We start from the raw sequence: 57,671 nt of genomic DNA on the forward strand, positions 1-57,671 counted from the left end.
CTACGCACCAATACTCTTTCAATACAATTTTGTATCCCTCACCAATACCTCTAGTTGATTGTCTCTTTTGCCTTCGGGTAGCCCCACCATTTCATCATAAGCACTTTGATGCACTAGAACCTGCTTATTTGCTTTGATATTCCTGCACTTCTTTTGCATCTCGATCAGGGAATGAGCCCTCAAAAAGATACCGTTGTCATCAGTGATAAATTGCGCTTCTCCATCAATCACGACAGATGCCTGGTACAATGCGAGATCAAGCGAATGAATGACCAATTTGTCTACATAGAAGTATTTTTGTAACTTACTCAATGGTATTGCCATGTGTCACCTCCCTGAAAGTTACCTCTACGTTTTGTAGAATAAAACCGATCATTGGATGAGATTTCTTCGGTTTACTTGCGTACAACATCGGAAACAAAGAGGATTCCGATGCAAACAATCAATGTCGTGTGGTTAAAGCGAGATTTAAGGCTGACTGACCATCAACCACTAACTCAAGCATTATCAACAAAGCACCCAACTGTGCTTTTGTATATTGTTGAACCATTGCTATTGAACAACCCACACTATTCTGAGCGCCACTGGCGATTTGTTTGGCAATCACTGCAAGACATGGATGAAACGCTCAAAGCGTATGGGCATCGAATCACGGTGCTGTTTGACGATGCCTTAGCATGTTTCCAATCAATTCAAGCGCAATATCAAATCAACGCTGTTTTTTCTCACCAAGAAATAGGACTCAACTGCACCTTTGAACGAGACCGACAAGTTGCCGCTTGGCTGTATGAGCAGAACATCGACTGGTTTGAATTCGAACACGGTGCTGTAATCAGAGGTGCAATAAACCGGCAAGGTTGGGACAAACATTGGGACTCTATCATGAGAGCCTCAATAAGCCCTATTGAGCTCCAAACCGACTTATTGCATTCATTGGATGCAGAAGCTCTCGGCTGTTCGTTTTCGCCACCATCATCCTGGCTATCAAAATGCAAAGGAATGCAAACGGGAGGAAGCCGGCTCGCTTGGAAAACACTAGAGGACTTTTTCCATCGTCGAGGTCGTGATTACTATCGAAGTATTTCTAGTCCCACAGCCTCACGCACAGCCTGTACTCGACTTTCTCCATACCTCGCTTGGGGTAACATATCCTTGCGTGAAGTTTATCAATACCTTTTGAAACACTGGCAAGTCGCTGGATTTCGTCGCAGCTTAATTGCATTGTCTTCACGGCTTCATTGGCACTGTCACTTCATCCAAAAATTCGAATCGGAATACGACATGGAGTTTTACTGCGTTAATCGGGCTTACGAACCATTGATTAGACAAAGTAGTACTTTCGATGAAGAAAAGTTAGCAGCATGGAAATCCGGGCATACTGGCGTACCTTTGATTGATGCCTGCATGCGCTGTTTGCACCACACTGGTTACATTAACTTTCGCATGCGTGCCATGCTGGTTAGCTTTCTTACTCACCACATGAACATGGATTGGCGAGTAGGTGTAACGCATTTAGCGCAACTGTTTCTCGACTTTGAGCCTGGAATTCATTACCCACAATTCCAAATGCAAGCAGGAGTAACCGGGACTAACACAATCCGTATTTATAATCCGATCAAGCAAGCCCAAGAACATGATCCTAACGGTACGTTCATCTACAAGTGGGTACCTGAGTTACAAATGGTTCCTCCCCCTCTTTTATTCGAGCCCTGGACAATGACCCAGATGGAAGCTGTCATGTATCAATTGCAGCCAGATAGCCGTTACCTTGCACCTTTTATCGCACCAGACAAAGCAGCTAAGGCAGCAAGAGAGCGCTTATGGACGTGGCGGAAACGAGCTGATGTGAAACAAGAAGGCAGACGAATTCTTGCGCGACATGTTAGACCCTCAAAAGAAAGTAGGACGCGATGATCATCTTTCAATCACGATGCGTACAAATGCAAACACACTCCAGGGAACCCGTTGTACCCTCAACTAGTAAGGAACACATTATGTTCAAACGTATCTTAGTTATCGCGGCGACACTGATGGCGACATTATCTTTTATGCTTCCCGTCAAGGCTCATGAGCATGGCATGATGAAAGCCGATATTGTCGACGTTGCCGCTGAAAATGGCTCTTTCAATACGCTTGTTGCTGCGGTGAAAGCAGCGGGCCTGGTTGACACTCTCAAAGGGGAAGGCCCATTTACTGTTTTTGCACCAACGGATGACGCTTTTGCAAAACTGCCAGACGGCACAGTCGACATGCTCTTAATGCCGGAAAACAAAGACAAGTTAGTATCTGTTTTGACTTATCACGTCGTCCCAGGGAAAGTGATGGCTGCCGATTTTGTTAAGCTAGACAAAGCGACTACGGTTCAGGGGCAAGATGTGATGATTAAAACCATGGGCGATAAAGTCATGGTTAACGATGCAAATGTCATCGCAACCGATGTGAAAGCTAAAAACGGTGTCATTCACGTGATTGATACTGTCATTATGCCGAAATAACACCATCCAGAGGGCGGTACACTCCGCCCTTTAGACAGAACTTCTTCCACCCTTAGCACGATTCCTCTCCATTTATCCCCAACAAACCTCCATTCATTCTCCATGATTATTAATAAGATAAAAACAAAATTAAAATCAATATCTTGCAATACGATACTGCATAATATTGACGAGGTTAAGATATCGTTATCTTTCAATTTGAGAACAGGATTCCATGTCAGTGACGTTTACTTTTCCACATGTAAATTCTTAAGCTAAATTTTGGCTGCTCAATCACATTTCGGCAAACCATTCGAAAGGGTGGGACGCAAAGCTTCCGGTCTGTCAGCATTTAAAAATCTAAAAGAATGCTCATGATAGCGGGGTTACCATGACTCAGTGTTACAGAAGTCCAATTTCTGTAGCGTTGCTTTATGCTCAGCATGCGCCGGGGTGTGACATTAGTTTGTCAGCCATAACAGAGGACATGTGATGAAATCATTTCCAACCAAATCCGTACTCGCGTTAGCACTTGCAAGCATTAGCTCAGGTGCTGCGGCTCACGGTTATGTATCAGAAACCAATGGTGGTGTCGCTGCAAGTCGCTCGGCACTATGTAAGTATCCATCGCCAGATACTAACGAAAAAAATAATAACTGCGGTGCGATTCAATATGAACCGCAAAGCGTTGAAGGCCCTGATGGCTTTCCCGAAACAGGGCCTCGCGATGGTAAAATAGCGAGTGCCGAAACCGCTTTAGCAGCTGCCCTTGATGAGCAAACTGCCGACCGTTGGGTAAAACGCCCTATTCAAGCAGGTACACAAACTTTTGAATGGACATTTACCGCTAACCACGTGACGCGCGACTGGAAATATTACATCACCAAGCCTGATTGGAACCCAAACGCTTCACTATCACGAGACTCTTTTGATCTAACTCCTTTCTGTGTCGTCGACGGCAATATGGTTCAACCCCCGAAACAGGTAAGCCATCAATGTAATGTGCCTACTCGCGAGGGATACCATGTCATCCTGGCAGTATGGGATGTTGGCGACACTGCAGCCTCATTTTATAACGTGATCGATGTGAAATTTGATGGTGACAGTCCCGTTATTCCAGATTGGAAGCAAGGCGGTCAAATTATTCCTACAATGGATTTAAATATTGGGGATTCGGTTTATACACGCGTATTTGATCAAGCAGGTGAAAACGTGGCGTATAGAACTGAACTAGAAATTACCGATGCAGCAATGGGCCAAGCGAAAAACTGGTCTTACGCACTCGCGACTAAGCTAAACCAAGAACAAGCAAAACTGCAAGCCGGGCAGTATGCAGAGGATAAATTCACTCCTGTTTATGGTACTAATCCGGTGTATCTGCAAGCAAATAGCGGCCTTGAGCGAGTAGAGATCGGCTATAACATTGAAACTCCTGTTCCAGAATACTCACTCACAGTAGATGGCTTAGCAGACGAATATATCATTGAGTCAACACCGACAACGTTGGATCTGACACTAACTGCTGAAGGCGATTTAAATGCAGAACTCACCGTTTACAATCACCATCGCGAGCCACTTGCAAGTTGGGCAAACGAAATGAAAGACGGCTCGGTAGAGGCGATATCGCTCGCTTTAAGTAAATCGGAGCCGGGTCACCATATGCTCGTAACACGTATTAAGGATAAAGATGGCAACTTGGTGGATCAGCAAACACTCGACTTTCACTTAAAAGAAGAGTCAGTTACTCCACCACCATCTGATGAGTACGATTTTGTCTTCCCTGAAGGACTATCTAGCTACACGGCGGGCACAAAAGTGCTTGCCAGCGACGGGGGCATTTATCAATGTAAACCTTTCCCATACTCTGGTTACTGTATGCAGTGGAAAGAAAGCGCAAATCATTACGAGCCTGGAATAGGTTCACACTGGGAGATGGCTTGGGATAAAGTCAACTAAATCACCCTTTGAACGTTAAGTAAAAAGAGCCTCACGATGAGGCTCTTTTATAATCAAACGCAAAAATGACAGCTTTCCCGGTCTAAACCATGAACACCAGATAAACTAGTGAGATGCGCTCGCCCCTCAATCAGCCCCATTTCATACCCTTCTAGTAAAACGGATTGTCGCATTGATAAGCGCTGAACATGAAAATTATCTGGTGGGGCAATCACCCTAACATGTGTTCCTGGTGGAGGGTTACGAATAAACTCTAATGATTGATTATAGTTATCTGCACGTCTTAACATCGCATCCGCCATTTTGGGGTGCTCCGCAAACAGTTTCTTCATCAGCCATGTGGTCTTAACTGGCTTTTTGGCATAATTCAGCGGGTGAGAGAGTACTACGGTTATGTCGCGAGCCCCTCGACGATAAGCCTCACGCACTGGGATAGAATCAGCGACCCCACCATCGGTATAACAACCGCCAGAAAAACAAGGGGTATGCTTGTAGGCAATCGGTAATGCTGTTGTCGCTTCAATCGCATGGTGAAAATTATCACGTGTCACGCGGTAATAATCTGCCTGCCCTGTATCTACATTTGTTGTCGCTGCGAGAAAAGGAACGCCATTAAACAGTTTATTTTCATCGACGGGATACAAGCGATTAGATTCTTCAAACAGCCACTTCACATCGATGAGGTCCCCACCTTTAACGAAGCGAGTTGGGTCAAAAAAGCGTTTGCTTGTGGCCAGCTTAGTAATGACGTTAATACTGCGATGCGGGTAGTCGGTCAAATACCCAATCAAATTTGATGCACCAGCAGATACACCGATTGCAAAATCAAACGGTTTATAACTCTGCTCTAAAAACGCATCTAACACTCCGCTTGCGAAGACGCCTCGCATCGCGCCACCTTCTACTACAATTGCTTTTGTTGCCATATTTCCCCCATTCTCCTTGCCAAAAGAGTAATGAAATTCGTGCAATCACAACAATTGAATATTCTTATTATTGAAATAGGTGAAGTCTATTTATTTCTCTCTTAGAAAATGAAAACTAAAGTTCAAAAAATCCGTACCCGTTAGAAATGTAATTGCGGGCTTAACCAAGGTGGCAAGGTCTAAGAGAAATCTAGGAGAAAACCGTTTTATAGGCTTCGCCCGCGCCATCAATGAACATTTGAGTACCAATAACCGCTAGAATTAAGCCCATCATTTTAGTCACAACATTTAGAGCACTTGGTCCAACCGCTTTGACCAATTTGTCTCCAAATAAAAACAGTACATAGGTGATCACACACAGGACAGCGAAAGAGACGATAGTAATAATGGTTTGATCGAAACCACCCGCTGTCGCAAAGTTCATCGCGGTAGCAATCGTTCCAGGCCCAGCTAATATTGGCATCGCCAGTGGAGACACAGCAATACTCAATGCCGCCCGTTGCTGAGCTGGTGAATACGCCTTCTCTTTGGTTTTCTGATGCGTCGAATCACCTTGAAGCATGTTAAAACCTATCAAAAACACCAAAATACCGCCTGTTATTCGCAATGCATAAAGCGTGATACCAAACAAATCAAAAATTAACTTACCGGCAATAGAAAATATCGCGATGATAATAAATGCAATAAAAACCGAGCGAAGCGCAATGGAACGGATGGTTTCTTTATCTTCATCAGCAGTTAAACTCAAAAAGATGGGAATATTGGCGATAGGGTTCATGATGGCAAAGAAGCCCATAAACACCGTAACTGTATGAACAATGAGTTCTTTCATATTTTCCACTGCATTTAAATTATTGATTCTAAAAACAGTATATACGCTCTCAAACAGAACGAGTGGTGTATTCTCGATTCGCCTTCACACTTATGCGCCAAGCATTGTTTTTCTTTTGAGATAGTTTACCGACTCATCAAATGTCGCTAAGGTGAGTCTTCAGCCTTTACACGTAACAGGGGATGTTAAGTCACCATGAACAGCACGATTCAAACAATTCTCAATCACCGCTCAATTCGAAAATTCACCTCACAACCGATTGAGAGCGAACAATTAGATGCCATTCTTCAAGCCGGCCTTGCGGCGTCCTCATCAAGCATGTTGCAAGTCGTTTCAATTATCCGCGTGACCGACAAAGAAAAACGTACACTATTAGCTCAATATGCCGGAAATCAAGGGTACGTTGAAAGCGCGGCTGAGTTTTTGGTGTTTTGTATTGATTACCAGCGCCATGCCAGTATCAACCCAGATGTTCAAGCTGATTTTACCGAGTTAACGCTAATAGGCGCTGTAGACTCGGGGATCATGGCACAAAATTGCTTGCTTGCGGCGGAGTCGATGGGACTAGGAGGCGTGTATATTGGTGGTTTACGAAACAATGCCCCAAAAGTAGACGAATTATTAGGTTTACCTAAAAATACCGCCATTTTATTTGGTATGTGTCTTGGTCATCCAGATCAAGCCCCTGAAGTAAAACCTCGCCTACCTAAGCATGTCGTGGTGCATGAGAATCAGTATCAAGACCTAAACTTGGATGATATTCAGACGTATGACCAAACCATGCAAAACTACTATGCAAACCGTTCGAGCAATCAAAAACAGAGTACTTGGTCGCAAGAAGTCACCAGTAAACTGGCTGGCGAATCACGTCCGCACATCCTGCCTTACTTAAACAGAAAAGGGCTCACTAAAAGGTGATGACTACAATACGATAGGATCAAAAAAGGCCTCTGAAGAGGCCTTTAGAATTTATCAGCAAAAACTTGCTTAGTTACCGCCTGTCGCGCCAGTGCCTGGACCCGGTGGATCTTCAGGTTCAATTGGCTCACCGACTTCCGCATCTGGGATTTGTGGTACTTCAGGTTCGATATCTTCTAGTGGAGTGTCGTTATCAATAGCCTCTTGTACATCAGCAACAACTTTCTGAGTATCTTCAGCTGGAATCGTTACGTAGATAACATCACCCGAATCATTCTCAGGATAATTTGGGTTCGCCGCGATTACATCTTCTGTTATTGCTTTTGCAGCAACAGCTACAGCTTCAGGCGAAGCTGTTGGGTTCGCTTTGATGATATCTGATACAACGTTTGCTGTTGCAACTAGCTGAGTAGCAAGTGCGCTGTTACCACCCTCACTACCAAGTCCTGCTACTACAGATTCTGTTTCACGAAGGATTTCGTCAACTGTTTTACCACTTGCATTGATATCGATACCCAAATTCTCGAATACTTTTTCAGCGATATCAGAAGAGTATACTTCACCATCTTTTAAAGAGTTAGCAACCAAAGTCGTAAATGGAGAGCCTGTTACCAATGAATCCGTCTGGGCTAGGCCTTGAGGGATTTTGTAGTCAGATGTAATAGGTTTACCATTTGACGCGTCTTTACTATCTTCTGTGTGCGTTAATACGAAAGCACAATCACCTGGCGCATTTACAACGTTGATATTTTCAAAACGCGCTTTACCAACCATACCTTCATAGTTTGTTGTATTTTCAATAGCGTCGTATGTCTCACCACCACATACTGCTTGAACTTTCATGCCGATAACAGCTGGGTCATAAGCCTGAACTGAGTATCTTTTTACCTCAGGATCGCTGTCACTACCACAACCTGCTAGTAGGACTGCTGCCACACTTGCCGTTAAAAGTTTGATTTTCAAAATTAGCTCCAATATTTGTTGTTATATCCGACCGCAACAGGAAGCATAACGGCAGTTGCATATAGTGTAAATAGGATGCATACAACTTTGGCATGAGTTTTTTCACATTCTTGCCTGTTTGCTTGTGCAAAATCATGCATTCATCTCAATAACGTTAAATAGACACAATTTTGTCATGTATTCGTCAGTATTTTTTCAAGTAACTTGTTGCCTTTATTGCAACCAGATGGATAATAGTTGACTATTTTTTGTGGGTCGGATTTTCACACCTTCATTAATGAAACTAAGAGCTCTAAGTCGCTAGCAGCCATTTGGAGTGTTTATTACACAAATAATTCTGAATGGACTCGCTTTCTAAAGGCTTAAAACTGCAGTAAATCATCAATATTGATGAAATGCAGTTCAATTAGAATGAATCAATTTCAGTCGGCAAACTTTCTTTCGGTAGTTATAAACCAATGAACACATTTAATAAATTTTTGGGGATATCAGTACTTCCTATCCTTCTTACAGGGTGTACTTTGCCTGGTAGCCACCTTTCGGTCAGTGACAAAACAGTCATGAGCACTGAATCGAGTGATATAGAGTCTCAGGTTACCGTTTATCCCTTAACTTTGGAGCGCGTAACGTCTTTAAATTCAGTGGACCCTTTTTCAAAACCAAACCCAGAGTTAGATATTGAAATCGCAAAATATGAATACGAAGTAGGACCTGGCGATATCCTAAATATCACTATTTGGGATCACCCAGAGCTAACGATCCCAGCGGGCTCATACCGAAGCTCAGCCGAAGCGGGTAACTGGGTGCATTCGGATGGCACGATCTTCTACCCTTACATAGGTGTCGTACATGTTGAAGGCAAAAACGTACGTCAGATTCGTGCAGACATTGCAAGCCGCCTTGCAAAATACATTGAGAGCCCACAGGTCGATGTAAGCGTTGCGGCATTTCGCTCTAAAAAGACTTATGTAACTGGCGAAGTTAACAAGCCAGGACAACAACCAATTACAAACATCCCCCTTACACTTCTAGATGCTGTGAATAGAGCTGGCGGACTGGCTGCCGAGGCTGATTGGCGTAATGCGACACTGACACGCAATGGCGTTGTTGAAAACGTCTCTTTGTATGCTCTGATGCAACAAGGCGATTTAACTCAAAACCGCCTTCTAAAGCCTGGTGATATTGTTCATATTCCTCGAAACGATGCGCAAAAAGTATTTGTTATGGGCGAGGTTAACGATCCGAAATTACTCAAAATTGATCGTAGCGGCATGAGCCTTACTGAGGCTCTTAGCAGCGTTGGTGGTATCAGTGAAATCTCCGCAGATGCTACCGGTGTGTTTGTCATCAGACGTTCAAAAGAAGAAGCTAAAATGGCGGACATTTATCAGCTAGATGTTTCTGACGCTTCTGCTTTGGTGATTGGTACTGAGTTTGATCTCAACCCTTACGACATAGTCTATGTGACGGCTGCACCTGTTAGTCGTTGGAATCGTGTGATTGCTCAGCTCGTTCCAACCATTTCCGGCTTTAATGAACTAACCGAAGGTGTACTACGAGTACGCACTTGGCCGTAAAACAACGTGCCGCAAGAAAATTATCTCTTGCGGCACGTAATCGATAGCTACTCAGCTCAATTGCGCAATATAAAGAAGCCAGCAATTCAGTTGAGATCATAAGCATACAACTTAAAGTAGGGTAAGCATTTGTTTTCTAATATTCTTGTCGTCTGTGTCGGTAATATTTGCCGCTCTCCAACAGGAGAGCGGCTTTTGCAGTCTTTACTACCAAACAAACATGTCGCATCAGCAGGAATCGCAGTAGATAAGAGCCATCTAACGGGAAAAGCTGCTGACGAGATGGCAACCACTATCGCGAACGAACATGGCGTAAGCTTAGATGGACACGAAGCACGACAATTAACACCTGAGCTTTGCGCTCAATACGATCTGATATTGGTTATGGAAAAAGGTCATTTAGAAGCCTTAACCAAAATCGCTCCTGAGGCACGAGGTAAAACGATGCTGTTTGGACAGTGGATAAATGAACAAAACATCCCTGATCCATACAGACAAAGTAGAGAAGCTTTCGAACATGCATATACGCTTATAGAAAAAGCAGCAAAAGCGTGGTCTCAAAAACTATAAGCCGCAAGGCTAAATAAACGCCAATGGCAAGGTATTTAAGAAGTTAAAGTAATGACAACACAAACTATTAAGCAATCACGTCAAGCCGACGATGAGATCGATTTGGGAAAGTTATTTGGGATCATTCTCGATGCCAAATGGCTCATTCTATGTACCGTAGTCCTATTTTCAATTATAGGCGTCGGCGTTGCCATTCTATCAACACCTATCTATAAAGCTGACGCTCTTATCCAAATCGAAAGTAAGAGTTCAGGTGGTATTTCAGCGATGGTTGGTGATATGGGAGAGCTGTTTTCAGCAGAATCATCAGCGACAACAGAAATAGAGATCATCAAATCTCGTATGATCTTGGGCGGTACTGTTGATAAGTTCAACTTAACGACTGTCGTTTCTCCAAACTACATGCCAATTATTGGTAAAGGCCTAGCTCGACTACAAGGTGAGCAAATCAGTCTGAGCGTTTCACGATTTAATGCTCCTTCTTACGCAGTTGGCGTTCCTTTAACTCTTGAAGTTATTGATTCTGAAAAACAGATGTTCAGGCTCTTAGAAGATGACAATAACGTCATTTTAGAAGGTAAAGTTGGTGAACTGCTTGAGAAGAATGGATACCAGTTTTTGGCGACTGAACTTGTGGCTCAAACTGGTGACTCATTCACGGTCAGCAAAATCAGTAAATTAGATGCAATTAATAAACTTCAAGAAAACTTATCGATTAGCGAACGTGGTAAGCAAACCGGGATTATATCTTTAAGCTTCTCTGGTGAAGACCGAGCTAAGATTCAAGATATCTTGAACGACATTAGCCAAAACTACTTCTTACAAAACGTTCAAAGAAATTCTGCAGAGGCAGAGCAAAGCCTCGAGTTCTTGAAAGGTCACCTCCCAGACATCAAAACAAAACTGACCGCTTCTGAAGACGTTTTAAATCGGTTCCGTCAAGAAAATGAATCTATCGACTTAGGCCTTGAAGCTCAGTCAACGCTGAAAGTAATGGTTGAGTTAGAAGCACAGCTAAATGAGCTTACATTCAAAGAAAGTGAGATCAGCCAACGCTTCACACAGGATCACCCAGCTTATAAGTCGCTACTTGATAAACGTGAAACACTATTAAAAGAGAAAGAACGTCTTAATAAACAAGTTCAAAAGTTACCGAAAACACAGCGTGAAGTTCTACGTATGACACGCGATGTAGAAGTAAACCAACAAATCTACATCCAACTATTGAACAAGGTTCAAGAGCTCAACATTATTAAAGCCGGAACAGTTGGCAACGTTCGAATCTTAGATAGCGCTCAATCTTTCTCTAAGCCAATTAAGCCGAAAAAAGCGCTTATCGTTGTGCTAGCAACACTGCTTGGCGGTATGGCAGGCGTGGCTTTCGTATTAATTCGTGCAGCATTCCACCGTGGTGTGGAAACACCAGATCAAATTGAACAAATTGGCATGCCAGTTTACGCAAGCGTTCCAAAATCTATTCAACAACTGGAATTTGCAAACAAGCTTAAGCGCAACAAAGGCAGCAACAATGAGCTAGTCCTTCTAGCGGAAGCTAACCCAGCCGATCTTTCCATTGAGGCTCTACGTAGTCTTCGCACTAGCTTGCACTTTGCAATGATGGAAGCGAAGAATAACGTTCTTATGATTTCAGGTCCTGCACCATCTATCGGCAAAACATTTGTATCGACCAACTTTGCGGCCGTCGCTGCGAAAACCGGTCAGAAAGTGCTGCTTATTGATGCGGATATGCGTAAAGGTTATTTGCAGCAATGCTTCGGTCTACGTTGGGACAACGGTCTTTCTGATTACTTGAGCGGTAAGACATCCCTTAGCAACATCATTAAATCGACATCCATTGATAATTTAGATGTTGTGACTCGCGGCCAAGTACCACCAAATCCGTCAGAACTTCTTATGCACCCTCGCTTCAAGAGCTTTGTTGACGAGATGTCTGCACAATACGATCTAGTCATCATCGATACACCGCCTGTACTCGCAGTTACCGACCCAAGCATTGTTGGCGCGCTTGCAGGAACAACTCTGATGGTCGCTCGTTTTGATCAAACGACTTTGAAGGAGATTGAAGTCGCGCAAGGTCGCTTCGAGCAATCAGGCGTTGAAGTTAAAGGTGTGATTCTCAATGCAGTTGAGAAAAAAGCATCTAACTCATACGGCTATGGATACGGCTACTATAACTACGCGTACAAAAGCGAATCATAACTTGAATTTAGATCGCTAATTAAACCAAATATGACAAAGCCCTGCTAGAAACAGCAGGGCTTTTTCTATTGCACTCTTAATTGCTTGTACGTAATCAAACTAAGCAAGACAAAGAATATTGGGTCACTCCAACCAAAACCGACAAATACTCCGATAATGCCGGCATAGGTAGTAATCACTGCCCCTAAGCCATTAGTAATCAATAATGCTTTAAACAGCTGTTTCGCAGTATGCCCTGATTCCACATTACGTAACATCAAACTCACCGCAGCGATTCCACCTAAAAAGATCGAAGTATGCTGCGATAAAAACAGCGCGTACTGGTCGTTAATTTGTACTCCATAGATCGGCCACATTATGGTTGGTACAAAAAACAACGCAAAAGCGAATACCGTATATACGACACCATGAGCGGTTAGAAAAGTGCGGTTGGTCATCATCTCCTTATCCTCTAATAGGCCCTTGATTGAGCGTAGTTAACGGCACATTGATATCGAGAATTTGACCTCGTACTTCGACTACGCCCATTTTTCGTAAGCGTGCGGCATGCATTTCGAGATAAGCTTGCGCCGTGGCTTCATCTTCAAAAAGATAGATACCACCACCGAGTTTGTCTTTTTCGCTTTCCGTCCAGATTTTCCAAATCATGCCCGGCTCTTGGTTAATCGACTTAGCTAAGTCGACCAGAGCATTCGACATCTCGTCACCAAACGGACCATGAAATTCAAAATCAACTTGCAATAATTTCGCCATCTTGAGTCTCCTCTTCTTATTGACTCGTTTTCGATGACAAGATTATTACCTTTATAAAACTGACAGAAAAGTTCATAATTTCGCCATTAACTGTCTAAAAAATTGACTCATGAGACTAAAAACGACCTTAGAACAATGGCAAACGCTACAAGCGATTAATCAAGAAGGCAGCATTCAATCCGCAGCTTTACTGCTCAACAAGAGCCATACCACATTGATCTACTCGGTGAGGAAGTTAGAAGACCAACTTGGTATTCAACTTATCGAAGTACGAGGGCGCAAAGCGGGTTTGACAGAGCACGGCAAAACCATACTGCGTCGTGCACAATCCATGCTTGAACAAGCGCGGGAACTAGAAGTCATCAGCGAGCAGTTAAAAAGTGGGGTGGAATCTCAAATCACGGTCGCAATAGATCATCTTTGTGACCCTTATTGGCTTTATGCACCACTCAGTCAATTTTTGGAGGACAACAACACGACCTCCGTTCAAGTGGTTGAAACGTCACTGAGCAAAACAACCGAAATGGTCGTAAATGAGCTCGCTGACATCGCAATCATCAACTTACCGATAACCAACTACCCTGCCGAAGCATTTGGCGTAACAACCATGCTGCCTGTAATCGCAGCACACCATCCACTCGCTAAAAAGCCGCATGTTTCCATCGACGATTTTGCAACCACCAGCCAAATTGTCATCCGTGACTTAGGTGATTCAGACAAAACGAAAAGAGATGTGGGTTGGTTACGCGCACGTCAGCGTATTACCGTCGATAACTTCGACCACGCTTTTCACGCCGTAGAGCAAGGCGTTGGATTTTGTCGGCTACCAGCGCACTTAGTCGCAGCCCGCAAGAGCGATAAAATTAAAGTATTGGAGATCGAACACTCCCATCAATATCAAGTTGCGCTGCACCTCACTTTACCCAAAGGAGCCAAAAGTGGTCCTGCGACTCAAGCGCTTTATCGTACTTTACTCAAAAGTGTAGAAACTCGAGTCTAGCAACAGTGGTATTGAGTTGAATCGCTAGTGTTATCGCCTATTGATTCTCCCTAAATATAGAGAAACGGCCATTTTGTGACGCTACACTCTCACAAAAGGTTGCACGAAGGATAGCGACCACCTACTATCACTCTGCTCATGCCTAAAGCACCCAACACTCGCGGAAAGAACTCGGTTCACGGCAATATCCTCACCTGCTTGGTTTAGCAGGCACAATCTGTTTTTACCTTCTTTTTAGCTTCTATATAGGCGAGTGTGGAAGAAATAAGAAAGGTGAAATATGAACTCTACAAATAGCTTCTCGATCAATATCAATCAGCAAAAATCCATTGCTAAAAAAAGGCTCAAAGCTATCCGCCTATACGATGACGCCACGTTGGAGTTAGTTAAGCGATTTCACTCCAAACCAGAATCTTTGGCTCCCAATACAATTCAATTGGCTGACGTTCAACATGCACTCGCAAGAGAACTGGGCTTATCCAGTTGGAGTAAACTAAAAGTTCATGTCGAAGAGCTAGAAGCGCACAAACTAGCCATCAAAGAACAAAAACCGCCCCTAGATGCAAAAGTAAAAACGCTACACGTTCGTTGTGGCCACGACATTCAACAACAACTTAAAGCCAGCGGATTTGAAGGGGCATTTTTAGCCCTGATCGATCCGCTTTGTATTGGCCCCATACCAGCAACACCACAGAACTTCCTTGCCATTCGTGCCCAATATGTCGTAGAGACTCTGCTGCCTGTGATGAAGCGTGAAGACTCGGTTCAAGATATAGTCACATTGGAACAATCAAACCTCGATCTGTTGCAAAGTGATGTATTTGAACGAATCGTCTTTTGGGTCGAACATGACAGTTATGATCAATTGATGCTAATTCGTGCTCTAACACAGTTAGAGAATGTAGAGAATAAAGTGATAGAGGTCATTGAGTTGAACCAGTTCCCGGGCACTGAACGATTCATCGGCTTTGGGCAGTTGCCTGAAGAAGCTATTCGTTCTTGTTGGCGATACCGTAAACCTGTGACAGCAAAATTATTCAGTCAGGCTAAACGGTGTTGGCACGCTATTACATCACCGACACCTATTTCCATAGTTAATTTGATTCAGCAGCATAACCTGGATTGCTTGCCCAATATATTCAACGTGCTTAAACGCCATTTGCAAGAGTTACCTAATTCACAAACTGGATTGAGCTTGACACAACACCTCGCACTAAAGGTTTTGAGCTCGCAAAATCGTTCAATTCCCATCAAAGATTGGTTTGAGCAATATCAACAACTAGAACCTCTTCCTTACCTAGGAGACGTGATGTTTTACGCGTTACTCCTCCCTCTAGCACAGTGTCAAACACCTTTGATCACGATTGAGTCACGTGAAAGGCACTGGTGGGAACAAAGCGTCCGTATCACTGAGGCTGGCAAGCAGTGTTTGGAAGGCTTAATACGAGCGAAACAATGCTATTGGGTTGGAGGGATTAAAAATACTAGTCAAAGTTATTGGAGCTGGGATCACCTCCAACTAACTACACTTGCCAACCATCATTGAGTTGACAAATATGAAAGCATAAAGGGTTCGTTGGCTCTGATGAACACTCAATACTAAAGTATCGCTAAAGAAGCGACCGCTAGCCTGAATATAACTTAAATAGTTATGCAGAAATGCATCCACTCAAAGAGAGTATGCACTCTATCTCTTATTGGAATATATTGTAAATCCTCTTTGTTATCGGTTGTATATTCGATAAAAGTGTTAAAATACAAACTTTTCATCCGGCCAATTCGTTAATATTTGGTTAAAATCCCATTTTTATTAGTGATAAAGTTCACATCTATCGACCATTCAGAGGATTATTCTTTCGTATTTTCGCACTCCGCTGCTAATCTGCACGCCGCCTTGAAGTGAACTCAAGGTGCATAACTATAAGGAGTGTTCTCATGAATACCAAGAAACCGATGTCGCTCACCAGCCGCGTAATTTTGGGTATGGTAGCGGGTATCTTGACAGGATTTGCAATTCGCACACTTTTTGCCGACAACGGATTTGTCGACGCATACATTGTTAATGGATTATTCGAAGTTGGTGGACAGATCTTCGTTGCCAGCTTAAAAATGCTTGTTGTACCGCTAGTATTTGTTTCGCTAGTTTGTGGTACCAGCTCTCTAAAAGACCTATCTACATTGGGTCGCATGGGTGGTAAAACCCTTGCTTTCTACGTAGCAACGACCGCTATCGCAATCACACTTGCTCTAACCATGGGTACGCTATTCCAGCCGGGTGCTGGTGCAGACCTAACCGCAGCAAGTTCATTCCAATCAGCCGAAGCGCCATCTTTAGGTCAGGTGATCATCGATATGTTCCCGACCAACCCAATCAGCGCAATGGCAGAAGGTAAAACTCTGCAAGTTATTGTGTTCGCGGTACTATTTGGTATCGCGATCAGTGCAGCAGGTAAGCCAGGCGAGCGTATCGCAGCATTCTTCTCTGATCTGAATGAAGTGATCATGAAGCTGGTCGCGATTTTGATGAACTTGGCGCCTTATGGGGTGTTCTTCTTAATGGCGAAGCTATTCACTGGTCTTGGTCTGGGCGCGATCGTCAATCTGGCAGAGTACTTCTTAGTACTGGCTGGTACGCTTGTCCTACACGGTCTAGTCACTTACAGCTTGATGTTAAAAGGTTTCACTGGTCTAAACCCAATTACGTTCCTACGCAAGATGGAAGACGCGATCATGTTTGCTTTTTCTACAGCATCATCGAACGCGACGATTCCAGTGACAATGGAAACAGCAAAGCACCGCATGGGTGTTGAGAACCGTGTATCATCGTTCACTGTACCACTTGGTGCAACCGTGAACATGGACGGTACGGCGATCATGCAAGGCGTAGCAACTGCGTTTATTGCTCAAGCTTTCAATATTGATTTAACTATGGGCGATTACCTAATGGTTATCATGACGGCAACTCTGGCGTCTATCGGTACCGCAGGTGTTCCTGGTGTGGGTCTAGTAATGTTGGCAATGGTATTGAACCAAGTAGGCCTGCCTCTAGAGGGTATTGCACTTATCATGGGTGTTGACCGTCTTCTTGATATGATTCGTACCGCGGTAAATATCACTGGTGATAGTGCTGTGACCGTCATCGTTGCGAAATCAGAAGGTGCATTGGATGAAGCTCGCTTCAACGACCCAATGGCAGGCGTAGCCGAAGAAGAAGTGCATCTGAAGCGCGCGGAAGCTTAAATACTTCCAAGTTAAATTATCCTGTCTAAGCAAAAACCACCTTACTCTAAGGTGGTTTTTTATTTCCAATTAACCCGAAATCAAAAAGGTTTAGATAAAATTCTCGTCCCCCGAGGTTGTTTCAATTACTAATAGGTCAGTAGTTAGATTCTATATTAGTTCATCTAGAGGGTTAAGATAACTCGCCTATGTTTATCACTTTGAAAATGATATAAGGGACATTTTCATCATATAGAGATACAAATTCCATTATCAAATTAAAGTTCAAAACCAAATCGCGATAGATAGTAGTCTGATAATTAAGTTGGTACTAAGATACATACATCATAATTTCATGTTTAAAAATAGTCTTTTTTTATTCATATTCTCATTTCCAATACTTGCATTAGGTTTCAACGAAAGTATGTTCGATTTTTTTAAGAAATTTAAATATACATTAAGCCCAGAGATAAAAGGTACTTTAGTTCTTGATCAAAGACCTCTAAAAAATTTAACCGTTTACTTAGAAGCTAATTTTTTAAAGAATGCTTACAAAAGGAGTTCAATTACTAATGAGTTAGGTGAATTTCACTTTAAGACAGTCATACATTCTCAAAGGTTTAAAGAATCAGCTTTGAATCAAACATATTCATATATCGGAATATATACCTATATAAATGAAGAAAAGAAGTACATTTGGGAGTCTCAGTTAAGCTACGTTTCACCGCCTATATTTATAAAAGATAACTTAAATAACCTTTACTGTGAGCTTAAAAATAAAGAATTCCGATATTTTTTCAAAAATATCAATCTAGAAAGTGCTCGAGATCTAATGGTTATTAGCAACTGCAATTTAAATGGATTTTTATATAAAACAGAGTTTACGGAGGATACATAATGCCGTCTTTAACACCAAAACTTGCATCAGAGATCGCGAACATACCGTATGGAGTATACCAGGGACAAGGGAGACTAGCGTTTAGGGGAGAAGGAGGTTTTGAAAAACACTTTGCATTTTCGCAGCAAGATGTTTTTAGTGGCCGAACTGGAGGCATCACAGGATTAGATCGTATACCATTGTTTAGAAAAGTGGTACCTGGTGTAATGAGAACATCTGAAGCATTTGCGGTAATTGGTATTGGGAAAGGAAAATATAAGGGAGATTTAGTAATTTCCATTAGAGGGACGCAAAACGCCAATGATTGGGTAACCAACCTAAATGTCGGCCTTAAAGGCTCTCCAAATGGCTCTATCGCTCATGCTGGATTTATTAATTCATTTTCAAGTATCAAACCAAGCATAAAACAATATTTACAGCAATGCCAAAATTTACCTAACCGTATTCATTGTGTTGGGCATAGCTTAGGAGGAGCTCTGGCTTCATTATGTTCTGATTGGCTGAGAGAAGAATATTCATTAAGAGTGAATTTATATACTTTTGGCGCACCTAGAGTTGGTTTAGAACAATATTCCCGTAAATCTAGTAAAAGCAACGACAAAGTATACCGCTGTACTCACGGCGCAGATCCTGTGCCTAAAGTACCTGTCTGGCCATTTATTCATGCTCCACATAATGGCGATGAGTACCGCTTAGACGCTAGTACTGGCTTTAATTTAAATGCTCATAGTATGTCTAGCGAAACAAGCTTAGGGTATTTAGATAATGCTAACTCCGAAACGTGGGGAGCAATAAAAGTCAGATCTAACAAGTACTTGTATACACCTACTAGATTTAAGTTTGAGCACAGAAACCAAGCATCATTTACAGAATATTGGTCAGAAAGAATTCAAGCAGCATTAATAACCTTATTAAAAGATACTGGCTTGTTTGCTGCAATAGCAGCCCAAGCCACAGTATCTACTGGAATGACATTTTATGATATACTCGCCAGAAATATAGAAAAAGTAGCTAAAGCTTCTAAAGTAAGAGAATCACAAGTCAAAGGGCTGTTAGGCCATATGCTGGTGTTTATTGGAAAACCAGTAACAGCAATTGAAGATATGTCTGCAAAGTTTATTAGAAACGTTTTTCTTATGGTATTTGGAAAACTTTATCGAGCAGCACAAATGGCTATTAGTGCTGTAAAATAAACTTTCAACTTAATCAGACATCGAATTCAGTTTTTCTCTGGCTTGTGCTTCGTGTTCTTTAGTGATGGCATTACCGACTGAGTTCGCGGCTAAGGTAAGTGCCGCCATATCATCGGTAAAACCGACGCCAGCTAGTACGTCTGGCACCATATCTGTTGGTAGGACGAAGTAAGCCAGCGCGCCACCTAAAATAGCCTTGTGGCGAACAGAGGTGTTGGAATCTGCCATCGCGAGCCATGATTTTATGCCCATTACGGCAATTTCTTCACCCGCTTTCTTAACCGACCCTTTCATTTTTCGCCAGAATGTTTTCTCATCTGGCGCTTGCATCGTTTGATCTTTGGCGTCTTTCGGCGCCGATTTTACAGACATTGTTGTGGTCATCGTTGCCTCCGAAATTTATGACTATGTCCAACATATTAATAAATCGAACCTGAACGCAAGATTAATAACAAGAAATGATAGTAAAGTGAAACACAGATAGAAAAATCCCCAAACCGAAGTCCGGGGATTATTGCCTTGGAAACAAAAAGTCTTGGAAAACAAAAGTTTTGAAACCAAAAGCTTTGGGAGCCAAGCTTTAGAAGCAGAATGCCTTATTGAACAATCTTCTCCAGTACACGTATCAACATTTTGATACTTGGTTCAATAGACTCAAGCAACAAGTACTCTTGATCGCTGTGGAAGCCCGCACCGATAGGTCCTAGACCATCCAAAGTTGGAACACCAAGAATCGCCGTGTTGTTTGCATCAGAGCCACCACCTACTTCTTTCCAGTTGATGTCGATCGCCAGTTCACTTGCGGCTTCTTCAACTAGCATCATCAGGCTTTCTGTTTGTGGGCTTGGCACCATAGAAGGCTTATAAGCTTCACGAACCAACTCAATTCTCACGCCATCAACGAATGGTGTTTCCAGCATGCCATTTAGCTTGCTATCGACATCATCGTATTCTTCGTTGCTCCAGAAACGCACATCCACGATCGCTTCCGCGTGCTCAGGGACGATGTTCGCACCGTTGCCGCCAGAAACAATGCCGACGTTCAGCGTAGTACCAGATTCAAAGTTGGTCATTGCATTGACAGCCAGAATCCAATTCGCCATCTCAGTGATTGCGCTGCGGCCGTTTTCTGGCTCGTTACCTGCGTGAGCAGCAACGCCATTAAAGGTCATTTTGTAGCGAGCCATGCCTTTGCGCGCTTTCACTAAACCACCGTCTGCACGTGCTGCTTCTGCAACCAGCACATTCTTAGCGTTTTTCGCAACTGATTGAATCCAATCCACAGAGTCCAGAGAGCCAGTCTCTTCATCTGGGTTCATGCAGATAGCGATAGACAACTTATCCAACACCGCTTGGTCTAGATTGCGCATCGCGTATACGATGTTCAGCAAGCCAGATTTCATGTCCGAGACGCCCGGACCGTAGGCTTTCTCTGCATCTTGAGACATTGGACGAAGCTCAGCAGTACCCACAGGGAACACGGTATCCATGTGACCAATCAGCATTACGTCGATTTGCTCAGCTTCCGGCTTGTTTCGAACTTCAAGACCGATGCCCGCTCTGCCACAGTCGATGCGTTTTACGCTCCAACCTGACATCGCTTGGTACTTCTCTTCAAATTGAGAAGCGATAAACTCGATACCATCAGTCGTGTAAGTGCCACAATCCACATTAATCAGCGGACGTAGCTCTTCTAGATATTCATTTAGAGAGAATTGCATGACTCACTCCTAGACAAACAGATTCATCACCAGCATTGCGCCAAACGCGTTCAATACTGAGATTGCAATCATAACTGGGATGTAACGACCTTCAGTACCAATTGGACCCATGATACGACCCATGTACTGAACTTGAGAGCCCATTAGGTAGATAGCAGGCGCAAGAATCGCAATGTGCGTACCGTTCAGGATACCTTGGTCAAACAGCGTAATCACTACGCCAACCGCACCGCCCATCGACATCCAAGCACCGATCAATACCGCTGCTGCTTCACCCGGAAGACCAAACACTGCCATGATTGGAGAAAACACCGTGCCCATCAGATCCAACGCGCCAGTGATTTGAAGCGCTTTGATGATAACGAACGCCATCAATACGTTAGGCACCGTAGAGGTAGTCGCAATTACCCAGCCTTTCTTAGCACCCTCGACGAAGATATCCGTCACCATTGGTTTTTTCGCTTTAACGTCACCCATTATGCCGTCTCCTCTTTTAGGTTCTCTGATTTGTTTTGGTCTTGCTTGTCTTCTTTACCTTCCGTCATGTTCAGGTAGATACGGAACAGGTTCGCGCCGATGATCTTAAATGCGAACATCACCACAACTGCTAAACCAATAGAAGACGTTACTGCTAGAGAGCCGTCAGCCATCGTCAGTGTGAACAGCACAGCACCCGATGAGAAGAAGTTCACGATGGTTGCACCTGCAGTGAACTGGAACATGGTAAATACGTCCGTTTCACGCTTAGTTAGGTGACCTTCATCTTTTAGCTGACGCGTCATTGCCGCACCTGCATCGGTACTTTGTAGAGAAGCAATTAAAGCCAGACCAGAGTTACCAGGGATGCCCATTAGAGGACGTAGAAGAGGAGTAAGAAGCTTACGAGCTGCTTCAAGTGCACCGTAGTGCTCAAGTACGTTGATCATACCTAAGGCGAACATAACAGTTGGAATCAAAGTAAGTGCGAAAATGAAACCGTCACGAGCACCGCTACCACCAGTACCGCGAAGCGACGTTGTTGCAACTTGCACACCGTAAGCCGTTTCGGTGACACCATACGCCACCTTGCCGAAAGAGCCATTGAGCGTTGTAAAGTCGAATACACCGTACCATTCGCTAGATTGCATCAGGCCAGAAAAGAACACAACCGCAAACGCCAGAGCAACGTAGCACCCCAGTGTAACTTTACGCTCAGTTTGAACAGGAATTTTCATAACATTACCTACACATGTGGAACTTAACACATATGTTCACCTGAATAATGTGCTAGAGAGATGATCAAAATCAATCCGCCTGCCGAACATTATCGCGACTCAGTTATGAAGTTTTGTTTTATGATTTCAATCACAATTGAAAGATAATAAAAATTTGTGCTAACAATTAGGTATATTAATCTATGTCGATAGCTCACGACTTCTTCATCAACTCAAAAAATGATTCTGACGAATATTGCTTTCTACAACATTCATGACGTACTTCATACTTTGGCATTGAGGCAATATCGATTAACTCGAAAGTAACATTCAGCCACGAAATTTAGGTTAGGATGGTCCGGTCATATGTAAACGGCATAAACCAGAATTAACAGGACTATACGACCCATTGTTACGCTCACAATATAAAATAGCCAAATGGACACTCGCCCTCGTGCTTTGGGTGGTGATGATATGCTTAAGCCAAAATTCTGGTTTCTCGAAAAGCTGCCCAAAGGCTCACCAAATACAGAGTCAGCAAGATGAAAGCGTGAATTTATCACCATCTTGCGACCTTTCAGAAAAGTTGGTTCAAGCGTACCAACATCAGTTTGATCATATTCTTATTCCATTTTTTCTGTTTGCTTTGATTGTGGCGCTGCCGATGACAACCACAGCAATTCGCTATCTGGAATACACAGAACCGATACCGGAAAAGTATCGGGTTCACCTAAAACTTTGCGTGTTTAGAGAATAAAGCCAGCAAGGCGAGAGACCTTTCTGCCTGACTTTTGTACATATTTTATTCACTTCACATAACAAACAACGAAATTTAAAAGTTTTAGGAAATATTATGACATTCACTCGTACACTTTTGGCGTTAACGATGGCTATCGTACCTGCCGTATCTTTCGCATCAGAAAAGACCGCAGAACAAAAGCTAGAGGAAGTTACTCAGATACTAAAAGAAAACCCTCAAATTCTTGATTCATTGCACCAAAACCTTCAAGAGTACATTGCGTATCAACAGTCATTTGGCGACACCTTGAAGGAGGTTCGTCAATATCTAAGTGATGGCAAACATTCCTCTTTTGGTGCTGAAAACCCTGAGTTAACCATTATTAACGTAACAGACTACAGCTGCCCTTTTTGTAAACGTTTAGAAGGAGAGCTGGTCAAAGTTGGTAAGGAATATCCGCAGGTAAAAGTGCTTAACCTCAATGTCTCTTTTAAAGAACAATACGAGAAAAACGGCTACAACTCGGCAAGTTACGCATTAAATGTTTGGCAAAACCAGCGAGATAAGTACGAACAAGTGCATGAGTTATTGGTGAAAAAACCGGGCGCACATGACGCACGTTCCTTAAATCAAATCGCGAAAAAAACGGGGACAGAAGCACAGCTTGTCGACGACAAAGAGACCAAGGCGTTGCTTGATAAAAACTATCAGTATTTCACGCAACTTGGTTTACGCGGCACGCCCGCGTTGATCATTAATGATCAAGTCATTCCTGGCTATGTGCCGTTTGACGAGCTAGAAAAAGTCATCGACCAAGAACTGGCGAACTAATACAACAAAGCCCTTCCCTGATAACTCAAGGAAGGGCTTTTTCTATCTAGGCTTAAAACGAAGTTCTAACTACTTGTCGCGACCCACAAACGCCACAACGACTTTGTCATTGCCAAGCGAGCGAGAGAACACGTACGCGCCTTCTTGTTCAATTACTTGATGCTGACCCGCACCAATCGCTGGGTGCGCTTTACGGAACTGACCAAGAGTTTGCCAGTGTTTGAGCAGCGCTTGCTTCTCATCAGATAGCTTCCATACCATGTCAGAACGAGTGCCTTGGTGGAAATCGTCCGCGTAAGGACCAATGTTACGACCAACTTCATCACCATAATAAACCTGAACAGCACCAGGACTCAGAAGCAGTGCATTCGCGGCGTTACGCTGCATACCGTAATCTTTGAAGCGAGAGAAGAACAACTCCGTATCGTGAGAAGACATGTAGCTCACTGGGTTGAAGTCTTTCTCATTGGCGATAGTATCTGCGTAACTTTGGTAGGTGTCTGCCATTTGGCTGAAACACGCCGCGCCTTTGTCTAATTTCTTCTGCATATCGAAGTTAATCAACGCGTCAAAGCCATCGTCAAAGTAAGGGCTGCGATAAGCGGTATGTCCCCATACTTCACCCATCATCCAGAATGGCTGACCTGACTTACCGTTCTCTTTACGCCACTGCTCAAGGCTGCTTGATGCCTCTTCTTTCAAGCGTTTCCACACATCGCCTTCAACGTGCTTCACCGTGTCGACACGGTAACCATCAATACCAAAGCGTTTCACCCAATCAGTTTGCCACTCAATTAGGTAGTCCGAGACGGTGTAATTGTCACGCTCCTCAACGCGAGTGCCAGGGTTATCCAATAGCCATTGAGCTGGCTTCACGGCTTTGTCTGATTCAGTGATAAAGTCTGGCAAACCCGCCAATGACATGGTGATATCACTGCTGCCCGGAACTGGGTATCCCGGTAGACCTGTTCTTACCCAGTCACCGCCCCACCATTTCGCCCAGTTTGGACTCTGGTAATCAATATTCTGGTGGTAGCTATGCCAGTTTTCGCCCGCTTTTGGTTTCCAATCCCCCCATTTCTTAGGTAGGTCAGCGTTTGGTTTTAACACCTCAATACCGTCAAATTGCAAATCGGCTAACGTTGAGTAACCAGTGTGGTTGATTACTGCGTCCATCAAGACTTTAAGGCCACGTTTATGTGCCTCTTCCACCAGCTTTTTAAGATCAGCTTCGTTACCGAAGTTCTCATCAATCTTGGTAAAGTCACGCGTCCAGTAACCGTGGTAAGCGTAAAATGGGAATGAGCCGCTATCGCCGCCGCCCACAAAACCGTGTACTTGCTCAACGATTGGCGACAACCAAATTGCATCTGTACCTAGGCTCTTTATGTAATCTAGCTTTTCGATCACACCTTTTAGGTCACCACCGTGAAAGGTACCAACCTCTTCTTTACCGTCTTTCTTGCGACCATAGCTGTTATCATTGCTGGTATCGGCATTGTTGAAACGGTCGACCATCACGAAGTAAATATTGGCATTACGGTAATCAAACGGTACTGCTTCTTTGGTTTTCTTCACTGGCTCTAGTAGCACCAAACCGCCTGAGTCTTTGCTTGGCGTCAGCGATACTTGCTGATCTTTTACTTCGACCATTTGACCAGAATAGGCATCACGCAACTTGGTGCCATCGGGGAAACTGTCACCCAGCGCGATGGTGACTTCGCCGCCTTGGTAAACCTCACATTGCACTTGTGGGATTGGGCGTTTGAATTCAGTCTTGGCGGCTTTCTTAGGTTCACGCTTGAAGCGCAGTGTTTTCGCTTCCGCATCAAAAGCAAAAGAGTAATCGCCAGTAAAACGGATTTTTAACGGCAGTTCTGTTGGTTTTCCGCAGTTCAGCGCGATAGGTTTGTTGAATTTGACCTTCTGGCCATCAGGCGCGACACAGTCGCCTTCAACACCCGTGATTTTGAGCGTGTATCCGTCTTTGGTTAAGGGCACAACCAAAGGCTGCTCTGCACTTAACGGAAAGTCACGGCTGTTGGTCGTGGTAGAAATGGTGATGTTTGGCTCGGCGATGGCACTTGCCGATGCAAGCAATAAGGTAGTCGTAATCAGATTCAGTTTCATCGTTCAGTCCATTGGTTGCGCATAGGCGCAGTATTCGTGTTGTAGTTTTATTCACACTAATAGTAAATGGATGAAAAACTGAGCGCATCATTCTGAAAAGCTACGCCCTAAAGCTTGTGACGCTTCACATTTTGCTTTTATGGGGGCGTAGTTCTACTTATGAGCAGGGTAAAAAGGAGTTTAAAGCTGAACGCTACCAAGGTTACGCATTTGTCTCATCGCCCAATTGACGCGGCTGATGGTGTAAGAAGTCTGAGGGTAAACTTTGATGCGATACGGATTTGGCAGCACCACCGCAAGCCTTGCTGCTTGGCGTGTTGAAAGTTGTTTAGCAGGAATACCAAAGTAGTTTTGCGCAGCGGCTTCCGCGCCATAAATACCTGGACCAAACTCCACCACATTCAAATACACTTCAAGAATGCGTTTTTTACTCCACATTGCTTCCATCAGCAGAGCAAAATAAAGCTCATACGCTTTGCGCACATAAGAGTGTGAAGGAAACAGAAACACGTTCTTTGCAGTTTGCTGAGTAATCGTGCTCGCACCGCGAGAGGGACCGCTCTCGCCAGACTCTGAGATCACTTTAAACAAGGAATCAAAATCCACTCCGTAATGGGTCGGGAACTTTTGATCTTCTGTCGCAATCACGGCCAGTTGAATGTGTTTAGAAATATCACTCAAAGGCACCCATTCATTTTGACTCTCTTCAGGAAATCCTTCAGGAGGAGAAATTATGCGGCTGATCTTCCATCCCCAAATTGGTGGATCGATGTATTTCACTATGCCAACGAGCATCACTGGTAAAAGCAAAAGCACCAATAAGATATTGAACAGAAGGGATTTAATCTTTCTCAAAGTCCGACCTAGCCTGATTTCATAAAACAATATGATGCAAGTATAGAGTATGCAGTCTGTTTATCGTTAGTGAAAACTTGGTTAAAAAAAGCCCGATTTACAATGTAAAACGGGCTTAGAATTTGATTAGACTAAATTATTTGTGCAGCTTGTAGAACACGGTTGAAAGTGGAGGCAAACGAAGCTCAAGTGATTGAGGCAGTGATTCACTTTCGACTTGTTCCGTTTTCACACTGGTCAGCACTTTAAAATCGCTTCCGCCGTATTTGCTGTCGTCCGTGTTCAGCAGCAGTTCGTATTGACCTGCATTTGGAACACCTAAACGGAAACGCTCGTGTGGTACGGGCGTAAAGTTGGTGATGATGAGAATACGCTCACCCTCTTTACTGATACGCTCGTGCGCTAGGATGCTTGCATCTGCCTCGTCTTGTAGACGCCACTCAAAACCAGCAGGAACACAATCTTGATCGTGCATCGCCGCTTCATTTCGGTACAAGTGGTTCAAATCGCGCATCAGCTTTTGAACGCCTTGATGACGTTCGTATTCCAGCAAGAACCATTGCAACTGATCATCGTGGTTCCACTCCGCCGTTTGGCCGATTTCCGCGCCCATGAAGTTCAGCTTTTTGCCCGGTTGACCATACATATAACCGTAGTATGCACGTAGGTTTGCGGTTTGCTGCCATTCATCGCCCGGCATCTTGTTATGGATAGAGCCTTTTCCGTACACCACCTCGTCGTGAGAGAGAGACAAGACGTAGTTTTCGCTGTGCGCATAAACCAGCGGGAAGGTGATGGTATTGTGGTGGTATTTACGGTGAACAGGATCTTCTTTGATGTATGAAAGACTGTCGTGCATCCACCCCATATTCCACTTGAAGCCAAAGCCTAAACCACCCATAAAGGTTGGCGCAGACACACCCGGAAACGCCGTTGACTCTTCCGCAATCGTCATCGCATTCGGGAAGTGCTTGTACACTTCTTCGTTCATCCATTTTAAGGTTGCGATTGCGTCGTAGTTTTCGTTGCCACCATCAACGTTCGGGACCCACTGATCGTGGCTACGTGAATAATCGAGATAGAGCATCGACGCAACAGCATCGACACGAATGCCATCAATATGGAATTGTTCAAACCAGTACAGCGCATTCGAGACAAGGAAGCGACGTACATGTTCACGGCCTAAATCGTAAATGTAGGAGTTCCAATCTTGGTGCCAACCGCGACGAGGATCTGGATCATGGAACAGAGGCGTACCATCAAAGTTAGCTAAACCATGATCATCCGATGGGAAATGCGCAGGAACCCAATCCAGCACTACACCGATACCAGCTTGGTGACACGCATCCACGAAGAATTTGAAATCATCAGGTGAGCCAAAACGGCTAGTTGGTGCAAACAAGCCAACAGGTTGATAGCCCCATGAACCATAGAATGGATGCTCAGACACAGGCATCAGCTCAACGTGGGTGTAGCCCATATCCACAAGGTATGGCACCAACTGCTCCGCGAGTTCGCGGTAGTTCAGGAAATCACCGTTCTCGTCGCGCTTCCATGATCCAGCATGTAGCTCGTAAAACGATAACGCTTCATCACGCTTTTGTGTCACTGCACGGTTTTGCCATTTCGCATCTTGCCATTGGTAACGCTTGTGATCGTAGGTAATGGATGCGAACGATGGGTATTGCTCAGAGTAGAAACCCCAAGGGTCTTGTTTGTGTGGCAACCCTTCCCCATTTGGCCCTTTGAGCTCAAATTTGTATTGTACCCCCTCTTCCAAACCAGGAATGAATAGGCCCCAGATACCGTAGTCTAAGCGTTGCATTGGATGACGACGGCCATCCCATTGGTTGAAGCAACCCACAAGGCTAACAGCAGATGCATGTGGTGCATAAACAAGGAAACGCACACCAGAGATGTTTTCACCGCCACGTTCTAGCGTGACAAAGTGTGCGCCCATGTAGTGATACATGTCTTTTGGCGTATGCAGATGCTCGTACTCTTGGTAGATATTGTGGTACTGGTACGGGTCATCAATAATTTGTTCAACACCATTCCAATCGACCGCTAAACGGTAGTGGGTCAGGTGTAAATCGCGTTGCTCTTTTAAGATGAAACCGCTGTCGCCATCACGCTCAAGCGCCACGCGAGGTTCACCATTAACAAGCAGTTCAACCTTGTTTGCGCCCGGCATCCAAACTCTCAGCGAAGCTTCGTCGTCAATGAAAGGACCCAGCGCCGCAAATGGATCTGAGTAAGCCGCCTCAGCAAGCAGTTCGTATGCGCGTTCGTGTTGTTTCTTTATTTTCTTGGTTTTGGTGGTTTTCAAATCTTTCTCCCTAGAGCCAACATCCTTTTCAAGACCAGAGATCTGAATCAAACATCGGTTTCTCCACAGCCAACGTTGTGAACTCACAAAAAGACTCCGCTTCTCACGTTCGTTGCGTAAACGGCGTCAAAATACAAAAATGCCCGCTATTGTCGCGGGCATAATAACGGTACTTCATCCTAACGGATTGTGTTTTAGGAATGAGTGACCTAGACGGAACTTTCGTACCTCTGAGCTAACAAAATTGGTAATCAGCTCGTCCATCTACGCCACTCTAGGCATCTTACTTACTCGCCTGTGCACGAACTTCAGTAAGGCGTTTAGAAATACGGTTCACATCTTCACGGCTGAAGATTTCATCTAGGTTCATCGACAATTTACGACGCCAGTTTGGATACTCATCCACCGTACCAGGAATATTGACCGGTTGATCCATTTCTAGCCAGTCTTCAAGCTGAACACTAAGCAGTGCAGAGTCACCCGCGGCTACGTGCAGTTGCAGCGCTTCGCTTAGGTATGAATCCATTGGCACGTACTGAGCATCATGACCAATGCCTTCTGGCAAATAGCCATGCCAGCGAACACTGTCTAGAATGCCTTGTTTGCACTTCAAGCGGTCAGCGAATAGGCCTTCCAACTGCTGCTCATCAGGGTACAGACCAATCTCACGCCCCATCTTCAAGTCATCACAGTGCCAGAAACCGCGTAGTGTTGGCATATCGTGCGTACACAGCGCAGCCATAGACTGCTCAGCGTAGTGCTTCGGAGAAATAAAACCGCCGTCGTCTTTTGATGTTTCGAAGAAGAAGACTTTGTACGAATGCACACCCGCATCACGAAGGATATCCACGATTTCATCAGGCACAGTACCCAAGTCTTCACCGATTACAGAACACTGATGACGATGAGATTCTAGCGCTAGGATTGCTAGCATGTCTTCAACTGGGTAGTACAGGTAAGCACCTTCTGTCGCTTTCTCGCCTTTTGGAATCCACCATAGACGAAGTAGACCAAGAACGTGGTCAATACGCAGCGCACCGCAGTGTTTCATGTTTGCACGCAGTAGCTTGATGTATGCATCGTAGCCAGTTGCTTCCAACACTTGTGGGTTTAGCGGTGGTAGACCCCAGTTTTGACCTAGTGGACCAAGAACATCTGGTGGCGCACCGATGCTTGCATCCAATACTAGCGCGCCTTCATCAGCCCATGTTTCACTACCAGAATCAGCAACACCAACCGCAAGGTCACGGTACAAACCCACAGCCATGCCTTTTTCTTCGGCTAGCGCTTGCGCTTCTTTGATTTGATCGTCTGCGATCCATTGCAGGTACATGTACAAGTGAACACGATCTTGGTTATCCTTGATGTACTTCTGAGTACCAGCTGCGTCGAATGTGCGGTATTTCTCAGGGAATACAGGCCAACCCCACATGTTTGCATCTTCTGCATGTAAATCAGCATGAAGTGCATCGAATGCAGCTTGATGTAGCAAGCTGTCGCCGCCTTTTTCAACAAAGTCCAAGAAGGCACGAGCGCGATCGGTGTTTTTGTCTAAATGGCGAGCTTTAAACTCACTGAATAGTAGCGGAAGAACGCTCATTTTTAGTTGCGAAACTTCGGTGTAATTCACCCAATGAGAGTCTCGCGCTTTTTGTAAACGTTGTTGGAACTCTGCGCTACCAACACGCTGTTGTGCTTCTGCACTTAGCGCGAATTCAGGTACAGAGCTTACGTCGATGTACATGATGTTCAACCAACGACGAGAAGACGGGCTGTATGGGCTTGCCCCTTCTGGATTCGCAGGGAACAGCGAGTGAATAGGGTTCAAGCCAATGAAGTCACCGCCACGAGAGGCAATATCACTCACCAGTTGTTTTAGGTCGCCAAAATCACCGATGCCCCAGTTATGCTGAGTACGCAGTGTGTAAAGCTGGATACTAGGACCCCATAGCTTTTTGTGTTGGTTTAGATCGTCTTGTTTGAAACACGCTTTCGGCGTAATGATCAATGACATCTCGTAAGGTGTTTTACGACGCTTACGACTGATGATCAGTTTGTGATAACCCCAAGCCAAGTTCTTTGGCAATGCAAACACTAGAGGGCCACCCTCAGCACGCTCATCACGAACAATTTGGGACTGAAGATAGCCTTCAAGTACCTCTCCTTGTTCTGTTTCTAAACGCCAGCTGAATTCACTCTCACGAGCACTCGTACCTAGGTTTAGTTCCACTTCGACTGGTTCGCCGTCGCGTAAAACAAGAACAGGGGCTAGTACGTCTTTTTTATGTTTCTTTTCAGCAGAAGCCAGTAGTTTTTCATCACTGCTAGTATCGTAGCCAAGCGAAGCGAGCAAGCGGCGTAGCGTCTCCTCAGACACTTTAGCCTCATCTCCCCAAGCACTGACATAGCTATCAGCCAATCTCGCCATTTCCGCGACTTTCTTTAATGCTGTTTGTTCTTTCATCGCTTTCTCCGAAGGTAATACCAACACCTTCCATGTAGGGTTTTATTGTTATCAATAACTTCTTTTGGAAAATGACCAAAGGTAGCGCTTGGCTACCTTGGTCTTAACTAGGTTCTATTAGCGTTTCACCGCTTCAAGTTTCCAGATATTGTTCACGTAGTCTCGGATTGAGCGGTCTGACGTGAACTTGCCAACAAGGGCGGTATTAAGAATGGCCTTCTTCGCCCAGCCAGCTTGATCTTTATATTGTTCGCTCATGTCTTCGTGCGCTTTCACATACGATGCGAAGTCCGCAAGACATAGGTATGGGTCACCGCCATCCAGCAGGCTATCGTACGTTGCACGTAGTAGGCCCGGTTGACCTGGAGTGAATTCTTCACCCAGTAGTAGGTCCATGGACGCTTTGAGTAGGTGATCCGCGTTGTAGTAGTCAAATGGGTTATAACCTTGAGCTTTTAGCGCTTTCACACCTTCAACGTCTAGACCGAAGATGTAGATGTTCTCATCGCCCACTTCTTCACGAATTTCAACGTTCGCACCATCCATCGTACCGATAGTTAGGGCACCGTTTAGCGCCATCTTCATGTTACCTGTACCTGATGCTTCTTTACCCGCTAGCGAGATTTGTTGAGAAACGTCAGCCGCAGGGATAATGATTTCAGCCATGCTCACGCGGTAGTCAGGGATGAATACCACTTTCAGCTTGTTACCGATGCGAGGATCGTTGTTCACCTTGTCTGCAATCTTGTTGATTGCGAAGATGATTTCTTTCGCTAGGTGGTAACCCGGTGCTGCTTTTGCTGCGAAGAACACAACGCGTGGCGTACACTCAAAACCTGGTTCATTAAGAATACGGTGGTACAGAGACAGTACGTGTAGCAAGTCTAGATGCTGACGTTTGTACTCGTGCAGACGCTTGATTTGAACATCGAAGATTGCATTAGTATCGAGCTCGATACCCATGTTCTCTTTCACCCAAGTTGCTAGGCGTTCTTTGTTCTCTTTCTTCACTGCCATGAATTCTTTTTGGAATGTCGCGTCAGTAGCGTACTTCGCAATACCTTCAAGTTGCTCTAGTTTCGCTGGCCATTCTGGGCCGACTTTCTCAGTGATAAGCTGAGACAGACCTGGGTTACAGAACTTCAACCAGCGACGTGGCGTAATACCGTTCGTTACGTTGTGTAGACGTGTCGGGTACATTTCGTGGAACTCTGGGAATAGGTCTTTCTTAACCAATTCAGAGTGAAGTGCTGCTACACCGTTTACTGCGTAAGAGCCGATTACACATAGGTTTGCCATACGAACCATGCGGTGGAAACCTTCTTCGATGATAGAAAGCTTCTGTTGCTTCGCGACATCACCCGGCCACATTGCACGTACGTCTTGTAGGAAGCGGTGGTTAATCTCGTAAATGATCTCCATGTGACGTGGTAGCAGGTGCTGGATTAGCGACTCTGGCCATGTCTCTAGTGCTTCTGGAAGTAGCGTGTGGTTGGTGTACGCAAATGTCTTAGAGCTGATTTCCCAAGCCGCTTCCCAAGCTAAACCTTTTTCATCCATCAGGATGCGCATTAGTTCAGGAATCGCAATCGTTGGGTGTGTATCGTTAAGCTGGATAGTCTCTTGCTTAGGTAGATCCGCTAGCGAGTAGCCCGCAGCTTCGTGGCGACGTAGGATGTCACGTACAGACGCTGCTGAGTGGAAGTACTGCTGCATTAGACGCAGTGTTTTACCTTTCTCGTGGTTGTCGTTCGGGTAAAGCACTTTAGTGATGTTACCTGCGTCGATCAGTGCGTGCTGAGCTTCGAAGTAATCACCATTGTTAAAGCTTGCTAGTGAGAATGGTGCAATCGCCTGACATTCCCAAAGACGTAGCGGGTAAACCGTGTCTGATTCGTAACCCACAATTGGAAGATCCCAAGGCATTGCTCTTACTGTCATGCCTGGTACCCATTTGCGAACTTCTTTACCGTTCTCGTTAATCACTTCAACGTGACCGTAGAAACCGATCTCTTGCGCAAGTTCTGGACGCGCAATTTCCCAAGGGTAGCCTTCTACACCGCGCCAAGCGTCAGGTGCTTCTTGCTGGCGACCATCTTTGAATGACTGTTTAAATAGACCGTATTCGTAATGTAAACCATAGCCGACAGTTGGGAATTCTTGTGCCGCACATGAATCCATGAAACACGCAGCCAGACGACCAAGGCCACCATTACCCAATGATGGGTCGCGCTCTTCTTCTAGCAGATCAGTTAGGTTGTAACCCAGTTCAGCCATTGCTTCTGTTACTTGTTCATACAGACCCATGCTGATTAGGTTGTTACCAGTCAAACGACCGATAAGGAATTCTAGCGAAAGGTAGTTAACGCTCTTCGCACTTTTAATGCGTGGATCTTCTTCTGTCGCAAGCAAATCTAGAGTAGTAAATTCAGCCAGAGCATGCCCCATTGCTAGGTACCATGCGCGGCTGTCTGCGTTTTCAATCGTATGAGCGTAAGTTACAGATAGGTGTTTCTTTACGCTTTCTTGGAACGACTTCTTGTCAAATTGTTTTTGTTGAGTAGGTTTCATTACGAAATTCTCACGTCTTTTGGTAATTCATCTGCCATACATCGTGCATTTACCTCTGTGAATAAACATCCTCCTAATTCTCATCCTTTGAAGGAGGAGGGCTGAGGGCGTAGAGGGGGTACCATTGCTAGGTTAGTGATCCAAATCTCAACAAAGTGAACTTTGCACCAGTTCTTAGTGATTTTGATCACAATGGAATGTGAGAAAGGTTAAAACCCGTTCATGACGCTTTTTATAGTCCACTCATCTGATGATGTGAAAATTGTAATATCGGTCACATTAACTCGGTCAGCGTAGAAGAACTTTTCGTAATCTATGTGCAACGCGATCTTAACGCTAACGAAACAAACGATATTTAAGTGACGACAATCACAAATAAAGGGCGTAGTTGATGGTAAATCCATCAACCCTTGAGAATTAGGAAGTGGATCAAAGTAACGAACATTTCTGATGTCGTAACATCCCACTCAGCTCACAGGATTGTACGCTTTTTATACAAACTAGAATTAGGCGATGTGAGTTATTTCTAGTTTTCGCTAGCTTTTATATCTAAGTGACCGTATGGAATGGTTTTTCAGACGGACGCAAGCCCCAACAGTAGCGACATTATCCGGCATTCAAACAGTGTTTTTGATGCTGATGACATCATTCAGTAAGACGGCTTTCAAGGGGGCTTTACTAGAATGATCACGTTGCAGTCATTTGGGTATACATAAATAAGGACATAACTACTAATGTGGATTCCATCTAAGCTTACTCGACCAGGACGCCTGCACAATGCCATCGTGCGCCCACGAGTGTTGGACTTACTACAGCAAGCGCCTTACTACAAATTGGTTTTATTCCGATCCCCAGCAGGTTACGGAAAAACGACAATGGCAGCGCAGTGGCTATACGATAAGCCAAACGTCGGTTGGTACAGCATTGATGACAGCGATAACGACGGCTTTCGCTTTGTAAACTATCTGCTTCAAGCATTAAACAAAGCCACCAACTTCAGTTGCGCTAACGCACAAAAACTGGCGGAAAAACGTCAGATCTCGTCTTTACGCTCCCTATTTAGCGAAGTGTTCGCTGAAATGGCTGACTTTCATCAAGAGTGCTACGTGGTGCTTGATGACTACCATTTAATCACGAATGATGAAATCCATGAATCCATGCGTTTCTTTTTAAAGCACATGCCAGACAACCTCACCGTTGTGGTAACCAGTCGTGCAGCGCCGCCTCTGGGCACTGCAAACTTACGTGTTCGTGATTTAATGATCGAAATCGGCAACGAGATGTTGGCGTTTGATACCGAAGAAACCACTCGCTTCTTTAACCAGCGTATCGCCGATGGTATCGATGAAGACATGGCGAACAGCCTAAGAACCTATGTTGAAGGTTGGCCATCGGCGATGCAGTTGATCGCATTACAAGCCCAACATCAAAACCGCACATTGGCACAAACTGTAGAGTCGGTATCGCAGTTCAATCACGCGCACTTGTGGGATTACCTGGTCGAAGAAGTATTTGACTTACTCGATCACGAAACTCGTCACTTTTTAATGCAAGTATCCGTGCTTGACCACTTCAATGATGAGCTAGTGTTTGCCCTTACCCAACGCGAAGATGCACTGGGAATGATTGAATCGCTTAACCGTTACGGCTTATTCATTTACCCGCTCGAAGGGGAACAGAACTGGTTCCGGTTCCATAACTTATTTGGCGAGTTTTTGTCTCATGAGCGCCAAGCTCGTATTCCTCAGCAAGAAAAAGATCTCCACCGCAATGCTGCTATCGCTTGGTTACAGCAAAAAGCACCACACCAAGCGATTCATCATGCACAAAAATCGAATGATAAGGACTTAGTGGTAGAGATCCTAAACGAATTCGGCTGGAAGATGTTTAACCAAGGCGAACTCAGCACACTGGAAAGCTCAATTAACAAGTTGGACGATGATCTGTTGTTCAGCCACCCAAAACTTACGATGCTCCGAGCATGGTTGGCTCAAAGTCAGCATCGTTATAACCAAGTGGGCCACCTGCTTGAAGAAGCGGAAGAGGAACACAAAAAGCGTAACATTGCGTTAGATATTCATTATCAAGGTCAAGCAAACGCGTTGCTTGCTCAAGTGGCTATCAACAGTAACCAGCCAGAAAAAGCTCTCGAATTAGCGGAGTTAGCGCTTAGCCAACTTGATAACACAATTTACCGTAGCCGAATTGTGGCGACTTCGGTTGTTGGTGAAGTTAACCACGTGCTAGGTAAACTAGACCGTGCTTTGCCGATGATGCAACAAACTGAAAAGCTAGCTCGTCAGTATCAGGTATATCACCAAGCGTTATGGGCAATATTGCAGCAAAGCGAGATTTTAATTGCACAAGGTTACGTGCAAGCTGCCTTTGAACTACAAGATTCCGCATTTCGTCTGATTGAAGATCAGCAGCTTCAGCATGTTCCTCTTCATGAATTTTTGCTGCGTATTCGCGCGCAAGTACTTTGGTGCTGGAACCGACTTGATGAAGCGGAAGAATGCGCGTACAAAGGTCTGCAAATTCTCGAAAACCATTCACCAAGCAAGCACTTACATAGCTATTCGATGTTGGCGCGTATTGCGATTGGACGCGGTGAATTAGACAAAGCCGGTAAATTCATTGAGCATATACAGCACTTGATGAAACAGTCGACTTACCACGTAGATTGGACTGCAAACGCTTCACTATCGTTGATTCTATTTTGGCAAGCGCGCGGGAATACCGATGCAATGCAAGAATGGCTCAACACTGCGGTTCGTCCTGAATCGGCATGCAACCACTTTTCTCAATTGCAATGGCGTAACATTGCTCGCGCCCACATTAACTTAGGCCAATATACCGACGCTCGTGCTGCGTTAGATTTTCTCCAAGGTGAAGCTCGTCGCACTAACCTAATCACAGATACTAATCGCAACTTAGTGGTTGAAGCGGTCCTTTCTGCTCGCCAAAAAGATGAGGAGCAAGCCAAGGCTCTGTTAAAAGAAGCATTAGTAATGACGAACCAAACTGGCATGGTCGGAAACTTCCTGATTGATGGTGCAACCATTGGCGGTCTGCTGGAGAAGTTGAGCCTCCGCCATGAACTGGGCGATCTTGAGCGTCACCGTGCTCAACAGTTAATGAAGGACATTTCATCGAATCAACGTAGCCGGTCGATTCACTTTGATGAAGACTTTATTGAAAAGTTGGTGAATCACCCTAATGTGCCAGAGCTAGTACGTACTAGCCCATTAACACAACGCGAATGGCAGGTTCTGGGGCTGATTTATTCAGGCTTTAGTAACGAGCAAATCGCACAAGAGCTGGATGTGGCAGGTACGACAATTAAAACCCACATTCGCAACCTGTACCAAAAGCTTAATATTGCTAATCGTAAAGAAGCCATTGTGACAGCTGAAAATTTGCTACAGTTAATGGGATACTGAACTGCTAGATAAACGGGTTAAAACGTAAAGTAAAACACAAGGGTTGACGTAACACGTCAGCCCTTTTTTATGACTGACAGAAAGAGAAGTGCAATTTGCAAAGCACGTAAGTAACGTTGTTCATATAAAAAAATAGCCAACCGCAATAATCGCGATTGGCTTATATTTAGTGTGAACAAATTGTATTCACTAACAACGTCAGTTGGCTAGGTGACCCTCGGCTTAAGAAGGGTCGAGCAGTATTATGCATTAATCATGCCAAAATGCAAAGACTTATTTTTGGGCACAAGATCTCATATAAGCTGGATTTACTCACGCGCAAATTATCAAAATGCAATTTTATAATGCAAATTGCAATTGCATAATGCAACCAAGATTGATAATTGATAGTAGAGTTAATCATCTCAAAAATGTAAACCAAGCATTAAAAGCTCGTTACGGCGGCATTGTCTCTTGGCGGGTAATAAAGATAGGCAACAGATTGGATATAAAACCAAGTAGTTACAGCACTATTTCATACTTTTTTCATCGCAATGTTTGTATACTCTCTGCCATCGAAACGACTTAGCATTAGAGCAATGAACTACTTAATTACTTTCTTCAAGGGAATCGCCATGGGTGCAGCAGATGTTGTACCTGGTGTATCTGGCGGCACCATCGCGTTTATCACTGGTATTTACGATACGCTGCTTGAAAGCATTCGACGCATTAACCCCTCACTTTTCTCTATCTGGCGAAAAGAAGGGGTTAAAGCCGCGTTTAATCACATCAACGGATTCTTCCTAATCGCTCTGTTTGCCGGCATTTTCACCAGTATTGCAACGCTAGCAAAGTTGATTACTTGGCTTCTTGACACACACCCGATCCCACTTTGGTCATTTTTCTTTGGTCTGATTTTGGTCTCTGTGTATCACATTATTCGTCAGGTTGAGCAACGCGATCTTGTCCGCTTTGTCATTCTGCTCGTTGGTGTCGGGTTTGCTTATAGTATTACTGTGCTCAAACCTTTACACATGGAACCAACGGCCATTAACACCTTATTCGCTGGAGCTATCGCGATTTGTGCGATGATCTTGCCGGGTATCTCTGGCAGTTTTATTTTGCTGCTGATTGGCATGTATGCTCCTGTATTAGCCGCAGTGAAAGGTTTTCAAGTCGATACATTAGCGCTATTTTTGTCTGGCTGCGTGATCGGTTTACTGTCCTTCTCTCACTTATTGTCGTGGTTACTACGCAAGTTCCGTGATTTCACCCTGATGTTTTTGACTGGATTAATGATTGGTACGTTGCCAAAGATTTGGCCATGGAAAGAAACCATCACTTGGCGCACCAATTCGAAGGGCGAACAAGTGCCATTGCTACAGCACAACCTATCACCATTTGAATTTGAACACGTGACATCACAACCTTCTCAGTTAGTACTTGCTGTCGTGATGATGCTTGCAGCCATTGCTCTGGTTTTGGGTCTAGAGAAATTCGCAGATTCAGATAAATAACTTTGGTATCAAACACATACTGAACCAAATAAAAACGGAGCCAATTGGCTCCGTTTTTATCTATTGGCTAAGGGCAAAACATCTCAATTGAAAACTCTGCTGTATTTGATGCAATAAAGTCCGTCGCGTTACTAAGAAGCTGGTCACCGAGGTATAACGCACAATTTACCGAGGTCACGAGTTGGCGAGCGGCGCATCTGTGCTACGATGCTCGTAATGTTAAGTGATAAATGCTGAACCTTAATGAAACTGTTACAAATCGCCGCTGTTTCAGCCGCATTAGTTGCGGGATTTTATGCCCCGACTCTAATAAAAAGCTTTTCTTCTTCCACTCAAAGCAAGTCAATAGATGAATACTGCTTTCTCTCTACAACCTCTTGCGTCCAAGAAAATGTTACGATGACGCTAAACTCAGAAACTGCTCAACCCTTGGTTCCTACCACTCTAAATGTTGAGTGGCATACAAGCGATGCTAAGCAACTCATCCTAAGTCTTTCAGGAAGAGAAATGGAGATGGGTGAGCCTAAGTTTTTGCTGAAGCAAATCGCTCCTGGCCAATATCAAGGTGACATCATTCTCCCGGTTTGCACGGAGGATGCAATGACTTGGGTTGGTGAACTCAGTGATGGAGAGAGTACCGTTTACCCTGCTATAAAAATGCAAAGATAAGGAATCGTTATGAGCCGCAATTGGTCCCTATTTCTCGTAGCTGCTTTCGCACTCGGGTTTGGCGTAAAGAGCTATTTAGATAATCAAAAAACGAAGCCAGAGCAAGTGGACAGTTCCACCTCTCAACAAACGGTATTGTTTGGGGAAAATAACCAAGCCGTCAATATCTTCGATGTGAATGACCCTCGCATCCGAGTCGTCTATTTTGGCTTTACTCGCTGCCCAGACGTTTGCCCAACTTCTCTTGCAATGCTGGCAGGAGCACTGAATCAAATTGACGACGCGCAAAAAGCGCAACTACGCCCGATGTTCATTTCTTTAGACCCAGAGCGTGATGAGGCCGATGCATCAGCAAAATATGCCCATTACTTCCATCCAATGATTGAAGGCCTATCGGCACCACTTGATGTAACGACACCTTTGGCACACAACTATGGTGTCATTTTCCGCAAGACAGAATTGGAAGGCTCGGAACTAAAATACACGCTGGATCATAGCTCTTACTTTTACTTCTTGAAGCCGGATGGCACGTTAATCACTAAAGTACCACATACGCTCTCACCGGCACCGATTGTTGAAGCCATTTCAAAACTAACGACCGAAGACTCTTCAAATGACGGTTAAGTCAGTGCTGAAGCAATTTTTCAATTTCCTAACTCATACCAACCCCAATGTCGAACAAGACGTCGACACGATCATTGACGCCATTGGGGGCATAGAGAACCTGCTAGAAACTGGTGCATGTGCGACTCGGCTGCGTCTTACCCTCAGAGAGACGTCCGTCATCGATAAGAACGCACTCAAAAATCATGGCGCGCATGGCGTCGTGATATTGGATGATCGTCATGTCCAAATCATATACGGCTTAAAAGCCAACACGTATTCGCAAATTGTGGAAGAGCGCATCACAAAACAAAGTTAATATTTTTGCAGTATAGCTACCCTCTTTAAAAAACGGCGGCTATACTCTTTTGGCTTAATTAACTCACTTATTTATTAACCAACGAAGAGGACACAAGATGATTGTATTGAATAACACTAACTGGGCATCGCAAGGGTAACCCTAACAGCACCAACTCTGTGGCATAACCACAACTTCCCCTTCTCTGCCCGGTCTTCACCGGGGTCAACTCTATCCGAATTAGACCCTAATGCGATTTGTATTAAGGCGCTTTGTTGCGTCTGGGATAATTCAATAATGAATCAAACACATACTTTTTGTGACACATTAGTTTCAACTTCAAACCCTCTAAAACAATTGGGTTGGAAACCATTTTTTCAGCAACAACTGACATTAGACGATTACGACAACACTATCTTTGCTCGTGTAATTGCGCATCACCGAAGTGGTTATTTATTGGCAACAGAAACTGGGCAAGTTCATCTTAATGCCCACCATTCTTTACCCAATATGACCGTCGGAGACTGGGTAATCTTAAATGAAGATCAGCAATTTGTTCGCTTACTGGATCGCTTGAGCCTCTTTAGCCGCAAAGCCGCTGGCAGCAAAGTGGCAGAGCAACTCATCGCAGCCAATGTGGATACAGTGTTTATCGTCTGTTCCCTTAACGACGACTTCAATTTAAGTCGTATTGAACGTTATCTTTCCTTGGCTCATGAAGCCGAAGTCGAACCCGTCATCGTGCTTTCCAAAGCCGATTTGTGTGACAATACTGATGAACTAAAAAGCCAAGTACAGAAGCTCGACCCTCTATTAGCTATAGAGACAGTCAACGGCTTAGAAATAGAGAGTGCTTCTAAACTCATGACCTGGTGCAAAGAAGGACAAACCCTCGCTTTTATCGGTTCTTCAGGCGTTGGCAAATCAACTCTTGTTAATGCATTACTCGGGCAACAAGAACAGGCAACTGGGCATATTCGTGAAGACGATAGCAAAGGGCGACATACAACTACATCGCGCTCTATCCATCTATTACCTGATGGCGGCATCTTGATTGATACTCCGGGAATGCGCGAGCTTCAACTAGCAGATTGTGAATCGGGGGTCAGTGAGGCATTTTCTGACATTGAGGCGCTCGCTCAGCGTTGTCGCTTTGGCAATTGTAAGCACCAAACTGAGCCAGGCTGCGCAGTTCAAACTGCGATTGCAAATGGCACACTTGAGGTTCGTCGTTTCAATAACTATCAAAAACTAACGCGAGAACAAGCCTTTAACGGCGCGACTTTGGCAGAGCAACGAGCACAAAGTCGACAATTCGGTAAACTTGCTCGCAATGCCATGAATGATAAGCGCAGGCGCCAACAAAGTTATTAATTTGTTGCGTTTGAGTTGTCAATAAAATCAAAGGAGACGAAAGTCTCCTTTTTAACAACTTTATTAAAAACCATTACTCATAACTAATGATAATTTTCAACATAAAAATCTTATTTAAATAACATTGAGCAAACATTTAATCCAAAAACAAACTAAAACTAGACACAAAATATTACCAAGCTAAGATATGTGATATTCAGCAAGAAAATGGCTGAATTTATAAAAACAGGATAATTGATAATCATGTGTCTTAGTGACCAGAAGCAATGCTCACCCCTTGCAATACAAGGGCATTATCGCCGTGTAATGATGGACTATTGCCCTGCCACTCTGGCATAAAATTGCAGGAATGATGTATGCAACACAACAGCCTCGTTGCCCGATATGCTCGTGGTAACCTCGTCGTCCAGATCCTTGTCGGTATCGTCTTTGGTATTTTGCTCGCGACAATTTCTCCAAGCCATGCCGAAAGCGCGGGATTAATTGGTAGCCTTTTTGTCGGTGCGCTTAAAGCGATCGCGCCAATTCTTGTGTTTATTTTGGTTGCCGCTTCAATTGCAAACCAAAAGAAAAACCAACACACTTACATGCGCCCAATCGTTGTACTGTACCTGATGGGTACATTCTTCGCGGCGCTATCAGCAGTGGTTCTAAGCTTCCTTTTCCCGACCAATTTAACGCTTGTCACCGGCGCTGAAGGTGCAACGCCTCCTCAAGGTATTGCTGAAATTCTACGCACATTGTTGTTTAAACTGGTCGACAACCCAGTAAATGCACTAGTAGAAGCAAACTACATCGGCATTCTTGCTTGGGGTGTGGGTCTGGGTCTTGCACTACACCACGCATCGGCAACAACGAAGGCCGTATTTGAAGATCTAAGCCACAGCGTGTCTCACATTGTGCGCTTTATCATTCGTCTTGCACCATTTGGTATCTTTGGCTTGGTTGCTTCAACGTTTGCGACAACGGGCTTTAGCGCACTAGCAAGCTACGCACACCTTCTGGCGGTTCTTCTTGGCGCAATGATGATCATCGCACTCGTTGTAAACCCAGCGATCGTGTTCGTTAAAACCAAACAAAACCCTTACCCACTTGTATTCCGTTGTCTACGTGAAAGTGGTGTAACTGCGTTCTTCACTCGTTCAAGTGCGGCGAATATTCCAGTAAACATGGCACTATGTGAGAAGCTAAAACTGGACGAGGATACATACTCAGTATCTATCCCTCTAGGTGCGACCATCAACATGGCTGGTGCTGCAATCACTATCACAACACTAACGCTTGCAGCTGTGCACACTATGGGTATCGAAGTTGATCTACTGACTGCGCTACTGCTCAGTATTGTGGCTGCGGTTTCTGCATGCGGCGCATCAGGTGTTGCAGGTGGCTCTCTACTACTTATCCCACTTGCGTGTGGCCTGTTTGGTATCTCAAACGACGTAGCAATGCAGGTTGTAGCGGTTGGCTTCATTATCGGTGTGATTCAAGACTCTGCAGAAACTGCGCTAAACAGCTCAACAGACGTTGTCTTTACGGCAGCAGTTTGTAAATCAGAGCAGCAAAAAGCTCAGTAAGACTGACAGAACAAAGAGAAAGGGGAGCCGATGATGGCTCCCCTTTTTTGTTTAATTGCGCTCAATTACGCGGTGACCAAAGCCACCTCTTCAATTGAGAAATGCTTACTTGGCTCAACAAACTCTTGCTGCGCAGCAATAGTTTGCAGCTCCCATTCGCCTGCATGGTACGTTGCACTTAACACCCCGTAGCATGCGTCATGACAATGTTGGAAAGCTTGCTTGGGAGACCAGCCTTTTAAGAGTCCCGCGGTAAAGATAGCTGAAATAAGATCGCCCACGCCAACAGGTTGTTTAGCAAACTCAAATTGAGGACGCTTCGCAAGGTAAATGCCTTCTTGCGTAGCCAATAGCATGTTGAAGCTGCCATTTTCTAGGCAGTAAAGGTGCTTAACTAGCACCACTTTTGGACCTTTTTCTAGCGCACGTTGGCATGCGGTGATCGCATCGTCTAGTGAGTGGATTTCCATCTCAGAAAATTGACTTAGCTCGAATTGGTTCGGAACGATCACGTCCGCCATTGGCATCAAACGCGTTAGAAGATTTTCAGCAATGCCCGGAGCCACAATGCAGCCTTTGTCTGGCGCGCCCATTACAGGGTCGCAAACGTAAAGTGCGTTCGGGTTTGCTTGTTTCACTTTCGTCACGGTATCTTCAACAGCAAGGCACTGCTCTGCACTACCTTGGTAGCCCGTCAATACCGCTTGGCACTTTTCCAGCGCGCCGATGTTACCAAGTCCACGAACTAACTCGCTGATGTCTTCAGCCGCAAACGCTCGCCCAGTCCAGCCTTCTTGATACTGCGTGTGGTTAGAAAATTGAACGGTATGAATCGGCCATACTTCGAAGCCCATGCGTTGCATTGGGAAAACGGCACTGCTGTTACCAGCATGACCAAAAGAAACATGAGATTGTATAGAGAGGATACCTTGCATAGTACCTTACCTCTTATTGTAGTTATCGATAGTTCAAAGACAGCGGCAAGCGCCAGTTTTGCGAAACCAGTAGTGTATCCGACAAACCAAGATTCTCTAACTCAATTCTCCTCAATATCTTCAGAGTAAGTTGGAGCGTTGGTTTTCAACACCATCTTCTTAATTTCCATTTTGTCTTTATTCAGTGCGATTTCTAGGGTATCTCCTTCCCTTATCCCGAGCTGAGCCAGGATTACGCTTGGAATGACTACGGCGGTGTCGTCACCGATTTTAACAGGTTGACTTATCATCTTTCGTCCTCCAAATGTCGAAAATGAGTTTTCACGTCATTGGATGTCTAGCCTCAAATACGTTGAGCTGACTTGGGTTTGGCGTAAATGCCTAAAAACAAAGAGCCTTCCACACCGCGTTTGGGAAGGCTCTTTTTGTATTATTTTTTAATTTGCTAAAGGCTCATGCTTCGCAGCAATCAGACCGTAAGCACTCCAGCCTAGGAAGGTTACGATAGAGCCCCACATCATCGCTTCGTAGCCGGAGCCGTAAAGCGCATAGAAGCTGTACAGAGAGCCAATCAGAGCGATAACGTTGGTGGTTTTCATCTCGCGCTCTGGCACGTGCGCCACTTGCTGCATAATAAAGATTGCGCCCATACATAAGATGTAAGGAATAACGTTTGTTACTACCGCTAGGTTAACCAGTGCTTCGAACTGCTCGTTCAGCGTTGGAGAAATCGTCATTAGAGACAATACTGATTGGATGATAGTAATCGCGATCATACCTTTGATCGGTGTGCCGCGTTTGTCCACTTGAGAGAACAATTTAGGGAAGAAGCCCGCGTCAGAAGACGATTTGAACACTGACGCGATAGTGAATTGCCAACCCAATAGAGAGCCCGCACAAGCCAATACCGCCATACCCGCAACCACTTTACCAGCAGCAGAACCTAGCATCACTGTCCATACGGTTGAGAATGGCGCTGTAGAAGCGGCAAGCTCAGAGTTTGCAACGATACCAGAACAGATGTTTGTCGATACAATGTAAACCACAGCCGCGATTAGCGTACCGCCTAGCACTGCGATTGGTACGTTCTTCTCTGGGTTTTCTACCGCTTCAGAGTTCGCACAAGCTGATTCAAGACCAAGGAATGCCCATAGAGTCATCGCAATAGAAGCACTCATCGCTTCACCAAATGGCAAGCTGTGTGGGTTCCAAGCTTCAATGTACATGGTTGGGTTAAACCAGAACCACCCAACAATACCCAATGAACACACTGGTAGGATTACGCCCCACACGGTGAATGTACCAATTTGACCTGTGATTTTCGCGCCACCGAAGTTAGCGAAAGTACAAATCCAAAGAATGGCGATAGTGTACAAACAGGTTTCGACCGGAGATAGGGTCACTTCAAAGAATGCGGAGCCGTAACCCACACAAGTAATCGCGATCGCAATGTTCGCAATAAGGAGTGACAAACCGTAAGTCCAGCCCGCCATAAATGCACCCGATTTACCAAATGCATAAGACGCGTAACCGTTCATACCGCCGTCACGTTTACTAAAGCGACCACATTTTGCGAACACGTAAGCCAACGCTAAAGAGCCCGCTGCCGTGATCAGCCAAGACAACACAGAAATGGTGCCCACTTGCGCCAGTTTACTTGGCAGCATGATGATGCCGGAGCCGGCCATGTTGATGAATGTCAGAATGGTTAACTGCACCACCGACATTTTTTTAGTTTCAGTACTCATAAATTATTCTCCACGAATAAGCGGTTCGCACCGACGCCGGAGCGTGGTGCGAACGGGTAGATTAATCTTTTAGGACATAACAATGTGCGGTAGTGCGACCGTTAACATCTTCAAGGTACACACCTTGAATTTCTGGCGCGAAGCCTGGGAAGCGGTTAATGCCTTCTTCTAGAGATAGGAAGTAATCCACCACCTGTTGAGTCCAGACTTCACCAGTGATCACACAGATAATACCTGGAGGGTAAGGAAGTGCACCTTCAGCGGCTACGCAGCCCACGGCCTCTTTAAGTGGTAGGTAATTGCATTCACCACGGAAGTATTTGCGTGTTGCTACGTCAGGTTTGTGAACCATTTGTGGGAAGTACTCGCTGCGGAACATCGCTTTTTGTAACTGTTTCACGTTCAGCTCTTTGTACATGTCATGCATTTCCTGACATAGCTGACGGATGGTGTAGCCACGGTAGCGTTCTTTATTCGCTTCGTAGACGCTTGGAAGTACGATACTTAAAGGGGCATCATCACGGATGAATTTTTCGAATCGGTTAATTTGAGCCACAAGGTGACGGATCTTACCCATATCTTCCGCAGGAGTGAGTAGGAACAAGATAGAGTTCAAGTCGCACTTTTCAGGGATGATGCCATTTTCACGAAGGAAGTTCGCTAAAAGCGTTGCAGGAATACCGAAATCTGCGTAGCTGCCATCTTCAGCAATACCTGCTGTGGTTAGTAGCAATTTACATGGGTCAACGAAGTATTGACCTTCACCGTACCCCTCGAATTTGTGCCAGCTTGCGTTTGGCTCAAACATGAAGAATTTCTTGTTCGTTGCGATCACGTCAGTGTCGTAGCTGCCCCAAGGTTGGCCTTCGACTTCATCTGGAATGAACGGACGAATCAATTCACAACTCTTAAGGATTTCTTTACGCGCTTCGATACCTGTCTTAACCGCATCGCGCCATAAACGCAGACCTGCTTCGCCGTCGTGGATCTTCGCGTTCACATCAAGCGCAGAGAACAGTGCGTAGAATGGTGAAGTCGATGCGTGCATCATAAACGCGTTGTTAAAGCGTTTGTGGTTACAGTAACGAGCTTGACCTTTGATATGGCGGTCTTTTTTGTGGATTTGCGATGTTTGAGAGAAGCCAGCTTGTTGTTTGTGAACAGACTGAGTCACGATCACACCTGCGTCTTCTGGTTTCAAATCCAGCAGCAGTGGTGAACAGTCTTTCATCATCGGGATGAACTGCTCGTAACCAACCCACGCAGAGTCAAACAGGATGTAGTCACAAAGGTGACCTATCTTATCCATCACGTAGCGAGCGTTGTAGATAGTACCGTCATAAGTACCAAGTTGGATAATAGCAAGACGGAAAGGACGTTCATCGCGTGCACGTTCTGGGTCCACTTTCGCGATTTGAGCACGAATGTATTCTTCATCGAAACAGTGTTCATCCATACCACCGATAAAGCCCCAAGGGTTACGCGCCGTTTCTAAGTAAACTGGCATACCACCCGCTTGGATTAACGCACCGTGGTGGTTCGATTTGTGGTTGTTACGGTCGAACAGTACCAAATCACCTTCAGTTACCAGCGCGTTACAGACTACTTTGTTTGAAGCAGAAGTGCCGTTAAGTACGAAGTAAGTTTTGTCCGCGTTAAATACTTTTGCAGCGTGCGCCTGCGCTTGATGTGCAGAACCTTCGTGGATCAGCAAGTCACCTAAATCCACGTCCGCATTACACAAGTCACTACGGAACAGGTTTTCACCGAAGAAATCGTAGAACTGTTTACCAGCTGGGTGTTTTTTGAAGAACTGACCACCTTGGTGTCCCGGACAGTCAAACGCTGAGTTACCCATCTCAACATAGTGCGTTAATTGCTTGAAGAAAGGAGGAAGCAGACGACATTCGTACTTGGTTACTGCTTCGTTGATTTGACGACAGTAGTACTCAATAGATTGTCTTTCTAAATCGATAACGCCAGTTAGCCAAACGTAATCTTCTGCCGAAACTGGGTTTTCATCCGTTACTAAGAAAACTGGAATACCGTAACCCGTTTCGGAAATCATTTTATGCAGACCTGCTTTAATGTCTGCTGAAGTAATAATAGCCGCACCAACGTCGGTTAATTCAACTTGCTCTAAAGGTTGTAAATGACGATTAAATTGTTCATCTAAAGATTCAGCTAATAAACTGAAGTCTTCTGGCATGTAATTACTAACACCTATAATTAAACTTTTCATTTGGAATATCTCTTTTTTGTTCTTTAAAATTGACAAGTACAGATATTACAAACTAAAACGATATTTAAAATTCAAAAAACAAATTTCGTGATTAAATTTTCACATTTAAAAGACTTATTTCCTCGAATTAAAATTTCGCGACCTTCATCACTTTCCAATTGATAGTCCAATGATATTGAAACCAGAATTAAAAGGAAAAATAATTAAAAATTGTGTGACCACAACCATTATTGTTAGAAATAAAATATCAAGAAAATAATTTTTTGAGATGTCCATCACTATATAATTATTAGGACTATATTATTAGGAATAATAAATGTTTTAATTTTAACTAAATTTAAACACATAATAAAAAAGCCATCAACACATGTATTGATGGCTTTTTACTTTAGGTGCAAAGGAAACATAATTCAATTAAATAAATGACTATCTAGTTTGACTCCATCATTCGACCATTGCTGATAACGTTTTACAGACATGCCTGACGAGTACATAGTGTGTTTACAATCCATGCACTCGACAAAATACAAGCCACTCATGCCAGCCATAACGTGCAGTCTACGGCTATCGCAACGCTTGCAGGACAAGCGTTTTACTTTGGTATTGACGTCAATACGACGAGCAAAGTTTAACGTTTCATGAGAACATAAAGCATCAACAGCACTATCTTTAAATGGATGTTCACTCAACAAGTAATTAATGGCGTAATCATACACCGGGGGGATTGAAGATTTTCCACTTTCAATATTACTTATTTTAGCGACGGAAACACCTAATAAAGAAGCGAACTCAGCCTTACTGTACTCTAAGATAAACCTTGAAGAGATAAATTTATCTGCACTAATGATTCTCAACATACACAAATCTCTAATATAAATAAAAACAGAGATAAACAATTATCTCTATTTATTATGAAACATGTAATGAAAAAGTTACTTTCTAGTGTAATTCTGCATATTAACTATGCTATTTTATTTTTACGTTATCTTGCGCCTAATTAATCATAAAATCAATAATCAACACCTAAATATAAAAGAACAATTTAAGATTTATAATACATTTTTTAATTTACATTATTAGATAAAGTAATGAGTACTATTCACCTATAAATCGGGGCATCAAGTATTGCTCTTCAATCATTATTACTATCAATTGAAAAGTCTTGATCTAAGCCCAATAGCGGAAGTAAATAAAGAGGGAAAAACCTCTTTTTTAAGGTAAACAGATCCCATCTTAGTTAAGTACTAAAAATATGTTGAAAAATCGCATAAATAGTATGCACATCAGTAAAATGACTGCTTAAGTAAGTTTACATTCTGTTGTCGTGACTGATAGAGATACTGGCAAAAGAGCAAAAGAAAAGCCTCAATCTTGAGGCTTCTGGATAAGATAGGTTATGGTTGAAGGAAGTTTTGAGTGAAATCGAGCGCCTCTTTAGAAAGTTTTTTTTCGTTGGGCGATGTGCTTGCCTGACCTTCTGCTGTTACCGTTGTCATGTTAGGCTGAAAATCTAGTGTTGATGCCTCCTCCCAAGCCTCGGAGGCTTCTTTACTCTCGTCATTCAACACCGCATTGAGCTCCTCTTCCGCAGGAAAATACGCTTCGCGTTTGTACACTTTGTTAAGGGCTCGAATAATAGAGTGCTTTCTCACCATTCCTGATGCCAGCTTTCTTTGCAACGGCTTCGCTATGGACTGCAATCCAACGACAACATCAACACCAATATTGGTTGCCACTTCATCACGCAACGTACGTGCAGGTTGGTAGCCCATATTGGCAGCAAGAAACAGCCAAACGTAAGCAATTGCATTACCCGTTTTACCTTTATCCTTCCACGCTTCGCCAGCATGATACATCGCTTTAGCACTGCCACCTTCCGCGGCCCGTTCCAGCCAGTAGCAACCTTTAACCATGCTTTTTTCTGTACCAATGCCATTTAGGTAACATAAGCCGACTTGGATCTTGCCATCTGCACTGTCTTTTTCCGCCGCTTTCATAAACCAGTAAAGCGCATCTGCACTGCGTCCTGCACTATTGTCTGGTGAAAGCTGCCATTCCCCCATATAAATCATGGCATCAATGCAGCCTTCTTCGGCGGCAGTTTCAATCAGTTGGTTACCTTTTGGGATATTTTTTTCAGTTCCTCGACCAAAGACCAAGGCCTTGCCCGTCGAAAATTTCGCTTCGGTATCCCCTTCCATTCCCGCAATTGCGGTACGCCAGAAGTTTGCCTGCTCTTTTAAAATCACATCTTCGCGCATGCGTTCACTTAAGCGAACAATGCCGTACATCCCCGTCACATTGTCCAGTTTAGCGGCTTTATCATACCAATACAGCGCTTGACGAATGTTGTCCTTTTCGGCTTCTTTCGCTAGAAATAAAATGGTGGGGATATGCCCAGTTTCGGCTTTGAACTCTCGCTCTTTACGCTCTTGCTCTCGCGCTTTATGCATCGCCTTTCGATAAGCGGCTTCGCGAGCTTTCCTCTCTGCCTCGAGTCTTTGTTTCCGCATCGACAACGAGATCATCCACACAAATATCAGGACGAGTGAAAGGCCAGTTGCCGCAATGGCAATGCCCATACTACTCATAAATAGCCTCTTTTGGTTTCAGGGCCCAATTCAACTCCCTTTCAGGGAAATCTTATGATTATGCGCCGACATAACGCCGACTACCTTCATTATATAACGACCACTTAGCGAAAATCTGAAGCTTGCTAAGACTTAATGGCGGTATTTTATTCAACATCACTGCAACTTATTTTTAAAAGAAAAATATGGCCCTCATTTTTATAGAACTTAATCACGGTTTTGGGGCTGAGATATTCTCATCCCCTATCATCCCCCCTTACTCCTCCCATAAAAATTCACATTTTAATGATGTGCAGAATCTCTCACTATGCGCCTGTTTTATTATTTAATTTGTGAACAAAATCGACTGTGACAGAAAATTTGCACCTGTAAAAAACTTAACAGCCTGCTCTCACATTTTGCTGATGATTCAGTGTATTAGCATCTAATTGAACATTTCCTTTTTTGGCATCTGCCTTTCTAGCGTGTGCAAAACCTTCTTGATGATTGAGTCAGCGAAGGCAGCGCGCAGCTCAATATCAATTCAATAACAATGGATTTGTAAACGTGGACAATAAGACATTTAAATTATCAACAATTGCCAAAACCGTACTGCCTTTGATTTCCGTCGCGGTAATCAGCGGTTGTGGTAGTGATAGCACGAACGAAGATACGACGACCCCTGGCTCAGGCTTGTACCCTGCGGGAGAGAACGAAGTCGTCATTTATTACAAACGTGACGTAGCATCAGCTTCAACAGCCAGTGACTACGAAGGTTGGGGCTTGCACCTATGGAACGGTGAGGGCTGTACCAGCACAGATTTAGACGCAATGGGCATTCCGGGAACAGGAACGGATTGGTCTGCGCCACACCCATTCGATGGCATCAACGACACCTACGGTGCTTACTACGTACTGAAAATAAATCCAGACGCCTCTGACCCACACGAATGCATGAACTTCATTCTGCACAAAGGTGATGAGAAAGCGTTCGGCAGCGCAAACTCAAAAGTAGAGTTGACGAAAATCGGCGAATCGAAAGGTTTGTTTGGCTTCCACGGCAGCAGTGAGCTTTACTACGAGCCAATCGAAGAACGCCCTGTTGATATTGATGGTCAAAAAGCGCATTGGTTAGACGCCAACACCATCGCGTGGGAAGCGGCGGCCAATGCGGATTCCATGAAGCTGTTCTACAGCCTTAGCAATGACATCAAAATGGATGAAGATAAGCAAATCTCTGGCGGTACAGCGGTTGAGCTGACAAAGGCTGGTGAGTTGTCTGATGGTCTGAAATCACGCTTCCGTCACCTTGCTAGCCTTCAAGCTGCGGGTATCGATGTCGATGACGCGACCTTGCGTACGATCCTGAAGTCACAAATCGTTATGGTGGCTTACAACGCAAATGGTGACGTCATTTCTGCAACTGAAGTGCAAAAACCGGGCGTTTTGGATGCGGTGTTTGCCGATTCCAAGGCAGGTAACGCGATCGGTCAAGAACTCGGTGCGATTGTGGAAGGCGGTGCCGCAACCTTCAAACTATGGGCACCAACTGCCCAAGATGTTGATCTGATAATCTACGATGAAAACTTAGCAGAAGAAGCGACCGTTGCCATGACGGAAGACCCAGCAACAGGTATCTGGGTTTCTGAGGCACAAAGCAACGTTGTCAACAAATACTATCGCTACCAAGTTAAGGTATACCACCCAACAACTGGCGTCGTTGAAACGCGTTTGGTAACAGACCCATATTCAATGAGCTTGTCTAAGAACTCACGATACTCGCAAGTGGTTGATTTAGATGATCCAAGCTTAATGCCTCAAGATTGGAAAAACTACGCACGCCCAACGGTTAAAAAAGACGAAGACCACGTCCTTTACGAGTCACACATTCGTGATTTCAGCTTTAACGACAGCAAAGGCACACCAAGTCTTGATGGCAAATATCTGGCGCTTACAGAACCTGAGCGTGAGTCTGTATCTCACTTACAAGCTTTAAAAGATGCTGGCCTAACAACGCTACATATCTTGCCAGCATTTGATATTGCAACCGTGGATGAAGACGCTGACAAGCGAGTCGATATCACCGACACCGTGGGTAAACTTTGTGGCATCAAGCCAGAATCCTCCATTTGTGAGACCGAAGATGACGGCAAAGTGATTGAAGAGGTATTAAATAGCTACGACCCAACAACGGGCAAAGCACAAGCGTTGATGAACGATCTTCGCATGCTAGACAGCTTCAACTGGGGTTACGACCCTTACCACTACACCGTGCCAGAAGGCAGTTATGCGACCGATCCTAACGGGTCTAAGCGTATTCTAGAGTTCCGCGAAATGGTTCAAGCGACGCATAAAATGGATCTGAAACTGGTCATGGACGTCGTGTACAACCACACAAATGCATCTGGTGTGAACGAAAAATCAGTACTGGATAAGATTGTCCCTGGGTACTACCACCGCCTAAACGTCAACACTGGCGGAGTCGAAAACTCAACCTGTTGTGATAACACCGCAACCGAGAACTTGATGATGGGTAAACTAATGGTTGACTCATTGATGGTATGGGCGGATGACTATAAAGTCGATGGTTTCCGTTTTGACCTTATGGGCCACCAGCCGAAAGATGTGATGGTTTACGCACTTGAAAAAGTCCGTGAAATTGACCCGAATACCTTGTTCTACGGCGAAGGTTGGGACTTTGGTGAAGTCGCGCAAAACGCTCGCTTCGATCAGGCGACACAAGTCAACATGGCGGGGACAGAAATCGGTACTTTCTCTGATCGTCTGCGTGACGCAGTTCGTGGCGGAAGCCCGTTTGATGGCGGTGTAGATTCTGAAGGTAAGCACCCACTTCGCTTTAACCAAGGCTTTGGTAACGCCGCTTATCCTAACGAAGAAACCAAAACTGACGCAGAATCGGTGAATGGTCGTTTACACAACCAAGATCTGGTTCGTCTAGGTATGGCTGGTAACTTGGCTGACTACATCCTTCTTGATTACAAAGGCGAAACCAAACTGGGTAAGAACGTTGATTACAATGGTGCGCCTGCAGGCTACACAAAAGTGCCATCAGAGAACATCTCTTACGTGTCTAAGCACGACAACCAAACATTGTGGGATAACAACGCCTACAAGATTGCGACTGGCACTTCATCTGCCGAGCGTGCACGTATGCAGGCTGTGTCCCTATCAACGGTGATGCTTGGTCAAGGCATTCCATTTATCCACATGGGTTCTGAGCTATTGCGCTCTAAATCCATGCAGCGCGACTCGTACGATTCTGGTGACTGGTTCAACCGTGTATTCTTCGACGGAAGCGACAATAACTGGAACGTTGGTCTACCACGTGAAGACAAAGACGGTGCAAACTGGGAGCTGATCAAAACCATCGTTGGTGACAGCACGGCGAAACCAGATTCAACCGACATCGAGCTGACTAAGCAACAATTCCTAGAGCTACTAAAAATCCGTAGCACAAGCGAACTGTTCCGCCTAGATACCGCGCAAGAAGTGATGAACCGTGTGGACTTCCGCAACGTAGGGAAAGACCAAGTGGAAGGCTTGATTGTGATGTCTATCGACGATGGTACATCAGCAGGTGCCGATTTAGATTCGAACTACGATGCTGTTGTGGCCGTTGTGAACTCAACATCAACTGAGAAATCTTTCAAAGTTGCTGGCGCAACTGGGTTCGAGTTACATGAAGTTCAACAAAACTCTGCGGATGACATCGTGAAAGGTGCAAGCTTCACCAATGAAACCTTCACAGTACCAGCACTGACAACAGCGGTATTCGTGCAGCCACAAAACGGCGCGCAAGGTGCTGGCCTACCAGTAAACACGGATAACAAAGACGTATCGAGTATTCCTCCTTACGGCGAAACGGTTGTTTACGTGAAAGGCACGATGAACGAGTGGTCTGATAGCAGTGATTGGGCGATGACCTTTATTGGCAACGGTATGTACTCTGTAACTGGCGTTCTTGAAGCAGGTGAGCACGAGTTCAAATTCGCGGACTCTGGTTGGGCAAATCCAAACATCGGTTGTGATGCTGCGAATATAGCTTCTGGTTCACTAGACTTAGGTTCAGAAGGTAACTGTAAGCTGTCTGTTGCTGAAACAGGTAAGTACAACTTCACTCTGAACGCGCTGCATGTTCAAGATGAAAGCGTAGAAAAACCGGTCGTGTCAGTGACCAAGTCAGCAGATGCACCAACATTCGGTGAAACAGCACTTTACCTACGTGGCACTATCACCACATGGGACACTCCAGCGCAAGACTCCACTGCGAAGTTCAGCTATGTTGCAAATGACGTTTACTCGCTAGACATTGACCTAGCGGCGGGCAACTACGAGATGAAAGTTGCGAGCGCAGACTGGGCAGCAGACACCAACTTCGGTGGCGAAGGCAGTGTTGAGCTTGGTAAAGCGCTAACGATGGAAGTCGGTGGTGGTAGTGCAAACCTGAAAATTGCGATTGCAGAAGCAGGAAATTACAACTTCCACTTCAACGCGGCTGACAAGTCGGCGCCAATCGTGACGGTAACGAAAAACTAGTTTCATTTAAAAACATCCGTAATGAAAAAGGGGAAGCATCACGCTTCCCCTTTGTTTTGTTGGCGTCACTAAATGGTGGATACCAAAATCAAAAAGGTGTTAGTTTCCCCAAATCTGTTCAACAAACTCAGGATGATCAATGAATGGATTACGATTGCCCTGAAAATCAAACACTTGTTGATTGCGGTTTCGTTCTTTTTCACTAACGGGATCATTTTTGTGCCAACGTTTCAGCATGTTTAACATCCAAGGTTCAAAAACCGTCGAACTTGAACCATCAAGGACAGCATCCGCATTGCTTGAATTGCCTTCCCAGTTACCTACAATATTTTCATAGCGGGTTGCCATGTAGAAATAGGCACGAGCAAAATCGCCTTTAAACTCATCGATCGGCTCAAAAACCGTACCGGAGTAGCCCAGACTAGTGCTTGCTTGGCCAAGTTTAGAGCCATTACTAGACACGTAGGTCGCGGTGCCCACTTCACCAAATGGCCAATTACTGCGCTTCGCGTTTACATAACCATCAGTTGCAAACAAGTGATGACCGTCTGAGTTCATCGGCTCAACCTTACCGCCAAACCAGCTTTTCGGAAAAGAGTGCTCACGGTTGTAGCAATCCCCTTCCGTTTTGTATTGGCCACATTGGTCTGTGACTTTGGTAAAGCTTACTGTATCGCTACCAGATGGCTTTTCAGAATACATATCGAGAATAGAGCCATCATTTTCGTAATAACGATCAATATCGGCATCTTTTACCAAGGTCCAGACCGCAGAATAGCCTCGGCTGGAGTGATTATTGATAATGTTAAACAACGCTGTTTTTAGAGCGTATCCCGTCTTACCAGATGCCGCTTGATAGTAACCATCAACCACTGGTGGGGTCGTCGTTGTGTCACCTAAGTTAAAATTGGTGGTTTCACTTTTCGAGAATTCAGCGCCAGAAGCAAGAGTCTTATCTCCCACCTTCAACGCGTAAGACCCCGAACCATTGCCACAGCAAATGCCGTCGCCATAGCTGTCTTGAATCGTAAATTGGTAGTTACCATCGGCCAAACACATGGTCTTTTCAACAGAGGTTGACGACTCATACCCCTGACCAGAGAAAAGCACTTGCGCTTGGCTATTTTTCAACTCCCAGCTAGTTTCTGAGCCATAGTTGTCCGTCGTGAGTGTAAGAACCACCTCATGATCACTACAATTTTCTACAGGAGGTTGTGTACTTGTCTCGGTCGGTTGAAAATTATCGACGTAGACAACTTCTGAGCCATCAAAACTGGCTTCATCGTAAAAACGCAAACCGACGTTGATGGTCTTGTTCGAGCTCGCTGTGTAGTTGTGCGCGAGCTCTTGCCACTGGTTTATCTGTTGTGGGTTCGAGTAATTGTGATAACCATCAACCACCAGACGTGCTTTTACATTTCCTTCGGTATGATAAACCGAGACAGAAAACGGATAGGTTTTCCCTTGCTCCACATTAATGGTTTGCAAAAAGTCGGTGTTGCTTTGGGTACCTGTATTCACGACGACCTGGGCAGCCAGACCACCCGATTTGATTTGCTCGCTGCTTGGCGACACTGTAATGCCAGCGTCAATCTCCGACCACTGCGTAGGCGCACTGCCATTCCACTGTTCAAAGTCACCATTGAGAATTTGGCTATATGCAAGCGGAGAGCTAATAACAGCAAGAAGACAGAGGGGTTTCGTTATGGATTTCATTATACTTTTCCATTAGTTATGTAAATCCCAAACACGATAAACATATTAGTGGGGCATAAGTAATCCTTCAGTCACATTTTTACGTTGCACAAGTGTTAATTTACTTTTTAATGT

Annotated in this window: 44 protein-coding genes and 1 riboswitch; of the genes, 22 read left to right on the top strand and 22 right to left on the bottom strand. The window is 44.5% G+C overall.

Translation table 11 applies throughout. The features are described from left to right. Positions 1-18 precede the first annotated feature (18 nt). Complete coding sequence (locus R7R24_RS04720; protein WP_005374898.1) at positions 19-324, bottom strand: DUF6482 family protein; 306 nt, start codon at positions 322-324, stop codon at positions 19-21. Between the two features lie 108 nt (positions 325-432). Between R7R24_RS04720 and R7R24_RS04725 the strand changes: the two genes are divergently transcribed. The 3 genes from R7R24_RS04725 to gbpA all read left to right on the top strand — a co-directional run bounded on the left by R7R24_RS04725 (position 433) and on the right by gbpA (position 4,430). Further along, a complete protein-coding gene (locus R7R24_RS04725) occupies positions 433-1,914 on the top strand; it encodes a cryptochrome/deoxyribodipyrimidine photo-lyase family protein (protein ID WP_206946687.1) in 1,482 nt (493 codons plus the stop codon). An 80-nt stretch (positions 1,915-1,994) separates the two neighbouring features. Next, positions 1,995-2,495 (top strand): fasciclin domain-containing protein, encoded by a 501-nt coding sequence (locus tag R7R24_RS04730; protein WP_054579379.1) that lies wholly within the window; start codon positions 1,995-1,997, stop codon positions 2,493-2,495. Positions 2,496-2,767: 272 nt separating this feature from the next. Next, positions 2,768-2,868: riboswitch (cyclic di-GMP riboswitch) on the top strand. A 98-nt stretch (positions 2,869-2,966) separates the two neighbouring features. Further along, positions 2,967-4,430: an N-acetylglucosamine-binding protein GbpA gene (gene gbpA, locus R7R24_RS04735; protein WP_054579380.1), complete on the top strand. Its 1,464-nt coding sequence runs from the start codon at positions 2,967-2,969 to the stop codon at positions 4,428-4,430. Between the two features lie 53 nt (positions 4,431-4,483). Here gbpA and R7R24_RS04740 read toward each other — a convergent pair whose 3' ends face one another. Beyond that, complete coding sequence (locus R7R24_RS04740; RefSeq protein ID WP_005374891.1) at positions 4,484-5,356, bottom strand: patatin family protein; 873 nt, start codon at positions 5,354-5,356, stop codon at positions 4,484-4,486. Between the two features lie 190 nt (positions 5,357-5,546). Beyond that, positions 5,547-6,188, bottom strand: coding sequence for a MarC family protein (locus R7R24_RS04745; protein WP_005374889.1), 642 nt, complete (start codon positions 6,186-6,188; stop codon positions 5,547-5,549). Positions 6,189-6,383: 195 nt separating this feature from the next. On the opposite strand from R7R24_RS04745, the gene nfsA reads away from it, so the two are divergent. Continuing rightward, entirely contained in the window at positions 6,384-7,106 is a 723-nt protein-coding gene (gene nfsA / locus R7R24_RS04750) for an oxygen-insensitive NADPH nitroreductase (RefSeq protein ID WP_053307959.1), read from the top strand. Positions 7,107-7,175: 69 nt separating this feature from the next. On the opposite strand, the gene R7R24_RS04755 is transcribed toward nfsA, so the two are convergent. After that, entirely contained in the window at positions 7,176-8,069 is an 894-nt protein-coding gene (locus tag R7R24_RS04755; protein ID WP_213883461.1) for a hypothetical protein, read from the bottom strand. 458 nt (positions 8,070-8,527) lie between these two features. Between R7R24_RS04755 and R7R24_RS04760 the strand changes: the two genes are divergently transcribed. The 3 genes from R7R24_RS04760 to R7R24_RS04770 all read left to right on the top strand — a co-directional run bounded on the left by R7R24_RS04760 (position 8,528) and on the right by R7R24_RS04770 (position 12,436). Then, the gene (locus R7R24_RS04760) at positions 8,528-9,646 is read left to right on the top strand and encodes a polysaccharide export protein (RefSeq protein WP_017820139.1); all 1,119 of its coding nucleotides are present in this window, start codon (positions 8,528-8,530) and stop codon (positions 9,644-9,646) included. A gap of 129 nt (positions 9,647-9,775) precedes the next feature. Further along, positions 9,776-10,216 (top strand): phosphotyrosine protein phosphatase, encoded by a 441-nt coding sequence (locus R7R24_RS04765; protein WP_017820138.1) that lies wholly within the window; start codon positions 9,776-9,778, stop codon positions 10,214-10,216. Positions 10,217-10,267: 51 nt separating this feature from the next. Then, positions 10,268-12,436, top strand: coding sequence for a polysaccharide biosynthesis tyrosine autokinase (locus tag R7R24_RS04770; RefSeq protein ID WP_213883463.1), 2,169 nt, complete (start codon positions 10,268-10,270; stop codon positions 12,434-12,436). 65 nt (positions 12,437-12,501) lie between these two features. On the opposite strand, the gene R7R24_RS04775 is transcribed toward R7R24_RS04770, so the two are convergent. Both R7R24_RS04775 and R7R24_RS04780 read right to left on the bottom strand, forming a co-directional pair. After that, a complete protein-coding gene (locus R7R24_RS04775; RefSeq protein WP_054579383.1) occupies positions 12,502-12,873 on the bottom strand; it encodes a hypothetical protein in 372 nt (123 codons plus the stop codon). 7 nt (positions 12,874-12,880) lie between these two features. Beyond that, on the bottom strand, positions 12,881-13,189 hold the full coding sequence (locus R7R24_RS04780) for a monooxygenase (protein WP_054579384.1): 309 nt from the start codon (positions 13,187-13,189) through the stop codon (positions 12,881-12,883). A 109-nt stretch (positions 13,190-13,298) separates the two neighbouring features. On the opposite strand from R7R24_RS04780, the gene R7R24_RS04785 reads away from it, so the two are divergent. The 5 genes from R7R24_RS04785 to R7R24_RS04805 all read left to right on the top strand — a co-directional run bounded on the left by R7R24_RS04785 (position 13,299) and on the right by R7R24_RS04805 (position 19,499). Next, the gene (locus R7R24_RS04785; RefSeq protein WP_318119452.1) at positions 13,299-14,189 is read left to right on the top strand and encodes a LysR family transcriptional regulator; all 891 of its coding nucleotides are present in this window, start codon (positions 13,299-13,301) and stop codon (positions 14,187-14,189) included. Between the two features lie 280 nt (positions 14,190-14,469). After that, entirely contained in the window at positions 14,470-15,735 is a 1,266-nt protein-coding gene (locus tag R7R24_RS04790; RefSeq protein ID WP_054579386.1) for a DUF1835 domain-containing protein, read from the top strand. A 389-nt stretch (positions 15,736-16,124) separates the two neighbouring features. After that, the gene (locus tag R7R24_RS04795) at positions 16,125-17,429 is read left to right on the top strand and encodes a dicarboxylate/amino acid:cation symporter (RefSeq protein WP_054579387.1); all 1,305 of its coding nucleotides are present in this window, start codon (positions 16,125-16,127) and stop codon (positions 17,427-17,429) included. Between the two features lie 403 nt (positions 17,430-17,832). Continuing rightward, positions 17,833-18,306, top strand: a complete 474-nt coding sequence (locus R7R24_RS04800; RefSeq protein ID WP_224721284.1) for a DUF6795 domain-containing protein — start codon at positions 17,833-17,835, stop codon at positions 18,304-18,306. Further along, positions 18,306-19,499, top strand: a complete 1,194-nt coding sequence (locus R7R24_RS04805) for a lipase family protein (protein WP_005374861.1) — start codon at positions 18,306-18,308, stop codon at positions 19,497-19,499. Before R7R24_RS04800 ends, R7R24_RS04805 begins: the two co-directional genes overlap by 1 nt. A gap of 9 nt (positions 19,500-19,508) precedes the next feature. Here R7R24_RS04805 and R7R24_RS04810 read toward each other — a convergent pair whose 3' ends face one another. From R7R24_RS04810 to R7R24_RS04825, 4 genes are all read right to left on the bottom strand, one after another. Next, complete coding sequence (locus tag R7R24_RS04810; RefSeq protein WP_005374859.1) at positions 19,509-19,883, bottom strand: YkvA family protein; 375 nt, start codon at positions 19,881-19,883, stop codon at positions 19,509-19,511. Between the two features lie 212 nt (positions 19,884-20,095). After that, a complete protein-coding gene (locus R7R24_RS04815) occupies positions 20,096-21,220 on the bottom strand; it encodes a M20 family metallopeptidase (RefSeq protein ID WP_005374856.1) in 1,125 nt (374 codons plus the stop codon). A 9-nt stretch (positions 21,221-21,229) separates the two neighbouring features. Continuing rightward, the gene (locus tag R7R24_RS04820; protein WP_005374849.1) at positions 21,230-21,697 is read right to left on the bottom strand and encodes a YjiG family protein; all 468 of its coding nucleotides are present in this window, start codon (positions 21,695-21,697) and stop codon (positions 21,230-21,232) included. After that, positions 21,697-22,434, bottom strand: coding sequence for a nucleoside recognition domain-containing protein (locus tag R7R24_RS04825; protein ID WP_318119453.1), 738 nt, complete (start codon positions 22,432-22,434; stop codon positions 21,697-21,699). The genes R7R24_RS04820 and R7R24_RS04825 overlap by 1 nt, the downstream gene beginning before the upstream one ends. A 448-nt stretch (positions 22,435-22,882) precedes the next feature. Between R7R24_RS04825 and R7R24_RS04830 the strand changes: the two genes are divergently transcribed. Both R7R24_RS04830 and R7R24_RS04835 read left to right on the top strand, forming a co-directional pair. Then, positions 22,883-23,170: a hypothetical protein gene (locus R7R24_RS04830; RefSeq protein ID WP_049872671.1), complete on the top strand. Its 288-nt coding sequence runs from the start codon at positions 22,883-22,885 to the stop codon at positions 23,168-23,170. A gap of 96 nt (positions 23,171-23,266) precedes the next feature. Further along, positions 23,267-23,983, top strand: a complete 717-nt coding sequence (locus tag R7R24_RS04835; protein ID WP_005374842.1) for a DsbA family protein — start codon at positions 23,267-23,269, stop codon at positions 23,981-23,983. A gap of 69 nt (positions 23,984-24,052) precedes the next feature. On the opposite strand, the gene R7R24_RS04840 is transcribed toward R7R24_RS04835, so the two are convergent. The 5 genes from R7R24_RS04840 to R7R24_RS04860 form a co-directional block, all read right to left on the bottom strand. After that, complete coding sequence (locus tag R7R24_RS04840) at positions 24,053-26,113, bottom strand: alpha-amylase (protein WP_005374841.1); 2,061 nt, start codon at positions 26,111-26,113, stop codon at positions 24,053-24,055. 180 nt (positions 26,114-26,293) lie between these two features. Further along, positions 26,294-26,968: a monofunctional biosynthetic peptidoglycan transglycosylase gene (gene mtgA / locus R7R24_RS04845; RefSeq protein WP_031778873.1), complete on the bottom strand. Its 675-nt coding sequence runs from the start codon at positions 26,966-26,968 to the stop codon at positions 26,294-26,296. Between the two features lie 136 nt (positions 26,969-27,104). Beyond that, a complete protein-coding gene (glgB, locus tag R7R24_RS04850) occupies positions 27,105-29,297 on the bottom strand; it encodes a 1,4-alpha-glucan branching protein GlgB (RefSeq protein WP_224721283.1) in 2,193 nt (730 codons plus the stop codon). Between the two features lie 283 nt (positions 29,298-29,580). Continuing rightward, on the bottom strand, positions 29,581-31,761 hold the full coding sequence (malQ, locus tag R7R24_RS04855) for a 4-alpha-glucanotransferase (RefSeq protein WP_005374838.1): 2,181 nt from the start codon (positions 31,759-31,761) through the stop codon (positions 29,581-29,583). Positions 31,762-31,878: 117 nt separating this feature from the next. Further along, complete coding sequence (locus R7R24_RS04860; protein WP_005374836.1) at positions 31,879-34,332, bottom strand: glycogen/starch/alpha-glucan phosphorylase; 2,454 nt, start codon at positions 34,330-34,332, stop codon at positions 31,879-31,881. A 734-nt stretch (positions 34,333-35,066) separates the two neighbouring features. Here R7R24_RS04860 and malT point away from each other — a divergent pair. From malT to sstT, 7 genes are all read left to right on the top strand, one after another. Continuing rightward, positions 35,067-37,775 (top strand): HTH-type transcriptional regulator MalT, encoded by a 2,709-nt coding sequence (gene malT / locus R7R24_RS04865; protein WP_318119454.1) that lies wholly within the window; start codon positions 35,067-35,069, stop codon positions 37,773-37,775. 578 nt (positions 37,776-38,353) lie between these two features. Then, positions 38,354-39,271 (top strand): DUF368 domain-containing protein, encoded by a 918-nt coding sequence (locus R7R24_RS04870; RefSeq protein WP_031778872.1) that lies wholly within the window; start codon positions 38,354-38,356, stop codon positions 39,269-39,271. Between the two features lie 243 nt (positions 39,272-39,514). Next, entirely contained in the window at positions 39,515-39,940 is a 426-nt protein-coding gene (locus tag R7R24_RS04875; protein ID WP_031778871.1) for a hypothetical protein, read from the top strand. Between the two features lie 9 nt (positions 39,941-39,949). Then, entirely contained in the window at positions 39,950-40,564 is a 615-nt protein-coding gene (locus R7R24_RS04880; RefSeq protein ID WP_005374827.1) for an SCO family protein, read from the top strand. Next, complete coding sequence (locus R7R24_RS04885) at positions 40,554-40,862, top strand: glucose PTS transporter subunit EIIB (RefSeq protein ID WP_005374825.1); 309 nt, start codon at positions 40,554-40,556, stop codon at positions 40,860-40,862. The genes R7R24_RS04880 and R7R24_RS04885 overlap by 11 nt, the downstream gene beginning before the upstream one ends. 276 nt (positions 40,863-41,138) lie before the next feature. After that, complete coding sequence (gene rsgA / locus R7R24_RS04890; protein ID WP_005374823.1) at positions 41,139-42,215, top strand: ribosome small subunit-dependent GTPase A; 1,077 nt, start codon at positions 41,139-41,141, stop codon at positions 42,213-42,215. Positions 42,216-42,571: 356 nt separating this feature from the next. Continuing rightward, positions 42,572-43,789, top strand: coding sequence for a serine/threonine transporter SstT (gene sstT / locus R7R24_RS04895; protein ID WP_005374821.1), 1,218 nt, complete (start codon positions 42,572-42,574; stop codon positions 43,787-43,789). 65 nt (positions 43,790-43,854) lie between these two features. Here the strand turns inward: sstT and pdxY are convergent, their stop codons facing one another. The 6 genes from pdxY to R7R24_RS04925 all read right to left on the bottom strand — a co-directional run bounded on the left by pdxY (position 43,855) and on the right by R7R24_RS04925 (position 51,305). After that, a complete protein-coding gene (gene pdxY / locus R7R24_RS04900) occupies positions 43,855-44,724 on the bottom strand; it encodes a pyridoxal kinase PdxY (protein ID WP_054574874.1) in 870 nt (289 codons plus the stop codon). Between the two features lie 101 nt (positions 44,725-44,825). Further along, positions 44,826-45,014: an AbrB/MazE/SpoVT family DNA-binding domain-containing protein gene (locus tag R7R24_RS04905; RefSeq protein WP_005374817.1), complete on the bottom strand. Its 189-nt coding sequence runs from the start codon at positions 45,012-45,014 to the stop codon at positions 44,826-44,828. Positions 45,015-45,161: 147 nt separating this feature from the next. Beyond that, on the bottom strand, positions 45,162-46,472 hold the full coding sequence (gene potE, locus R7R24_RS04910; protein WP_318119455.1) for a putrescine-ornithine antiporter: 1,311 nt from the start codon (positions 46,470-46,472) through the stop codon (positions 45,162-45,164). A gap of 61 nt (positions 46,473-46,533) precedes the next feature. Continuing rightward, on the bottom strand, positions 46,534-48,714 hold the full coding sequence (gene speF / locus R7R24_RS04915) for an ornithine decarboxylase SpeF (protein WP_054579955.1): 2,181 nt from the start codon (positions 48,712-48,714) through the stop codon (positions 46,534-46,536). A gap of 410 nt (positions 48,715-49,124) precedes the next feature. Next, on the bottom strand, positions 49,125-49,571 hold the full coding sequence (locus tag R7R24_RS04920; RefSeq protein ID WP_005374797.1) for a helix-turn-helix transcriptional regulator: 447 nt from the start codon (positions 49,569-49,571) through the stop codon (positions 49,125-49,127). A gap of 537 nt (positions 49,572-50,108) precedes the next feature. Continuing rightward, a complete protein-coding gene (locus R7R24_RS04925) occupies positions 50,109-51,305 on the bottom strand; it encodes a tetratricopeptide repeat protein (RefSeq protein ID WP_054578624.1) in 1,197 nt (398 codons plus the stop codon). A gap of 546 nt (positions 51,306-51,851) precedes the next feature. Here R7R24_RS04925 and pulA point away from each other — a divergent pair. Beyond that, entirely contained in the window at positions 51,852-55,841 is a 3,990-nt protein-coding gene (gene pulA / locus R7R24_RS04930) for a pullulanase-type alpha-1,6-glucosidase (protein ID WP_318119456.1), read from the top strand. A 99-nt stretch (positions 55,842-55,940) separates the two neighbouring features. Here the strand turns inward: pulA and R7R24_RS04935 are convergent, their stop codons facing one another. After that, positions 55,941-57,557 carry an endonuclease gene (locus R7R24_RS04935; RefSeq protein WP_054578622.1) on the bottom strand — a complete coding sequence of 539 codons (1,617 nt, stop codon included), beginning with the start codon at positions 57,555-57,557 and terminating at the stop codon, positions 55,941-55,943. Between the last annotated feature and the right edge of the window lie 114 nt (positions 57,558-57,671).

Source organism: Vibrio sp. 704 (assembly GCF_033339295.1).

Excerpts from the sequence above, each read along its gene's own strand:
- R7R24_RS04795 (WP_054579387.1), top strand. The coding sequence starts at position 16,125 with ATGAATACCAAGAAACCGATGTCGCTCACCAGCCGCGTAATTTTGGGT.
- R7R24_RS04720 (WP_005374898.1), bottom strand. The coding sequence starts at position 324 with ATGGCAATACCATTGAGTAAGTTACAAAAATACTTCTATGTAGACAAA.
- R7R24_RS04770 (WP_213883463.1), top strand. The coding sequence starts at position 10,268 with ATGACAACACAAACTATTAAGCAATCACGTCAAGCCGACGATGAGATC.
- R7R24_RS04825 (WP_318119453.1), bottom strand. The coding sequence starts at position 22,434 with ATGAAAATTCCTGTTCAAACTGAGCGTAAAGTTACACTGGGGTGCTAC.
- R7R24_RS04860 (WP_005374836.1), bottom strand. The coding sequence starts at position 34,332 with ATGAAACCTACTCAACAAAAACAATTTGACAAGAAGTCGTTCCAAGAA.
- speF (WP_054579955.1), bottom strand. The coding sequence starts at position 48,714 with ATGAAAAGTTTAATTATAGGTGTTAGTAATTACATGCCAGAAGACTTC.
- R7R24_RS04880 (WP_005374827.1), top strand. The coding sequence starts at position 39,950 with ATGAGCCGCAATTGGTCCCTATTTCTCGTAGCTGCTTTCGCACTCGGG.
- gbpA (WP_054579380.1), top strand. The coding sequence starts at position 2,967 with ATGAAATCATTTCCAACCAAATCCGTACTCGCGTTAGCACTTGCAAGC.
- R7R24_RS04905 (WP_005374817.1), bottom strand. The coding sequence starts at position 45,014 with ATGATAAGTCAACCTGTTAAAATCGGTGACGACACCGCCGTAGTCATT.
- R7R24_RS04760 (WP_017820139.1), top strand. The coding sequence starts at position 8,528 with ATGAACACATTTAATAAATTTTTGGGGATATCAGTACTTCCTATCCTT.
- R7R24_RS04840 (WP_005374841.1), bottom strand. The coding sequence starts at position 26,113 with ATGAAACTGAATCTGATTACGACTACCTTATTGCTTGCATCGGCAAGT.
- sstT (WP_005374821.1), top strand. The coding sequence starts at position 42,572 with ATGCAACACAACAGCCTCGTTGCCCGATATGCTCGTGGTAACCTCGTC.
- R7R24_RS04820 (WP_005374849.1), bottom strand. The coding sequence starts at position 21,697 with ATGGGTGACGTTAAAGCGAAAAAACCAATGGTGACGGATATCTTCGTC.
- R7R24_RS04875 (WP_031778871.1), top strand. The coding sequence starts at position 39,515 with ATGAAACTGTTACAAATCGCCGCTGTTTCAGCCGCATTAGTTGCGGGA.
- R7R24_RS04830 (WP_049872671.1), top strand. The coding sequence starts at position 22,883 with ATGATATGCTTAAGCCAAAATTCTGGTTTCTCGAAAAGCTGCCCAAAG.
- R7R24_RS04870 (WP_031778872.1), top strand. The coding sequence starts at position 38,354 with ATGAACTACTTAATTACTTTCTTCAAGGGAATCGCCATGGGTGCAGCA.
- R7R24_RS04835 (WP_005374842.1), top strand. The coding sequence starts at position 23,267 with ATGACATTCACTCGTACACTTTTGGCGTTAACGATGGCTATCGTACCT.
- R7R24_RS04775 (WP_054579383.1), bottom strand. The coding sequence starts at position 12,873 with ATGACCAACCGCACTTTTCTAACCGCTCATGGTGTCGTATATACGGTA.
- R7R24_RS04785 (WP_318119452.1), top strand. The coding sequence starts at position 13,299 with ATGAGACTAAAAACGACCTTAGAACAATGGCAAACGCTACAAGCGATT.
- R7R24_RS04935 (WP_054578622.1), bottom strand. The coding sequence starts at position 57,557 with ATGAAATCCATAACGAAACCCCTCTGTCTTCTTGCTGTTATTAGCTCT.
- R7R24_RS04730 (WP_054579379.1), top strand. The coding sequence starts at position 1,995 with ATGTTCAAACGTATCTTAGTTATCGCGGCGACACTGATGGCGACATTA.
- potE (WP_318119455.1), bottom strand. The coding sequence starts at position 46,472 with ATGAGTACTGAAACTAAAAAAATGTCGGTGGTGCAGTTAACCATTCTG.
- R7R24_RS04725 (WP_206946687.1), top strand. The coding sequence starts at position 433 with ATGCAAACAATCAATGTCGTGTGGTTAAAGCGAGATTTAAGGCTGACT.
- R7R24_RS04925 (WP_054578624.1), bottom strand. The coding sequence starts at position 51,305 with ATGAGTAGTATGGGCATTGCCATTGCGGCAACTGGCCTTTCACTCGTC.
- R7R24_RS04740 (WP_005374891.1), bottom strand. The coding sequence starts at position 5,356 with ATGGCAACAAAAGCAATTGTAGTAGAAGGTGGCGCGATGCGAGGCGTC.
- rsgA (WP_005374823.1), top strand. The coding sequence starts at position 41,139 with ATGAATCAAACACATACTTTTTGTGACACATTAGTTTCAACTTCAAAC.
- R7R24_RS04815 (WP_005374856.1), bottom strand. The coding sequence starts at position 21,220 with ATGCAATTCTCTCTAAATGAATATCTAGAAGAGCTACGTCCGCTGATT.
- R7R24_RS04800 (WP_224721284.1), top strand. The coding sequence starts at position 17,833 with ATGTTCGATTTTTTTAAGAAATTTAAATATACATTAAGCCCAGAGATA.
- nfsA (WP_053307959.1), top strand. The coding sequence starts at position 6,384 with ATGAACAGCACGATTCAAACAATTCTCAATCACCGCTCAATTCGAAAA.
- R7R24_RS04780 (WP_054579384.1), bottom strand. The coding sequence starts at position 13,189 with ATGGCGAAATTATTGCAAGTTGATTTTGAATTTCATGGTCCGTTTGGT.
- R7R24_RS04920 (WP_005374797.1), bottom strand. The coding sequence starts at position 49,571 with ATGTTGAGAATCATTAGTGCAGATAAATTTATCTCTTCAAGGTTTATC.
- malQ (WP_005374838.1), bottom strand. The coding sequence starts at position 31,761 with ATGAAAGAACAAACAGCATTAAAGAAAGTCGCGGAAATGGCGAGATTG.
- pdxY (WP_054574874.1), bottom strand. The coding sequence starts at position 44,724 with ATGCAAGGTATCCTCTCTATACAATCTCATGTTTCTTTTGGTCATGCT.
- malT (WP_318119454.1), top strand. The coding sequence starts at position 35,067 with ATGTGGATTCCATCTAAGCTTACTCGACCAGGACGCCTGCACAATGCC.
- R7R24_RS04810 (WP_005374859.1), bottom strand. The coding sequence starts at position 19,883 with ATGACCACAACAATGTCTGTAAAATCGGCGCCGAAAGACGCCAAAGAT.
- R7R24_RS04745 (WP_005374889.1), bottom strand. The coding sequence starts at position 6,188 with ATGAAAGAACTCATTGTTCATACAGTTACGGTGTTTATGGGCTTCTTT.
- R7R24_RS04790 (WP_054579386.1), top strand. The coding sequence starts at position 14,470 with ATGAACTCTACAAATAGCTTCTCGATCAATATCAATCAGCAAAAATCC.
- R7R24_RS04885 (WP_005374825.1), top strand. The coding sequence starts at position 40,554 with ATGACGGTTAAGTCAGTGCTGAAGCAATTTTTCAATTTCCTAACTCAT.
- R7R24_RS04805 (WP_005374861.1), top strand. The coding sequence starts at position 18,306 with ATGCCGTCTTTAACACCAAAACTTGCATCAGAGATCGCGAACATACCG.